Here is a 57,276-nt window from a genome sequence, read left to right on the forward strand (position 1 = left end):
CGACGGTCTGGCCGCCGACCTGACCGAATCGATAGCACCACAAGAGGTTCCGGCCCTGCGGTTCGGCCCGCCGAAAACCTATGCGGCGGAACTGCGAGAAGCCGCCGGTCTGCCCGGACGCGGCCGGCTCCGGCTCCCGAACGGCCGCACCTGGACGTTCCTGCGGGGTCTGTCCAGGGCCTTCGACACAGTGCGGGAGGACGTCCGCGGTCAGTTCGGCGCGGCCCTCGCCGGCCAGCGGTGGTGGCCGGTCCTGCGCGATCTGGCCCGGGCGGTTCGCCCGGCCTGGTGGGCCTTTCGCGCCTTCCTGGCCTACTGGTACATCTCGCAGTTGGGCAGCCAGCCGAACCACGAGCCGCTGGGCCGGGATCTCGGCCTGCCGCACAGCCCGCTCACCTGGCTGGCCATGCTCGGCCTGCTGCTGGTGAGCGTGGAACTCGGCCGCCGGCGGCAGCCCGCGGTGGTCGGCGCGCTGGTGCTGATGCTCAACCTGTGGCTGATCACCCTGGTTCTCCTGGTGCTGCCGCCCGAGCTGTACTGGGCCTGGTAGGCAACCATCAGCAGAGGACGTCGGTGCCCACCCGAGGTGCGCACCGACGTCCTTTGTTGACTGCAGTTGGTTTTACAGCTTGCCGGTCACCGCCGCCTTGGCGTTGACGATGCCGTTGCCGTAGAACCCGTTGTTCTTCTTCGGGCCCTCACAGGTGGACTGGCTGGTGGAGACCACCCCGGTCGGCAGGATCCGGGTGTAGGTGACGGTTCGCGGAGTCGGGCAGGCCTTCTCCTTCGCCGAGTTCAGCAGCTTGGCCTCGGTCTTGGCCGGGCTCAGCCCCAGTCCGCTCTTGTCCTTCTTGCCGTACTCGCTCACCACCAGAGCAGCCACCCCGGCGGCGTGCGGCGAGGCCATCGAGGTGCCCTGCAGGTACTGGTAGTACGCGACGGTCTTGCCCTTGGTGGACTTGACCACGGCCGGGTTGGTCGGTTCGCCGTTCTCGTCGATGTCCCCGTTCAGCTCCGCCAGGTGCTTGGGGTAGGCGGCGAGGATGCCGGCGCCGAAGTCACGCTGCTGGTCGGCCGTGTCGTAGGTGTCGCCACCGGGGGCCGCCACGTCGCTCACACCCAGGCCGTAGCTGGAGTAGTAGGCCTTGCGCTCGCTCTGGCCGGTCGAGGTGACCGTGACCACGCCCTTGCTCTGGGCCGGGACGTTGAGGCAGGAAGCGTCGACCGTGCGCTCGTGCGCGACGCCTTCAGGGTAGTTCGGCGAGGTGGTGTCCTGCCGGGACTTGGTCAGATCGTGGTTCTCGTTGCCCTCGGCCGCCACCGGCAGCACGCCCTTGCCGCGGGCGTAGTCCACCGCCCGCTGCACCGCGGTCCGGGTGACCTGCTGCTGCTTCTGCTGCTCCGGGGTGTCGGCCGGGTTGTTCGTGCAGTTGTACAGCCACGGGTCGACGTAGTAGCTCATGTTCACCACGTCCACGCCGATGTCGCCGGCGTAGGTGAGGGCGTCCAGGGTGGCCTGCAGGAAGAAGTAGCCCGAGTCCTGACCGGCCCGGATGTTCACCAGCGTGACGTCCGGCGCCACCCCGGCGATCCCGATGCCGTTGACCGGCGAGCCGATCGTGCTGGCCACGTGCGTGCCGTGGCCGTCGTCGTCGACGTCGGCCGGGTCCTTGCAGCTGGCCACCTCGCACGGCCCGTCGATGTCCGGGATGTCGGTGACGAAGTTGCGCGAGAGCTTCTTGCTGAAGTTCGGCGCGATGTCCGGGTGGCTGCCGTCCACCCCGGTGTCGATGATCCCGACCAGGACCTTCTTGCTGCCCTTCTGCTTGGCGTAGGAGCCCTTCTTGGTGGCGTCGATCTGCTTCATGTCCCACTGCAGATCGGCCAGCGGCTCGCTGCTGGAGGTCTTGCCCGCACCCTTCGTGCTCGCCGCGCCCTGGGCCCCGGCCTGCTTGCGCAGCACTTCGATCTGCGCGGCGTCGGCCTTCTTGGTCTCGGGGGCCCGGCCGATCACCTGGTTCGGCGCGGCACCGAGGACGGACTTGTCGGCGTTCACCGCACTCTGGAAGCCGGCCTGGTCGCTGCGGGCGACCACGTAGCCGAGAGCGGCGTTCTCGGCGAGAACCGTGCCTCCGGCCTTCTGCACGGCGGCCTTGGCGGCCAGGGTGCCGCCCGCCTCCTGCAGGACGATGTAGTCGCTCGCCGTGGTCTTCTGGGTCACGGCTGCGGGTGCCGGTGCGGCCGAGGCCGGGGTGGTGGCCACCAGTGCGGTCCCGGCGACGGCGGTGATCGCCGTCGCCAGATAGACGCCCAGTTGTCGCATCGATTCGGTCCCTTCGTCGCGGATGTGTACGCGGATGGAACGGGTCGGCAAGTGCCTGCCGTGACGGTGGCGAAGGAGCCGCGAACCGGCAGAAACAGTTCACATACCGGGATGACTTATACATGTTCTCCCGTCCGGATTGAACAGAACCGGACGTTTTTGTGACCAGAGACGTCTCCCGGTTCGGGCAGCGGTCGGCAGCCTGTTGGTCGCGCAGAGTAATTTGGGACGAATCTGTCCGTTCGCGAGCAGAAGGTCCCCGTCGGTGGGTGGTGGCCGGGCGGCGGTGAACTGATTCCCTCTTGTTACATCGGGCCGCGCCCGAGGCGAATGACCCGAAGTTCATTCGTATTCACCCGGCCACGTTCGGTGATTCTCGAGCGGGGATGTATCACCGCGAGGGGCTGTCGGCTCTCCGGAGGGTCCGGTCGTCGGTGGTGACCGGTTCTTCGATGGTTGCTACGGTGAGTGACATGGGTCGGGAAACTGGATGCTGAATCCGTACCTACGGCTAGCTCCTTGCACAGAAAGTCTCAAGGTCCGGTTAGGCTGGCGCCCAATTGCGCGGATGCGGCGGCCAAGGCCGGTTCATGGGGGCGCGGTTCGGTGAACGGTGAGTCCTGCGAGGGGAATGTGGTTGTGCAGCAGCCTGTCGACGCTTCGGCAGACGATGCTGTCCCCGTTCCCGCGGCCACGCCGGTGACCGAGCACGAGATGCCCGCCCCGCTGGTCTTCGAGGAGTTCGTGGCCACCCGCGGCCCGAGCCTGGTGCGCCTGGCCCGCGGTCTGCTGCGCGACCCGTACCTGGCCGAGGACGTGGTGCAGGACGTGCTGGGCCGGGCGCTGCTGCAGTGGCACCGGGTCAGCGCGGCCAACGACGTGGACGCGTACGTGCGCCGGATGGTGGTCAACGCCTGCACCTCGTTCTTCCGGCGGGCCGCCCGGCGCGAGCGCACCACCGACTCGGTGCTGGTGCTGGACACCCCCTCGACCGACGGCGCGCAGAACCGGGCCGAACGCGACCAGTTGATCGCCCTGTTGCGCAAGCTGCCGGCCAAGCAGCGCGCGGTGCTGGTGCTGCGGCACTACGAAGGCCTGCCGGACAGCGAGATCGCCGTGCTGATGAAGTGTTCCGAGGTCACGGTGCGCAGCAACGCGCACCGTGGCCTGGCCAAGCTGCGGGACATGCTGACCGCGGTGCCCGCCGCTTAAGACACTTCGGGCACCTGCGGGCCGGTGAACTCCAGCACCGCCACCACGGCCGCGGTCGGGATCGGGCCGTAGAAGTGCGGGAACGGCTGGTCCGCACCCGGCACGTCGTCCCACCTCATCTCGGTGCCCTGCTGCGCGCACAGTTGCTCGTCCACCACCAGCAGCCGTAGTTCGCCGGCCGGCAGGTCGGCGTAGAAGCGCTGGTACACACCCACGGCCTGGGCCGGGGTCGAGCAGTGGATGAAGCCCTCCTGCTCCAGGGTGACGCCGCGGGTGGAGATCGAGTAGCTTCCGGCGGCCACCGCCGCGGCCCAGTCCTGGGCCAGGGCGATGTGCAGTACCCGGGTCATGCCCGCTCCTGCCGGGGGATCACGACTTCCTGGATGATCAGCAGGATCGCAGCGGCGATCGGGATCGCGATCAGGGCGCCCAGCACACCCAGCAGCGCCCCGCCGCCGAAGGCCGCGATCAGCGCCACCGCACCCGGCACGGCCACCGTGCGGGACATGATCCGCGGCGCGATCAGATAGTTCTCCAGCTGCTGGTAGACCAGGTAGTACACGGCCGCGATCACGGCGATCTGGACCGACTGGAACAGCCCCACCAGCACCACCAGAATCGCCCCGATGGTGGCACCGACCAGCGGGATCAGGCCCAGCAGGCCCACCACGAAGGCCAGCACCGCGGCGTACGGGATGCCCAGGACCAGCATCATCACGTAGCTCAGCACCCCGTTGATGGTGGCGATCGTGACCTGCCCGGCCACGTAACCACCGATCCGTTTGAGGATCTCGTCGCCCAGCCGGCGCACCCGGTCACGCCGGGTCCGCGGCACCAGCCGGTAGCCCGCCTCGGCGATCGAGTTCAGCGAGGCCAGGAAGTACAGGGTCAGGATCAGCACGGTGAAGGTGCTGGCCAGGCCGGACAGCACGGCCCGGCCGGCGCCCAGCACCCCGCCGAACACCTGCATCACGGTGTCGCCGCTGCTGGCCCGGTCGCGGATCTGCTGGCTGAGGTTGTCCACCACGCCGTACTCGGCGTTCAGCTCGTTGATCCAGGGCGTGCGGGTGAGGTTGTCGACCTGGTCGGGCGCGGATTCGATCAGCTCGCTGGCCTGCTCGACCATGTCCGGGATGACCACCGCGGCGAAACCGCCGAAGATCCCCAGCACGCCGAGGAAGACGATGGCCACCGACCAGCCCCGGCCCAGCCCGCGGCGCTGCAGGAAGCGCACCACCGGGTCCAGGCCGACCGCCAGGAACGCCGCGATCACCACCAGGGTGATGGTCTGCGACAGGTCGGCGACCACCTTCATCAGCTGCCAGGCCAGCAGTGCGCCGATGGTGGCCACGAAGCCGAAGTAGAACGGGCCGTTGCGGTTGATCGGCGGTCCGGGCCGGCCGAAGCGCGGATCGCCCTTGAGCCGCCGCTCCTCGCCCTGAGGATCGGCCTGCGGGTCGGGTTCACCGGCCGGGTGCTCGGGGGTGGGCTCGGCGATCGGCGCGGGCTCGGGGGAGGACCCTAGGCTCGAGGGCTCTTCGGGGTCCGACTGCTGGGACACAGCGCAGGGCTCCGTTCTGGGGCAGGTAAGCGGGGGTTTGGGCATTGTTGCCCAAACCCGGAAACGCCGCCCGGTAAGTAACCGGACGGCGCCTGCGAGTAGAGGTTTAGCGCTTGGAGCCTGCGGGGGCGGCGTCCGGCAGCACGATGGTGCGCTGCTCACCGTCCTGGCCGCCGTCGTGCGGCTCGTCCTGCGGGTTGTGCGCGGCGGCCTGGGCCGCCTGGTTCAGCGTGCCCACGTTCATCGGCATGCTGTTGCCGAGCAGCGCCCGCAGCTGGTCCAGGTGGCCGGTGATGCTGTCGCGCTGGCGGATCAGTTCGTCCACCTGGCGCTGGGCGGCCCGGCGGTTGCGGTCGGCCTCGCCCTTCGCCTCGGACAGCACCTTGTCGGCGTGCGCCCGGGCCTCGGCCATCACCTGGTCGGCGTTGCGCCGGGCGTTGCCGACCAGCGTCTTGGCGTGCTCGTCGGCGTCGCGCCGCACCGCTTCGGCCTGGGCCACGGCCTTCCCGGCGCGGGTCTCGGCGGCCGCGGCGCGCTGCTCGGCCTCGGACACCAGCTGGGTGGACTGGGCGACCGCCTGCTCGTGCCGCTCGGCGTCGAGGCGCTCGGCCTCTTCCCGCCGGGCCGCCAGCTTGACCTCGAGGTCGGTGCTCATCTGCTCGGCCCGGCTGCGGGCCTCCTCCAGAGCCGCGGCCGCGGCCGCGCGCATCTCCTCGGACTCCCGCTTGGCGGTGGAGCGCAGCTCCTCGGCGTCGCGCTTGGCGTGCCCGCGAGCCTCGTCGGTGTCCCGCTTGGTGGCCGCCCGCAGCTCGGTGACCTCACGCTCGGCCGTGGTGCGCAGCCGGGCCAGCTCGCGGTCGACGTTGGTGCGCTTCTCCGACGTCTCGTGCTCGGTGACCGACTTCAGCTTCGAGGCCTCGCGCTCGGCCACGGCCAGCATCTCGTCGGACTTGCGGGTCGCCGTGGCGACGATGTCCTCGGCCTCACCGGTGGCCGTGCGGCGCAGCTCCGCGGTCTCCCGCTGGGCCACCGCCGTGGTCTCGGCCGCCTCGTTCTGGGCCGCCGCCCGGTGCTGGGCCGCCTCGACCCGGGCCTGGGCGACCGCTTCCTCGGCCTCCTTGGTGGCGGCCGCGATCACGTCGCTGGCCTGCTCCTCGGCCAGCCGTAGCAGCTGCTCGATCCGGGAACCGAGGCCGCTGTACGACGGGCGCTCGACCTCCCGCAGCTGCCGGTGGGACTCGGCGACCTCACCGGAGAGTTTCAGCGCCCGGGTGTCGAGTTCCTCGACCCGGGATCTGGCATCACGCAGGGAGGACTCCAGGGAGGCGATTCTCTCCTCCACCTGCGCGCGGTCGAAACCACGCATGACGATCTGGAATCCATGGGGGCTCTGTTCGCCGGCCACTACTCAGTCCTCCCTGACGGCCCGCCGCCCGGGCCTAGACGTTCCTGTGTGCCTCGTGATTGTCCGTGCGTCTGCTCGCGCCCCGTCACGCCGCGAACGCCGAGCCCTTCACCCGGTGCCAGGCAGCGTACTCCGACCGCGCCTGGGGGGAAGGTGGCCAGAAGCGTCAAAATGCAGCCTGTTCGCTCGATAGGTGGCGGACTCCGCGAAGAGTGATCGTACGGTGCGTTTCAAGGTCATCCACGGATTGCAACCGCGATTTCGGGGCATGTAACCAAGTCTTGACGCGAACGCAGACGAGTTTGCCGTTTCGTCGCCGATTCGACGCCTGATCGGTAACCGGCCAGATCCGCAGGTCAGCGCGTTCTGATCCGGTTCAGGGCCTTGCTGCCGGTTCGACCAGTTCGATCAGAACGCCACCGGCGCTCTTGGGGTGGATGAAGTTGACCCGGCTGCCGGCCGTCCCGCGCCTGGGCTCCTCGTACAGCAGGCGGGCGCCCCGCTCCCGCAGCGTCGCGCAGACCTCGTCCAGGTCCTCCACGCGATAGGCGATCTGCTGCAGGCCGGGCCCGGACCGGCCGATGAACCGGGCGATCGTCGAGTTCTCGTCCAGCGGCGCGAGAAGCTGGATCCGCGAGTCGGAATCGCCCACGGCCAGCATCGCCTCGATGACCCCTTGTTCCTGGTTGACCTCGCGATGGACCTCGTGCAGCCCCAGCACGTCGCGGTAGTAGGCGAGGGCCGCGTCCAGGTCGGGCACGGCCACCCCGACGTGGTCGATGGCGGTGAACAGGCCGGCCGGTACCGAGGTCATGGCCGCCAGCCTAGGCGCGGGTCCCGGTCTCGGACCGGGTGCTGGTGTGACCCGCGCCACCTGGTCTTCACGACGGCTGGTCCTTGGGACACCAGTACAGGTTGCGGGCCACCATCTCCTGCGTGGCCACCGGCGTTCCGCACTGCCGGCACGGCTGCCCGGCCCGCCGGTAGACGTAGTGCGAATCCTCGCGCCGAACGGTCGCGGCGGTACGGCGGCCGCGGGGCCGGTCGTCCGGCCGCGTGGTGATGATCTTGCCGCTGCGCACTCCGGCGCGCATGAGTACCTGCAGGTCCGACCAGAGTTCCTGCCATTGCTCGAAGCTCACTTCGCGGCCCGGGCGATGCGGGTCGATGCCGTGCCGGAACAGGATCTCGGCCCGGTAGACGTTGCCGATGCCGGCCACGACGGCCTGATCCATCAGTAGCGCGCCGATCGCCGTCCGGGACCGGCTGATCCGGGCCCAGGGCTGCTCCGGATCACTGTTCCTGCGCAGGGGATCGGCACCCAACCGGCCGATGACCTGCTGCCGGGCCACCTCGTCCAAAAGCTCGCAAGCGGTAGCCCCACGCAGGTCGGCCCAGCCCTGTTCGCTCTCCAACCGCAGCCGCAGCGCGCCCCAGGGAGCGGCCGGCTCGCCGCGGCCGTGCTGGAACTTCCCGTAGAGGCCGAGGTGGACGTGCAGCCAGACCGGCTCCCGGTCCCCACTCGGGCTCACGTGCACGAAAAGGTGCTTACCCCAGGCATCGGTGCTGGTGATCGTGCCGCCGTCGAGCAGGGCGACCCCGGCCGCGAACTTGTCCTGCAGCGCGCTGGCCCGCACCAGCGAGCCGGTGAAGAGCTGGTCCAGATCGCGGGCGAGCCGGTGGATGGTGTGGCCCTCGGGCAGGGTGGTCTCCGGTTCTCGGGGGCACTGCGAGGTGCAGTGCCAGTGCAGTACTGCAAGAGATTGCAGGTCTTTCGGCCAACCGTGAGTAGAGCAGATTCCCTCCCCGCCGCACTTGTTAAGTTGGACGCACGTCCGCGAGTCGAGCCCGAGCGAGGTTGCCGTGACCGACCAGACCGTGATTGTTGCCGGAGCGCGTACCCCGATGGGCCGCCTGCTGGGCTCGCTGAAGGACTTCAGCGCCCCGGAGCTGGGGGCGATCGCGATCCGGGGTGCGCTGGAGAAGGCCCAGCTGGATCCGGCGCTGGTGGATTACGTGATCATGGGCCAGGTGCTGCAGGCCGGGGTCGGCCAGGGCCCGGCCCGGATCGCCGCGGCCCAGGCCGGGATCCCGATGACCGTGCCGGCAATCACCGTCAACAAGCTCTGCTTGTCCGGCCTGAACGCGATCGCCACCGCCGATGCGCTGATCCGGGCCGGCGAGGTCGAGATCGTGGTGGCCGGCGGGATGGAGTCGATGACGCGGGCGCCGCACCTACTGCTCGGCAGCCGGGAAGGCTTCAAGTACGGCGATGCGACGCTCAAGGACCACATGGAGCTGGACGGTCTGTACGACGCCTGGACGGATCAGGCGATGGGCGCGCTGACCGAGGCGGCCAACGTGGACGACCGCTCGTTCAGCCGGGAGGAGATGGACGCGTTCGCGGTGGACTCACACCGCAAGGCGGCCCTGGCGGCCAAGAACGGGGTGTTCGACGACGAGATCGTCCCGGTGCCGATCCCGCAGCGAAAGGGCGACCCCCTGATCTTCGCCACCGATGAGGGAGTCCGGCCCGACACGTCGCTGGAACTGCTGGCGCGTCTGCGTCCGGCCTTCCGTAAGGACGGCACGATCACCGCCGGTTCGTCCTCGCCCATCTCCGACGGGGCTGCCGCTGTGGTGGTCATGTCCCGCACCAAAGCGGAGGCCCTGGGCCTCACCTGGATTGCCGAGATCGGCGCGCACGGACAGGTCGCCGGCCCGGACTCCACGCTGCAGTCCCAGCCGGCCAACGCCATCCGGGCCGCCCTAGCGCGCGAAGGGCTGACCGTAGACGCCCTCGACCTGGTGGAGATCAACGAAGCCTTCGCCGCGGTGGGTCTGGCTTCCACCCGGGAGCTGGGCCTTGATCCGTCGCGGGTGAATGTCAACGGGGGTGCGATCGCCACTGGGCACCCGATCGGGATGTCCGGCGCGCGTGTGGTGCTGCACCTGGCTCTTGAGTTGGGACGTCGGGGTGGCGGAGTGGGGGTAGCGGCGCTTTGCGGCGGGGGAGGGCAGGGCGACGCCCTGATCGTGCGGGTCCGTAGGTAGGGCCTGTCCTAGCCGGGTTTTTGCTTACGGACGTTGTTGGTCGGCGAACGCGCTCAGCCGAGTTCGCGTTCGGTCGGCTCGCGCAGGAGCGGGACTGACTGGAACGCCGTGACCGCGGTGCCCACCATGCACAGCACGATGCCGATGTTCGGCGACCAGTGCACGGTCCGCGTCCCGAACGGCCCGGCCGACGTCTCCATCCCGCTGGTCAGGCCGATCACCGTGAACAGCAGGTAGCCGAAGAACCCCAGCAGGCTCAGCCCGAGCAGGGTCAGGCCGGCGGTCGGGCGCAGCCGGCTCCGGCGGGTGAGCACCACCAGCAGCCCGAGCAGCATGCCGAACAGGAACGACAGAACCAGGACAGCCGGCCGGACCTGCCAGGTGAGCAGGAACCCGGCCTCCTGGTAGCTGACGAAGGGCAGCACGGAGCCCAGTGCGACCGCCAGCGCTGCGCTCAGAGCGATCCACTGGCTGGTCCGGAATCCGGTCTGGCCAAGGATTTTGGTGATGCCGGCGAAGAGCTGATCGGGGACGGCTGCGGTCCCGGGGGATCGGCCGGTGCGGTTCGTGGGTGGCTGGGCCGGTCCACCGAGCTGAGCCTCGAGGGGCTGGGCAGATTGAGCTGGCGAGGCGGCTGAGTCTGGGGCGGTTGGGCCGGGCTGCGGCGAGGCCCAGGCGGCCGGCGGATTCGGGCTGCTCCAGTACACCTTCGGCGTGGCCTGCGCGGCAGTGCTCCGGGTCGGCTGCGAAGCGTCCCCGGCGGTGCTCTGGGTCGGCGGCGCAGCGTCTCCGGCCCAGATCACCGGGTCTGCGGTTGCCGGCTCTTCACTGCGGCTGACCACTTCTTCCGGCACCCAGAACAGCCAGCCCTGAGGCGCGGCCGGCCACGCCGGATCCGGCTGCCAGCCTTCCGGTGGGTCCCAGCCCTCGGGCGGCGCGGGCCATCCGGGCGGCGGATTGAAGCGAAGTGCCATCTGGCGTGCCTGCCCTTCCGCGGCCGTTCCGTCGACCTTGCCAGGCGTCCGCCGTGAGCGGCGCCTGTCGTGACGCAGAGCCTAGCGACGCAGTGATCATCAGCATCCTCAGCCGCTGCCCGACGGCTCCGCGCGGCACGACATCATCGCAGTTCAGCTGCCTCTTGTTATGGAGGCGAAATGTTTGCCGGGCAACTGCGGCTAGGGTGGACCGCGTGTTGTTCGCGTTCTCGGTCGCGCCCAGTGGGGCCGGCGAATCGGTGTCCGCGGCGGTGGCCGATGCAGTTGCCGTCGTCCGTTCCTCCGGTCTGCCCAACCACACGGATTCCATGTTCACCACCATCGAGGGTGACTGGGACGAGTGCATGGACGTGATCAAACGTGCCTGCGAAGCGGTGGGCCGGCACGGCAACCGGGTCTCGCTGGTGCTCAAGGCCGACATCCGCCCCGGGTACGCCGGCGAGATGGACGCCAAGGTCGACCGGCTCGAGGCAGCCCTCGAGGCGCGCGCAGGCCTGCCCGGCACCTCCCAAGGCCAGGACGGCCCGGCCACCGGCGTAGCGCCGGTGCCGACCGACTGATCCGGAGCGCCCATGTCAGACAGCCACACCAATCCCTCCGGCCTGCCCGCGGCCGGTCCAAGAATCGGCACCGAGACTGCACCCAACCCCGCCGAGGAACTCTCGGTCGCTCATGACGCCGCCCCGGCCGAGTCCGATGACGAAGGTGGCTCGGGTCAGAGCGAAGAGAAAACGGCTGCGCCCGAGACCGCCGGTCACAACGGCGCTGAGGCCCCGGCGGACGCGAAGGCCACCGACGGCCCGAGCCGGCCCGAAAATCCCAAGGCGGACGCCGAAACTGGCGAGCCAGAAGGCAGTACCGCTCCCGAACCCGACAAGCCGGGCAAAGACGTTGGTGGCTCGGATAGGTCAGCGGATGCCGAGCCTGCGAGCGGCGAGGCCCCTAAAGGTGCGTCCCCAGAAGACGGGACCCAGGCCGGACCGGCGCCAACCACCGCGCGCAGGACCATGGGTGGTACGGCAGCCGGAGCTGTCCATCGCCAGGCCGCAGCCGCTTTGGAGCGCAAGCCCGCCGAACCGGCTTCCCCCGATGCAGAAGAAGCACCAGGCCGGGCCGCCACCGAACCCAAGCCTTCAGGAACGGCCTCGGACTCGGCGCCTCTTGAGGCGGAGCGCAATGATCAGCTCGCCATCGCCAAGCGCAAGCCCTGGTCCGCGAACCGGCCGGACACCGCGCCCATCGCCCGGCCGGAGCCAGCCGCCACCAACGTGAGCCAGGCGGACCCGCGTCCCCCATCGGCTTCGGCCAGCCACGCCACCGAGGCGCCGCCAGCAGACCAAGATGTGCCGGAGAAACCGGTTTTCGCCTCTCGCCGGGAGCGCAAGCTCTACGAGACCGGCGCGATCAGCCTCCCTGGCGTCACCACCGAAGACACCGTCGCCGACCAACCCGGTGGCCCGCAAACGTCCCCCATCAGTGCACCGGAAACCGCGCCCACCGGCATCAACCCCCAGCCGGAACGGAAGCAGCCGGGCCGCCTGATCCAGAAGCTCAGCGTCGGTGCTGCCGCCCTGATCGCCCTGGCCGGTGTCGTCGTCCTGGTCGTCGGCGGTCTGAAGGCCACGGTCTGGGCACCCAGCGATGTGGTGGTGGGCAAGCTCGGCGCGAACTCGCAGAAGTTCCTCACCACCGAGGTCGGCGCTCTGGAAATGGCCGGGCCCCGGCTGCAGATCCAGGTTCAGGGAGCCGGCAGCGATCCGGTGTTCATCGGGATCGGCCGGGCCTCGGACGTGGACGCCTATCTGGGCGAGGCGGCCAGCGACCGGATCGTCGGCCTCGACCGGGATCAGGAGAACAGGCTGATCACCGAGACCGCCGGCAGTGACACCGCCGAGGTGCTCGACCCGGCCGGCGCCGACGTCTGGAAGGTCAGCGTGCTGGGGCAGGGTTCGGCCGAGCTCACCTGGCCCGAGCCGGCCGAAGGGCAGTGGCGGATGGTGATCGCGACCGACGGCACCGGCCCCGCCCCCCAGGACGTCACCCTGACCTGGTCCGGCCAGGAGCCGGTGAACCGGGCGCCGGTCTGGATCGCCGTGGGCGCGGTCCTGCTCGGGGCCGGGCTGATCGGCCTTTTCCTGCTCAGGGCCCGCAACCGGAGGCCGTCATGATCCGCCGTCGCACCGCGCTCGGCCTGCTGCTGACCCCGCTCGTGGTGGCCGGTTGCGGCCAGGAGGCCCTGGTGGTCACCGCGCCGCAGGCCGACCCCCAGGCCTACCCGGTGGTGGACTCCGGCCAGGCCGTCTCGATCCTCGACGCGGTCGATCAGGCCGTGGCCGCCGGAGTCAGCGCCAAGGACACGTCCGAGACCGCCGACGCCCGGCTGAGCGGCCCGTACCTGATGCTGGCGCTGGCCCGGGCCCGGGTCGCGGCCCGGCGCGAGCGCAAGATCGAGGCGCCGGACGAGGTCACCCGCGAAGCGCTGATCGTGCCCCGCAGCGTCACCTGGCCCCGGTTCTTCCTGGCGGTGGGGCGCAGCGAGAGTGCCTCCACGTACCTGGTCCGGGTGCTGCGTTCGGACACCGCCCGCGACCCGTACAGCCTGTGGGCCGAGGCGATGATGCTGCCCGGCGCCAGCCTGCCGGACGCCACCCAGGACGCGTCGGTGCTGGCCGAGGACGCGAGCGGGCTGCTGCTGACGCCCAAGGAAGCGATCGTGCGGTTCGCCGGTTATCTCAACGGCAAGGGCCGCGGCAGCGACGCCGAGAACTTCCGCCGCAGCGAGTACAGCGACCAGTTGCTGCAGCAGCTCGCGGCCGACACGGACGATCTGGAGCAGGTGGCGACGGTGAGCAGCCGGCACACCGCGGTGGACGAGACCCCGCTGGCGATGCGCACCGACGACGGCGGTGCTCTGGTGATCGGGCAGTTACGACAGACTTACACGGTGAAGGTGAAACCCGACTCCGGTGAGGTCAAGGTCCGCGACGCGGATCTGGCCGCGCTCGCCGGGGAGGAGGACGAGCTGAAGTTCGACGAGTCCTTCAGCCGTTCCGCGGTGGAGGTTGTGGTGCTGCACGTCCCGGCCCAGGATTCGAAGGAACGGATCCGCGTCGTCGCCGCCGCCAAGGGCGACGTCAAGGCCGTGGTGAAGTAATGACTCAGGTGTCGGGGCACGGAGAAAGGAACCCTCGATGACGAACCAGCCGGGGATGCGAGCAGGCGCAGGCAGGCCCTCGCTCAACCTGCGCGGTGCGGTGGACCTCGGGGCACTGGCCGCGCGGCCCGCGCCCTCCGGCGCCGGTGGCGGCGCCTCGAACGGCCCGGCGGCAGCGCCGGGTTCTTTCGTCATCGACACGACGGACGCCACTTTCGCGACCGACGTGATGCAGCAGTCGCAGAGCGTGCCGGTGGTCCTGGACTTCTGGGCCACCTGGTGCGAGCCCTGCAAGCAGCTCTCACCGCTGCTGGAGTCGCTGGCCGCGGAGTACGGCGGCCGGTTGCTGCTGGCGAAGATCGACGTGGACGCCAACCCGCAGATCGCCCAGGCCTTCCAGGTGCAGTCGATCCCGAGCGTGTTCGCGGTGCTCAAGGGCCAGCCGATCCCGCTGTTCCAGGGCGCCCAGCCGGACGCCCAGGTGCGCGCGGTGTTCGACGAGCTGATGCGGGTGGCCCAGGCGAACGGGGTCACCGGCCGGCTGGCCGCCGAGCCCGCGGGTGAGGGCGAGGAGGAGCCGGAGGAGGAACCGCTGCCGCCGCTGCACCAGGCCGCCTACGACGCGATCGAGCAGGACGACCTGGACACGGCCATCGCGGCCTACCAGCAGGCGCTGAAGGAGAACCCGGCCGACGACCTGGCCAAGGTCGGTCTGGCCCAGGTGCAGCTGATGAAGCGCACCGCCGGGGTGGATCTGAACGAGGCCCGGGCGGCCGCCGCGCAGAACCCCGCCGATCCGGAAGCGCAGATCGTGGTGGCCGACCTGGACGTGCTGGGCGGTCACATCGAGGACGCGTTCGGCCGGCTGATCGACACGGTCCGGGTCACCTCGGGCGAGGACCGGGACAAGGTCCGCCAGCACCTGGTCGAGCTGTTCGAGGTGGTCGGCAAGGAGGACCCGCGGGTCGGCAAGGCCCGGATCGCGCTGGCGAACGCGCTGTTCTAAAGCGATTTCGAACAACGGACGGTGTCGGCCTCTTTGGGAGGCCCGGCACCGTTCGTTGTTCTGGGACGTTCGTGGTGGGGATCCGACCGGCGTCGCGGCCGCCTGTGGCGAGCGGGCGAGGAGTGCGCCGTCCGTTCGCCGGATTCTGGCCGCAGCCGGGCCCGGCCGCCTGTCCGAAGGCGGCCCGACGGGGTTGAATGACAACACACGGTGACTCGATGTCACTGGTTGTCGTGTTCGCGGGCTTCGGCCCGGCTGGAGGGGGCCCTATGTCGCGCATCTTCATCGTGGGTGCCGGAGCGGTGGGCGCGGCTACCGGCCGGGCGCTCGGGCATGCCGGGCACCGGGTCACCTTCGTCGACACCGATCCGCGCCGGGTGGCGGTTCTGGTCAACGAGGGTCTGGACGCCCGCCGCGACCTGGACCTGTCCGGGGAGCCGGAGTCGTTCATCTTCCTGTGCACCCCGACCCGGGTGGTGGCCGGCCGGCATCACCTGGCCGATGTCGCGGCCGGGGCGGAGGCGATCGGCCGGGCGATGGCCCACGCCGACTGCCCGCACACCGTGGTGGTGCGTTCCACCGTGCCCCCCGGCACCACCCGGGACCTGGTCCGCCCGCTGGTCGAGCTGCACTCCGGCCGGCGTGAAGGTACCGGTTTCGGCATCGCCGCCAGCCCGCACTTCGACACCCGCTCCAGCGCCGGGCGGGTCGGCCGGCACGCCCTGGAGACGGTGCGCCCGCCGTTGACCGTGATCGGCTCGGACAGCGAGCGGGTGGTCAATGCGCTGCGCGACGTGCTGAACCCGATCGTGCCGCCGGGCGGGCAGATGCGGCTGCTCGACGACCCGGCCGAGGCCGAGATGATCAAGTGCGCGCACAGCCTGTTCAACGCCACGAAGATCAGCTTCTGGAACGAGATCTGGCGGGTCTGCGACCGGCTCGGCCTGGACCCGGACGAGGTGGCCGGCACCGTGGCGACCTCGGCCGACGGCTCGCTGAACCCGGAGTACGGGATCTGGGGCGGAGCCCCGTACGGCGGCAATCAGCTGCCCGGCGACACCCAGGGCTTCCTGGGCTTCGCCGAGGAGATCGGCCTGCCGATGCCGTTGCTCAGCGCCGTGGTCGGGGTGAACTCCGGGTTCGAGCAGCGGCTGGAGGCCGAGATGGAGGCGCTCAGCATGCTGGCGGCCGGGCCGCACTACTACGCGCCGGAATTCGGCGATCTGGATCCGGAAGCTCTTGACGAGCAGTGCGATCCGGATCTGGAGATCCCGCTGATCGCTCGCCCGGCGGCCGACGGCGGTCCGGGACCGGACGCGTCCCTGATTGACGAAAGCCCTTCCAAGGCAAACGAAACCGAACCGACCGGGCGTACCGAGCTGGCCGGCGGTGAGGTGCGAGACGTGCGCACCGACCCGACGGCCAACCACCCCTCGCGCCGCCGGGCCGGACGTCGTCCGTGGATCCCGCGCCAGCTCGGCCGCTGATCGAGGTCAACGAAAAAGCCCGGCCAACAGATGAGTTGGCCGGGCTTTCTCAGTTCGGGATCACCAGATGCGCACGCGCTTGGCCTCGTCCAGCCAGAGCCCGTCGCCCTCCTTCAGCCCGAACGCCGCGTGGAACTCGTCGATGTTGCTGACCACGGCGTTGCAGCGGAACTCCTCGGGGGAGTGCGGGTCGAGCGCGAGCCGGCGGATCACCTCGGTGTCGCGGCCCTTGCTGCGCCAGCCCTGGGCCCACGAGACGAAGAACCGCTGCCAGCCGGTCAGGCCGTCCAGCTCCGCGGGCTCGGCGCCGTCCAGCGCGATCCGGTAGGCGGTGTAGGCGATCGAAAGCCCGCCCAGGTCACCGATGTTCTCGCCGACCGTGAGCGCGCCGTTGACCTTGTGCCCCGGGGTCTGCCGGGGCTCCAGTGCGTCGTACTGCTCGATCAGGGCCTTGGTGCGCTTGTCGAACTCGGCCCGGTCGGCGTCCGTCCACCAGTCGTTCAGGTTGCCGGAACCGTCGTACTTGGAGCCCTGGTCGTCGAACCCGTGCCCGATCTCGTGCCCGATCACCGCGCCGATCGCCCCGTAGTTGGCGGCGTCGTCGGCCTCGGCGTCGAAGAACGGCGGCTGCAGGATCGCGGCCGGGAAGACGATCTCGTTCATCAGCGGGTTGTAGTACGCGTTGACCGTCTGCGGGGTCATGAACCACTCGTCGCGGTCCACCGGCTTGCCGAGTTTCTCGATCTCCCGGGCGATCTCGTAGTCACCGGCGCGGCGCACGTTGCCGACCAGGTCGCCCGGCTTGATCTCCAGGCTGGAGTAGTCGCGCCACTTGTCCGGGTACCCGATCTTGGGGGTGAAGCTGTCCAGCTTCTCCAGCGCCCGGACCCGGGTGTCCTGACTCATCCAGTCCAGCTTGGTGATGCTCTGCCGGTAGGCCTCGACCAGGTTCGCCACCAGCTCGACCATCCGGGCCTTGGCGGCGGGGGAGAAGTGCTCCTCCACGTAGAGCTTGCCCACGGCCTCACCGAGCGAGCCCTCGACCATCGACACGCCCCGCTTCCAGCGCTCGCGCAGCTGGGTGGCGCCGGTCAGGGTCCGGCCGTAGAAGTCGAAGTTCTCCTGGACCAGCTCGGCGTTCAGCAGCGAGGCCGAGCCGTGCAGGGTGCGCCAGGTCAGCCAGGTCTTCCAGTCGGCGATCGGGACCTCGGACAGCGCCTTGCCCAGCGCCGTGAAGAAGCTCGGCTGGCGCACCACGACCTCGTCGAAGGCGCTCTGCGGCACGTTCAGCGCGTCGATCCAGGCGGTCCAGTCGAACTCCGGGATCAGCTCTTCCAGGGCCTTGCGGTCCATCTTGTTGTAGGTCTTGGTGGCGTCCCGGTTGGTCACCCGGTCCCAGTGTGAACCCGAGAGCCGGGTCTCCAGCGCCATCACCCGCTGCGCCGCGTCCGCCGCCCCGGCCTCGTCGGTGATCCCGGCCTTGACCAGCAGGCGGGCGACGTGGGCGAGGAACTCGGTGCGGATCTCGGCGAACGTGTCCTCACGGTAGTAGGACTCGTCGGGCAGGCTGAGCCCGCCCTGGGTGAGGTACATGACGTAGCGGTCGGAGGCCATCGCGTCGTTGTTGACGAAGTAGCCGAACGGGGCGCCGCTGCCGGCCCGCTCCAGCACCCCGAAGGCGTTGACCAGGCCGGCCAGGTTGGTGATCTCCTCGATCAGCGCCAGGTCGGCGGTGATCGGGGCGGTGCCGAGGCGCTCGATCGTGGCTTCGTCGAGGAAGCTGGCGTACAGGTCGCCGACCTTCTGCGCCTCGCTGCCGGGCTCGGCGGTGGCGGCTGCATCGGCCGCCTTCTCCACGATCACCCGTAACTGGGCCTCGGCCTCGTCCCGCAGCCGGTGGAAGGTGCCGTAGACCGACTTGTCCGCGGGGATCTCCGCGGTTTCCAGCCACCTCCCGTTCACGTGCCGGAACAGGTCGTCCTGCGGCCTGATCGAGGGGTTGAGCTGCTCGATGTCGATACCGGACGTCATCGCCCGAGCGTATCCACCAACCCCTCGATCCGGACAGGACCCGCGGTTCAGCCCTCGGCTGATCCGGCCGGCGGGGTGAAGCCGGGGCCGGACTCGTGGTGCACCTCGTGGGCCGGCTCACCGGCGTTCCAGCCGGCCTCGGGTGAGGACTCCGGTACCAGCCAGACCATGCCCAGCGGCGGTACCCGCAGCGTGACCGACGACGGCTGGCCGTGCCAGGGGGTCGGCACGGCCTCGACCGCGCCCAGGTTGCCCACCCCGGAACCGCCGTAGTGCTCGGCGTCGGTGTTCAGCAGCTCCAGCCAGCGCCCGCCGGAGGGCACCCCGAGGTGGTAGCCCTCGTGCGGCTCGGTGGAGAAGTTGACCACCGCCACCAGCGGGTTGCCGGCCGCGTCGCGGCGGATGAACGAGAAGGTGTTCTGCTGGTTGTCGTTCGCGTCGATCCACTGGAAGCCGGCCGGGTCGCTGTCGGCCTGCCAGAGCGCCGGCTGGTCCTTGTAGATTCGGTTCAGGTCGCGCACCAGCTGCTGCACCCCGGCGTGCCAGGGCGTGTCCTCCAGCCACCAGTCCAGGCTGCGCTCCTCCGACCACTCCCGGTCCATGCCCAGCTCGGAGCCCATGAACAGCAGTTGCTTGCCCGGGTGCGACCACATGAAGGCCAGGTAGGCGCGCACGTTGGCGAGCTGCTGCCAGCGGTCGCCCGGCATCTTGCCCAGCAGCGAGCCCTTGCCGTGCACCACCTCGTCGTGGCTGATCGGCAGCACGAAATGCTCGCTGTAGGCGTACATCAGCGAGAACGTCATCTGGTGGTGGTGGTACTGCCGGTACACCGGGTCCTTCTGCACGTAGCCCAGCGAGTCGTGCATCCAGCCCATGTTCCACTTGTGCCCGAAGCCCAGGCCGCCCAGGTGGGTGGGCCGGGTGACGCCCGGCCACGCGGTCGACTCCTCGGCGATCATCAGCACGCCCGGGTGCCGCTTGTAGGCCGTCGCGTTGACCTCCTGCAGGAAGGCCACCGCCTCCAGGTTCTCCCGGCCGCCGTACTTGTTCGGCGTCCACTGCCCGGCCTCACGCGAGTAGTCCAGGTAGAGCATCGAGGCCACCGCGTCCACCCGCAGGCCGTCGATGTGGAACTCCTCCAGCCAGTACAGCGCGTTGGCGACCAGGAAGTTGCGCACCTCGGTCCGGCCGAAGTCGAAGATCAGCGTGCCCCACTCGGGGTGCTCGCCGCGGTGCGGGTCGCCGTGCTCGTACAGCGGCTGGCCGTCGAACTTGGCCAGGGCGAACTCGTCCTTCGGGAAGTGCGCGGGCACCCAGTCCATGATCACGCCGATCCCGGCCTGGTGCAGCCGGTCGACCAGGTGCCGGAACTCGTCCGGGGTGCCGAACCGCGAGGTGGGCGCGTAGTAGCCGCTGACCTGGTAGCCCCACGAACCGCCGAACGGGTGCTCGGCCACCGGCAGGAACTCCACGTGGGTGAAGCCCATGTCCTGCACGTAACCCACCAGCTGGTCGGCCAGTTCGAGGTACGACAGGCCCTGCCGCCAGGAGCCCAGGTGCACCTCGTAGGTGCTCTGCGGCCGGGTCAGCGCCTCGTGCTGCGCGCGCTCGCCCATCCACTGCGCGTCCTGCCACTCGTAGCGGGACTCGGTGACGATCGAGGCGGTCTGCGGCGGGACCTCGGTGGCGAAGGCCATCGGGTCGGCCTTCTGCCGCCAGTGCCCGTCCCGGCCGAGGATCTCGTACTTGTAGCGGGTGCCCACGCCCAGGCCCGGCACGAACAGTTCCCAGATGCCGGAGCCGCCCAGGCTACGCATCGAGTGCGCGCGCCCGTCCCAGGCATTGGCGTCCGAAACCAGGCGCACCGCCTGGGCATTCGGCGCCCAGACCGCGAACGAGGTGCCCTCTACATCGCCGATCAGACCGGGGAAGCGGCGCGGGTGGGCGCCCAGCGCCCGCCACAGTTCCTCGTGCCGGCCCTCGGCGATCAGGTGCAGGTCGATCTCGCCCAGGCTGGGCAGGAAACGGTACGGCTCGTCCAGGACGAGTTCGTCGGCCTCGTACCGCACCGCGATCCGGTAGTCGCCCACGGTGGACCGCTCGAGCACGCCGACCCAGATGCCATCCTGCTCATGGGTGAGCGGGTGCCGTTCGCCGTCGTCCGTGACCACCGCGACCTCGGCGGCCAGCGGCCGCAGCGTGCGCACGGTGACCCGCCCGCCGTACGGATGAGCGCCGAGCACCGAGTGCGGGTTGTAGTAGGCGCCGTTCCCCACCTTGGCCAGGACATCGGAGTCAACCGGCTTCACGGTGGACGTCACGACGATGTCGGTACTGGACAGCGGGCCGGTGCTCGCTTCGAGGGGGCTCTGCGAAGTCGGAGACTGTGCCATGTCGGGAAGTCTGGCACGCATCGGGCGGGGCGGCATGGCGCCTCGCCACCGCCGGTGGAGTGGTGAGGTGGATCTCGGCCCGCGAATACCCTACTTGGAGTAGTCTCTCGCTTACCCTAAGCCTCAATGCCGTGGTCAGGGCGTTTCTGACCGTCGCAGTGGATCAAGATAACGATTCGGTGCGCCGGCTTCGGCAGTGATCGGGAGGGCGGAGCTCATGGGCCCGAAGGTGTTGCTGGTCTGCACCGCCAACATCTGCCGGTCGCCCGCCGCCGAGCGTCTGCTCGCCGGTCGCCTGGGCGGGGCGGTCGAGTTCTCGAGCAGAGGGACGCGTTCGGTCACCGGCGCAGGTATCTGCGACTTCTCGGGATCCTGGGTGGAGACCCACGGCGGGCTGGTGCGGGCGCACGAGTCCCGGCAGCTGGAAGTCGCGGACATCCGGGCCGCGACGATGATTCTCACCGCCTCGCAGGCTCAGCGCGGACGGGTGATCGAGATGCGGCCCTCGGCCCAGGTGCGCACCTTCACTCTGCTGCACGCCGCCCGGACCGCGCAGTGGCTGGCGGCTTCCGGCCGGACTCCGCCGCGCGACGTGGACCTGGCCGACCGCCTGCTCTGGCTGGTCGAGGAACTGGACGCGAACCGGGGCTCGGCGCCGCGGGCACTGGCTGGTCCGACGGCCGATGACGAAGACGAACTGCCCGACCCGCACCGCGGCGGTCGGCATCCGCAGGTGTTCGCCCGGCTGCAGGCCGCGGTGGAAGACCTGTGTGCTCCCTTGCTGTTCCGCGGGCCGGCGCTGCGCCGCGACCGTGCCCGCCTGCGCCAGAAGACCAGCTGACTTCTAGCTGATGCCCTCGCAGGAGGGGCACAGCTCGCGGATGCTGCCGACCGGGCCGGAACGGCGCCAGTCGTTCCACTCCGCGGTGTAGACCGTGCCCGCGCCCCGGCAGGTGCCGCACGACGTGGCCTCGGCCAGGTCGATCTCGTCGTCGCGGCGGTTGCGCAGCAGTAGGGCCAGGCCCGCGACCATCAGCAGCGAGGGCAGCCAGAGCAGGGTGTAGTCGCCGAGCAGCAGGTTGGTGACGTAAAGGACAGACGCGGCGAGCGCCAGAAGGGCCCCGAACACAGCGTTCACGTCGCTCCTCCCGAGTTTCCGCTTTCGACGTTCTGCGGTTGCCCGAATGCGCCCGGCCTTGACCGGCGCGCTCTTCAGTGAGCCGATACGACCGGAGCCTGGGCTCCGCCTGTTCCGGCCATCCTAGGGGTGGCAAACGCGGCGGGGAAGGGCGAATCCGGTTTGTGACACAAGGCTTCTCAGGCCAGGCTCAGCCAATCGCCGAGTGGTTCGCCCACGCAACCAGTCGCGAGCACGAAAAATGCGGTGCGGCACTGGATGCCGCACCGCATTTGTGGAGCTTTCGCCCTTTCGGGCGGTCTCAGATCGAGCGTCGGGAGCGGTGGTGCCGGGGAACTCCGGTAGGCACGTGCGGCATCACGGCCTGCGGGGGGATGAGCAGTTCGCGCTCGTCCTCCAGCAGGTCGAGGTCCGGTGCGGAAAGATCCACCAGCAGTGGCGGGATCTCCTCGAACTCGTCCGTCGCCGGGCCGGGCCGATTGCGCGATCGGGCGGGCGCGGGTCCGGACGGCTGCGGCGGTACCGAGGCGCTGGGCTCGGGGGAGTGTCCACCCTCGTCCGCGAGCACCGGTTCGGACCAGGCCTCAGCCTGCTCGGCCCGAGGCCCGGCCTGCGACTCAGTCTGGGGCCTGGCCTGCGACTCGGTCTGGGGTTCGGACGGTTCGGCATCCGGTTCTGGTGCGAACCACGCCCCCTGCGACCAGCCGGCCTGCGGAAACGCCTGCTCGGCGGACCGCGGGCCCGCAGCCGCGTTGCCGGTGGAGAAGCCCGGCTTGGCGGTCGGACGAGTATCCGTCCAAGCGCCAGCACCAGCTCCGCCGCCGGCCCCAGCTCGGCCTGTCCTCCGGGGGAGGGGGTCCCCGGCCTGCTCGACCGGCTCGGCTACGGCACCGAAGCGGCCTTGGCCGGCGTGGTCGCCCGGTCCAGGGCGAGCCCCGGCCCAGTCCTCATGCGTTGCTCCAGCCGCGGCTTGAGTCCCGCTCGAGGCATCTACGGCCGCCTGGATGTCGGCGAGTTGAAGACCCGAGGGAGCCGTGTCCGGCGCTGGCCAGTCCTGGTCGGCCGGCGGTCCAGCGGCCTCTTCCGGATCGGCCACGTCCTGGCGAAGTGGTTGCAGGCGAAGCTCTTCCGGAACATCCCCGGTGCGCAGTCGGGCCCGGCGCTGGGCGGGATCGGCGGCTGGGTCGTTCGGATCCGGATGGTGATGTACCTCGAGGCGATCCGGCTGGCGCTGCGAAAGAACCTGATGGGCAACGTATTCCAGGTCGATCGTGTGCGAGACTTCGAGGCCTTCGGTGCGAGAGATCACGGTCAGCTCGTCTGCTGTGGTGGTGGTCACCACCGGCAGCGGCCCGGACGAGGACAGTCCGCCGAACACCGAGATCCCGCCCGTTCCAAGAGCTTCAGCAGCGCTCGTCCGGGTGTTGGGGGAGCCGGCGATCGGAGCCCGGCCCAGGTCCGGCACCGAGCCCGCGGACCCAGAAGAGTCAGGACTCGGCCCGCGCCCGAAATCCCGCGCTGAAGAAGCCGAGGAACCAAGAGCAGCCGGACCACTGGCCGCCGCCGGCCCACTCAAGGCCGACCCACCAGAACCAGAACCGGGCCCACCCAGGCCCAGCCCACCCGTCCCGAATCCACCGGGCCCAGGCCCACCGGAGCCCGGGGAAGCCGCAGCTCCGAAACCGCCGGAGCCCGGCTCACCAGAACCTCGCGAAGCAGTAGTCCCGAAGCTCCCGGAGCCCGGCTCACCGGCGCCTCGCGAAGCAGTAGTCCCGAAGCTCCCGGAGCCCGGCTCACCGGAACCTCGCGAAGCAGTAGCCCCGAAGCCCCCGGAACCCGGTCCACCGGAACCTCGCGAAGCCGTAGCCCCCAAGCCCCCGGCGCTCGGCCCACCAGAACCCCGCGAAGTAGTAACCCCGGAGCCCGGCTCACCAGAACCCTGCGAAGCTGCAGCCCCGAAGCTCCCGGAGCCCGGCCCACCAGAACCCCGCGAAGCCGCACCCCCGAAGGCCGGCCCCTGAACACCGCCGCCCGAACCATCGGCCCGCCCCGGTCCGCTCACCGAAATCCCGTCACCCGGACGGGAATCACCCTCAATCGGGTCCAGCGGAAGCGAAGCCGCAGCGGCATCCGGAAGCACGATCCGAGCCGACGAACCCGGAGCCGACGAACCCGGAGCCGACGAACCCGGAGCTGGCGAGACCGGATCCGGCCCAGCCGCCGCCTTCTCCCGCCGCCCCCGCCGGGACTTCTTCTCCGAGGCCAGCTCCGAAGCAAACACAGCCTCAGACGAGGACGAGGACACAGCCGGGGCAGGTGTGGGGGCCGGGGGCTGACCGTAGCCGTACCCGTACCCCTGGTACCCGTTGCGCCCCTTCTTGCGCGGCGCGAAGTTCAGCACCGTACCCAGCACCTTGGCGCTCACCGCCTCCAGCGCCTTCAACGCCCGCTCCGCCTCTTCCCGGCGGCTGCGGCCGTGCCGGATCACCAGGATCGCGCCGTCGGCCGCGGTGGCGATCAGCGCAGCATCGGTGACCGGCAGCAGCGGCGGGGCGTCCACCACCACCACGTCGTAATGCTCGGCCAGGGTGTCCAGCAGGTGCCGCATCTGCTGCGAGCCCAGCAGCTCCGAGGGGTTCGGGGGAGTGGGCCCGGACGGCAGCACGGCCAGCAGGTCCCGCTCGTAACCGACCACCACGTCGCGCAGGCTGTGCTGGCCGGCGAGCACGTTGGTCAGCCCGACCGCGTTGCTGATGCCCAGGTACTTGCCCACCGCAGGCTTGCGCAGGTCACCCTCGACCAGCACCACCCGGGCGCCGCTCTGGGCCAGGATCAGTGCGATGTTGCAGGCCGTGGTGGTCTTGCCCTCGTCCGGCAGCGCCGAGGTCACCGCGATCACCCGCGGCGGGTGGTCCACGTCGGCGAACTGCAGGTTGGTGCGCAGCGTGCGGAAGGCCTCGGCCCGCCCGCCGAACGCGTCGGCGGTGACCAGCGGCTGTTTCGGCGCCGCGGCGTCGAACGGCACCACGCCCAGCGGCACCGACCCGGTGAGCTGCTCGATGTCGGAACTGCCGCGCAGCGTGGTGTTGAGCTGGTCGCGCAGCACGGCTGCGCCGACTCCCAGGCCCAGGCCCAGCAGCAGACCCAGGGCGATGTTCAGCGGTACCCGCGGCGAGACCGGCTCGGTAGGAGCCAGGGCCGGCCGGGTCACGGTCAGCATCACCGTCGAGGGATTACGGCCGCCGTTCGACTCCAGGTCGTTCACCGCGGTCTGCAGGTGGCCGGCGGTGGAGTTGGCGATCGCCGCAGCCACCTGCGGATCGGCGTCGGTGGCGGTGATGTCGATCAGCACGGTGTCCAGCTGCGGGCTGGCCTCGATCTTGGCGGCCAGCCCGGCGGCCTTGTAGGGCAGCCGCAGGTCGCGGATCACGGGATCGGTGACGGTGCTGGTGGTCGCCATGCTGGCGTACGACTTCACCCGCTGCTGGCTGAAGGTGCTGCTCTGGGAGAGCTCGCTCAGCGCGTCGTCACCACCACCCTGGCCCTGCACCGAGACGAAGACCTGGGTCTGTGCCTGGTACATCGGCGTCTGCCGGCTGGTCCAGCCGATCGCTGCGGCCAGGCCGAGGGCCGTGAGGATCACGACGATCAGCCAGTGCTGCCGCAGCACCTTCACATACTGGGTCAGAGTCATGTCGGATCACCGAACTGCCATCCCATGAGCGGCCTTATCATTGCACTCCATTCACCGGCCTGAGCGCCCTACCGTAGTCACTTCTGGCTACAGAGTGGGGTTAAACGATCGCTCTGAGTCATGTGAGTCGGGTGCAGTCAAGCAGGTCCCGTTGAATTCGCCCAGTCGGCCGGACGGCTACCTGACCGTCAGCGGAACGTCGCGCCCGGTCTGGGCCACTTCGTCGCACCAGCTGAGCACCCCGGCCACGACCTCGTCGTCGAGTGATCGGCGGCCGGCCTCGACCTCACGCAGAAGATGGGAGCGCAGGGCCCGGGCCTCGCGGCGCCGACGAGCGACCCCGCTCAGCCGGCCGGTGATCACGTAGCCCAAAGCGAGCAGGGCGACGAACCCGGCCAGGATCAGCTCCTCCATGGCCACAGAGCGTACTCAGTCGATTACGACATGTCCGGCGGTTGTCCGAATCCTTGGCACATGGTCACGTTCCGCCAGGTCAGCGGGGAGAGCGGTGCATCGGGAGGGCAGTATCCGAAGGTTTGAGACCTGGACACGAACAAATGGGGGACGCAGTGGTCGCCACGACCACAAACGTCCCCCATTGGGTGTTGGTGGGGTTCTACTGACGGACGTCCCGGTCGCGCCGGTCCACGTCGTTCGAGCGGCGCCGGTTCAGGCCCTCGCGGGTGGTCTCACGGAAGGCGATGCCGGCGGCCTGGCGCAGCGGCATGTTCGTCCGCCGGGCCTTGATCAGGTGGAAGACATAGAAGGCGACGATCGTGATCACCCCCGCGTCGTCGATCATCCCGAACGGGCCGAAGGCGGCCTCCGGCACCGCGTCGACCGGGCTGATCAGGTAGGCGAACGAGGCGACCATGGCGGCGATCCCGCGCAGCGGCAGCCGGTACTTGTAGATCACGAAGAGCCCGACGGCCAGCAGGGTCACCGCGACCAGAATCAGGACCGCGACGAACCCGACCACGACCACCAGGGCGGTGTTGTCACCCATCTTGTGCCCCTTCCCTCGTGCTCTTCATGGTGAGCCTGATCCACAGCGTTGCATCTTCCGGGTGACCCTGCAGGCCGCCGGGGGCAACGCAGTGCGGCGCACCGCGGTGGATCAGGACGAGCGACCCATACGGGACGAGGATACGGTTCTGGTGTGAATCTTGTTCGGTCATCCGGCTCTGCCCTGCTTGCTCTTGCCCTCGCCCTGGGCCTGTCCGGGTGCGACGTCGACCTGGGCCTGGGCAGTGCCTCGGCCTCGGAGGACAGCACCGGTGCCGACGTCCAGGACGCCAACGACGGCCCGCTGGCCACCAAGGTGCTGGACACCCTCTCGGTGAAGGGCCGGGCCGCGAGCACCGGCTACTCCCGGGAGGAGTTCGGCAGTGCCTGGAAGGACGTCGACCAGAACGGCTGCGACCAGCGCAACGACGTGCTCAAGCGGGACCTGACCGGCGAGAAGTTCCGGGACGGCACCAAGGAGTGCGTGGTGATCAGCGGCACGCTGGAGGACCGCTACACCGGCGAGACGATCGAGTTCAGCAAGGAACGCGCCTCCGAGATCCAGATCGACCACGTCGTGGCCCTGCAGAACGCCTGGGTGACCGGTGCGTTCCAGTGGACCGAGGAGAAGCGCACCGAGTTCGCCAACGACCCGCTGAACCTGCTGGCCGCCGACGGCCCGGCCAACTCCTCGAAGGGGGCCGGCGACGCGGCCACCTGGCTGCCGTCGAACAAGTCGTTCCGCTGTGACTACGTGGCCCGGCAGATCGCGGTGAAGTCCAAGTACGGCAACTGGGTCACCTCAGGCGAGAAGAAGGCGATCAGCGGCATCCTGGAGAGCTGCCCGGAGCAGAAGGTGCCCACGTCGGGGGCGGTCCCCGCACCTGAGGGGGACGCCCCCGCCGACAAGAACGCGGACGCCGAGAGTGACAATGGTGACGCGGAGACACCGGGCGCGTTCTGCTCTTCCGAGGGGGAGAAGGCCAAGGACTCCGACGGCGACACGCTGACCTGCAGCACGAAGGGCGATGACGACCGGGCCCGGTGGCGGTCCGCCGGGTGATCCCGGTTGGCTCAATCTGAGACGGTTGTCAGCTACCTTCACTGTTAGGTTAGGCATACCTCACTTTGGAAGGTGGTACCCACATGTCCATGGCTTCGCGCATGGCCGAAGGGGTCCGGAATCGGGTCGGTGGCCGCGGCGAGGGCCGTGGCGGCGCGACCCTGACCATCAAGGTCGCCCGTACCGAGCAGCTCAGCCCGACCATGGTCCGGGTCGTCTTCACCGGTGACGACCTGGCCCAGTTCGAGATGAACGAGTTCAGCGACGCCTACGTCAAGCTGATCTACCCGCGGGCCGGTGTCGAGTACCCCTCGCCGCTGGACATGAAGGTGATCCGCCAGACGCTGCCGCAGGAACAGTGGCCGCAGAACCGGACCTACACGGTGCGTCGCTGGGACGCCGCCGCCAACGAGTTGACCATCGACTTCGTGGTGCACGGGGACGAGGGGCTGGCCGGTCCCTGGGCCCGCGACGCCCAGCCCGGTGACGAGATCTGGCTGGCCGGCCCGGGCGGCGGCTACTCGCCCGACCACTCTGCCGACTGGTATCTGCTGGCCGGGGACGAGAGCGCGCTGCCGGCCATCGCGGCCTCGCTCGAGGCGCTGCCGTCGGACGCGGTCGGCCACGCGCTGATCGAGATCCACGATCCGGCCTCGGAGCTGAAGCTCACCGCCCCGGCCGGCGTGGAGGTCAGCTGGCTGCTCGACACCGAGCGGGCGCCCGGAACCGTTCTGGTCGAGGCGCTGACCGCGCTCACGTTCAAGGAGGGCAAGGTGCACGCGTTCGTCCACGGCGAAGCGGCCGCGGTGCGTGACCTGCGCCGGTTCCTCAAGCGTGAGCGCGGGGTCAAGCAGGCCATGCTGTCGATCTCCGGCTACTGGCGGATCGGCGCCAACGACGAGGAGTGGCGCGCGGTCAAGGGCGACTGGAACCAGCAGATCGAGCAGTCCGAGGGCTGATCCTTCACCGCAGGCGGCGGGTGGTCGCGTCGACCACCCGCAGCCAGCGGTAGCCGTAGCGGCCCAGAGAGACTTCGGCGCGCCCGCCCTCGTCCGTTGTCTGGTTGTCGGTCCCGAGGAGATCGAGCAACTGCGCATTGGAGACGTCCGTGCCCAGGTCGAGCGGCACGCTCACCTCTTCGGGGCTGAAATTGTGGACGGCCAGCAGGGTTTCGTCCTGCCAGCGGACCTGGTGCGCGAACACGGCTCGGTGCGGTTGCTCCAGCACGGCGAAGTCGCCCCAGCCCAGCTCCGGGCTGTTGCGGTAGCGCGAGATCAGCTGGCGCACGAAGTTCAGCAGGCTGTCCGGGTCGGCGCGCTGGGCCTCCACATTGACCTGCTGCGGGCCGTAGGCGCCGGCCACGACCGGCGCGGCCAGTTCATTGGCGCTGCGGGAGAACCCGGCCTGAGCCTCGCTGGTCCACTGCATCGGGGTGCGTACGGCATTGCGGTCCCCGACATCCAGGTTCTCGCCCATGCCGATCTCCTCGCCGTAGAACAGCACCGGCGTGCCGGGCAGGGCGAAGAGCAGGCTGTAGACCATCCGGATCCGGTCCCGGTCGCCGTCCAGCATCGGGGGAAGCCGGCGGATCAGACCCCGGCCGAAGATCTGCATGCGTTCTTCCGGGCCGAACGCGTCGAACACCTCTTGCCGTTCGGACTCGCTGAGCTTGTCCAGGGTCAGCTCGTCGTGGTTGCGCACGAACGTTCCCCACTGGCACTCGCCCGGGATGGGCGGGCGGCTCTGTAGCGCCTTGGCCAGGGGTTCGGCGTCCTGCCGGGCCAGCGCCAGGTACATGTTCTGCATGGTGATGAAGTCGAACTGCAGCGTCAGTTCGCCCCCTTGTGCGCCCCCGAAGAACTCCAACTGCTGCTCGTAGGGCACGTTCACCTCGCCCAGCAGGATCGCGTCGCCGGTGCGCCGGTTCAGGAATGCCCGAAGGTGCCGCACCACCTCGTGCGGATCGGGCAGTTCCTCGGGTGACTCGCCCAGCGGGTCGATGAAGAACGGGACGGCGTCCACCCGGAACCCGGACACCCCCAGCGCCAGCCAGAAGCCGACGATCCGGGCGATCTCGTCGCGCACCGCCGGGTTGGTGACGTTCAGGTCGGGCTGGTGCCGGTAGAAGTGGTGCAGGTAGTACTGGCCGGTCGGCTCGTCCAGGGTCCAGACGCTGTCCTCCTGGTCGGGGAAGACCGGCGCGGGCTCGTTCTCCGGCTTCTCGTCCACCCAGACGTACCAGTCACGGTACTTGCTGTCCCGGGAGCGGCGCGCCTGCACGAACCAGGGGTGCTGGTCAGAGGTGTGATTGACGACCAGGTCGACGATCACTCGGATGCCCCGGTCGTGTGCCGTCCGGATCGCCTCGACCAGATCGCCGTGCGTGCCCAGCCGGGGATCGACGCCGTAGAAGTCGGTGATGTCGTAGCCGTCGTCCCGGTCGGGGGTGGGGTAGAAGGGCATCAGCCACAGGCAGGTGATGCCGAGCTCGGCCAGGTAGTCGATGCGCTGGGCGAGACCGGCGAAGTCACCGGTGCCGTCGTCGTTCCAGTCCAGGAATGTCTCGACATCGAGACAATAGACCACCGCTGTTTTCCACCATAGGTCCGCCGTGTCCGTGATCCGCATGATTGCCGTTTATCACTTCTGGGCAACATCCGCGTTTTCACTTCCCGGTCCTCAGCGAAGTTCATTCGGTGGGCGTACTGTGGGTGTTGCGGTCATTGGAGATACGCGTCCATTGCGGATTGGCGCCATCTCCCGGCAGACCGTGACGATAGAGAAGGAGATGGGGGTCAACCCACGATGGACCCGACACAGTTGGTCGACGAAGCGCTCCGCCGCTTCACCGTCATGCAGGCCGCGCAGGTTTCCGGTGCCGCCGCGATCGAGCAGCCGGCCCTGGTAGCCACGTTCCAGCACCTCGCCAAGCTTGACGGGTGGGCGAAGATCGCCATCGACCGCCTGGTCGCAGACCCTGAGAACGCCCGGGCCGCAGCCGATCTCCGGCAGAGCATGAACCAGGCGGTGCGCCTGCACCCGCAGTTCATGCGCACGCTGTCCGAGGTCTGCGCCACGACGGGATCGGCGCTCCCGCCGAAGGTCCCGGCACCCGGCCAGGCGTAAGGGCGCGTCCTGATTTGAGAAAGGCTGTCCGGACAATTACCTGTCCGGACAGCCTTTCTGTTGCATTGAACGTCGTTCGCATTTCTTCGGACGGTTGATCTTGCTGCGCTTTGCTGCACGCTTATGAACCCTGCGTGACGTATTGCCGGTCCCCGCCCAGCCATTTCCCGGGTATTCACCGGCGCGCAATGTATCCGCCCGATCGCTCGTCCGGGGTAATTCCTGAGGCCGGTGCGCCACGGGTTCACCAATTCCGGCGCCGGTCAACCGTCCCCACCGTTCAGCGCTTTTGTGCCCGCTCGACATTGCCACTCCACCGCCTCGATCGCTAAGGCCAGTCGAACTCCTGAGCCACGCCGAAGCCCAGTTCCTGCTCGTCCGGACCGGCCCAGGCTGCGGCTTGTTGCTGCTCCTGGCTCGTACTCCTTGCGGCACCCTCACTGCCCTCGCCGGCTTGCTGCCCTCCTGCTCACTGCCTCGCACGGTCGCCTGCCGACGGGCAAAAAGTACTGCCCGCGATGTGTACGGATGAGACATTCGGTGCCATGTGTACACAGCGGCGAGAGTTGGGTCCGGTGGCGGCACGGCGTCCGCACCTCATGCTGAACTTGGTGCGGCGGCCACGAACGGGAACTCTCGCGTGGCCACGGATCGCGCGATTCGCCTGAGGCCCGACCGCGTCCCCATTTTTTGATCCCTTTCAGAGCAAAAACTTGAAGACGTTGTGGGCCAGCGGGTTTGACATGTCCAGTTGTCTGGACAATCGAGAGTGAGTGCGACGTCACATCCCCGATCGGCCATCGGCGTGCCCGCAATCGCGGTTAATGGAGATGGCGGCGCGACCGCCGCCTCGCGCAGGCGCGGAGGAAACCGGACGAAAGGCCCTGATGATCAGCAATCTGCGCACCCAGCTCGCCGAGCGACGGATGGTTCGGCAGCGTTCCCGCAAACTGGCCGATGAACTGGCCAGTTACAGCACCCCGGCCGAGCGCCAGGAACTGGACGCGATTCTCAGCCGGCACACCGAGGCCGAGATCGCCGAACTGGAAAGCCTTCTCAACAGTCAGGCGATCCGCCGGTAAGTTCGGCCGAAGGTCGATGCAGGACAACTGAATCCACGCGGCGCGCCAGTGACGCAGCGCCCATGATGATGCGGCGACACGAAGACGTGTCGCCGTTGTTGTTTTGCCGGCTGCCGTTTTCGTCAGCCGGGCAGATCCTTCTGCAGGTGGACCCGGGCGTGCCCGGCCGGAAATCCCTCGGTTCGGGCGGTTTCGGTGTACCCGTGCCGCCGGTAGAAATCCGGGGCCTGAAAAGTGAATGATGACAGGACGATCCGGGTGCAACCGCGTGCGACCGCCTCCTTCTCGGCGGCTTGCAGGAGCCGGCTGCCCCAGCCCTCGGTGCGCCGATCGGCGCGCACCCACAGCATGGCGATCTCGCAGATGCGGCCCCAGGTCGCTCCGGTGAGACCCGCTACCAGGTCACCGTTCTCGTCCTCGGCCCGGACCGACAGCTCCTGCTCGTTGTGCTCACCCGTGGCCTCGCGGTTGAAGACAGCCAGTTCCTGGTCGATCCGCTCGGCCAGCCCGGAGTCGGCGGCGCCTACCGTCAGGTGCGTCATCGCAGCAACCTAGCCCGCCCAGCACAACGGCCGCGACCCGGAGCAGGTCGCGGCCGTTCGGGACGGAACTCAGAAGTTGATCATGTGCCCGGCCAGGCCGTGCACCGCTTCCTTGACGGCCTCGCTGAGCGTGGGGTGAGCGTGCACGTTGCGGGCGATCTCGTGCACCGTCAGGTCCCACTGCTGGGCCAGGGTCAGCTCGGGCAGCAGCTCGGTGACCTCGGGGCCGATCAGGTGCCCGCCGATCAGCTCGCCGTACTTGGCGTCGGCGATCAGCTTCACGAAGCCGACCGGCTCGGCCAGGCCGTGCGCCTTGCCGTTGGCGGTGAACGGGAACTTGGAGACCTTGACGTCGTAACCCTTTTCGCGGGCCTGGGCCTCGGTGTAGCCGAAGCTGGCGACCTGCGGGCTGCAGAACGTGGCGCGCGGGACCATGGCGTAGTCCAGCGTCATCGTCTCGGCCTCGGCGATGGTCTCCGCGGCGATGATGCCCTGCGACTCGGCCACGTGGGCCAGCATCAGCTTGGCGGTGACGTCACCGATCGCGTAGATCCCGGGCACGTTGGTGCGCATGTGGTCGTCGACCTCGATGGCGCCGCGCTCGGTCAGCTTCACACCGGTGTTCTCCAGGCCGTAGCCCTTCGTCCGGGGCACGAAACCGATGGCCTGCATGACCTTCTCGGTCTCCAGGACCTGCTGCTTGCCGTCCTTGGTGACGGTGACCTTGACCGGGCCCGCGCCGTCCTCGATCGAGTCCACCCGGGTACCGGTCAGCAGCTTGATGCCGGCCTTCTTGTACCGCTTGGCCAGCTCGGCCGAGACGTCCGCGTCCTCCAGCGGCAGGATCCGGTCGAGGAACTCGACGATCGTGACGTCCACGCCGTAGTTGCTCAGCACGTAGGCGAACTCGATGCCGATCGCGCCGGCCCCGGCGATGATGATGCTCTTGGGCAGTTCGGCGGTCATGATCTGCTCTTCGTACGTCACCACCCGCTCGGACAGCGACGTGCCGGGCAGCAACCGGGTGGTGGCCCCGGCCGCGATGATCGCGTTGTCGAAGGTGACCGTGTCCTGGCCACCGTCGTTCAGCTTGACCTGCAGGGTGTGCGCGTCGACGAACGTGCCCCAGCCGTTCAGCTCGTCGATGCCGTTCTTCTTCATCAGGAAGTGGACGCCCTTGACCCGGCCGTCCGCCACCGACCGGCTGCGCTGGAAGGCAGCCTTGAAGTCGAACGTGACCGAACCCTCGACCTGGATGCCGAACGTCTTGGCATCGTGCTGGAAGGTGTGCGCCAGATCGGCGTTGCGCAGCAGCGCCTTGGACGGGATGCAGCCCACGTTCAGGCAGACTCCGCCCCAGTACTTGCTCTCGACGATGGCCACCCGCTTGCCGAGTTGTGCCGCACGGATGGCGGCGACATACCCGCCCGGGCCGGCTCCCATAACGATGACGTCGTAATGACCAGGCATGTCCACACACGTTAGTGACCTCCCGCGGCGCCCGCCGCGCAGGTCCCCGTCCGGCGCGGGCGTGGCGTACCCGGCCCGCTCGACGCACCGGCGACCGCGAGCTCAGCGCTTTGTGACCGGCGGGTTACTTTCTGGCGTTTTAGTCTTGTGATCTTCGGGTCGGGAATCGCAACATAAGTCTCCTTCCGGTCATTCCGGACGTGTCTCCCTGACATGGCTCCGCCATCACGTCTGCTGAGAGGACCCACCGTGAAACCCAGTCGCCTGCTCGTAGGCACCTGTGTCGCGCTCGCCACTTCCAGCCTCGCCCTGGTCGGACTCGCAGGTCCAGCCAGTTCCGCGGTCGCGGATGAGACGAGCGGCACAACCGCGAAGGCCGAGGTGAGTGCCGCCCAGCAGGCCTCGGTCGGCCAGGACAAGGCGGCCGACGCACTCGCCGCCCAGCTCGGCAAGGCCGGCGCCGGCGTGTTCTACGAAGGCGGGAAGCTGAAGGCCGCGGTCACCACCACGGGCGCGCTGAAGGTGGCCGAGGCCGCCGGGGCGAGCGCCGAACTGGTCGAGTACAGCGCCGCCCAGCTGACCTCGGCGACCAAGGAGCTGGACCGGACCGCGCGGATCCCCGGCACCTCCTGGGCCGTCGACCCGGCCTCGAACCAGGTCCTGGTCAGCGTGGACAGCACGGTCAAGGGAGCCGACCTGGCCCAGGTGAAGGCAGCGGTGGCCGATCTCGGCGCCAAGGCCACGCTGGAGCAGGTGCCCGGCAAGTTCACCACCAAGATCAACGGCGGCACCGCGATCTACGGCCCCACCAGCGGCCGGTGCTCACTCGGTTTCAACGTGCGCCGGGGCACCACCGACTACTTCCTCACCGCCGGGCACTGCGCCGAGGCGATCAGCACCTGGTACGCCGGGGGCAACGGCCGCACGCTGATCGGCCGTAACGCCGGCTACTCGTTCCCGGACAACGACTACGCCCTGGTGCAGTACACCGGCACGATCACCCGCGAGGGCACGGTGAACCTCTACAACGGCACCTCGCAGGACATCGCCAGTGCGGGCACGCCGACCGTGGGCCAGACCGTCTACCGCAGCGGCAGCACCACCGGCGTGCGCAGCGGCCGGGTCACCGCGCTGAACGCCACGGTCAACTACGACGACGGCACCACGGTTCGCGGCACGATCCGGACCAGCGTGTGCGCCGAGCCCGGCGACAGCGGCGGTTCGCTCTACGCCGGGACCGTGGCCTACGGGCTGACCTCGGGCGGCAGCGGGAACTGCTCGATCGGCGGGACCACCTATTTCCAGCCGGTCCCGGAGGCGCTGAGCGCCTACGGGGTGAGCATCTACTGAGATGACGGCCCGGGGTAGGGGCCCCGGGCCGTCCCAACCAAGGGGGCCTCGAACGTGAGGACGCCGGTGAACCCTGACCACCGGCGTCCTCACTTCACTTTTGCCACTTGCCGGTCTTGTGGATCAAGGTCGGGGTGGGGCGTCGCAGGGGAGGCCTTAGCCTGGAGAGATGGCAGCGATCCGGTCCGGCGACGAGCCGGGCACCGCCCGCAGCCCGTTGCGGCTGAGGCTCGTCCTGGCCCTTTTCGGCCTGGTCTTCTCGGTGTTCGCGGTGGGACTGCTGGCCGGCCGGGCCCCGTTGGGTTACGTGCTGTTGTTCGCGGTGATGGGCCTGACTGCCGCGGTGGATGTCGGCGTGGTGCTGCGGCACCTGCGCCAGGGCCCGCACTTCCAGCCCGGCTCGCAGATTCCTCCCTACCGGGCGGTGAATCCGGATCCGGTGCCGCCCCGGCCCCGCCGCGAGGTGGACGAGGGCACCCGGATCCGGCGCTATCTCACCGTGATGGGCAGTTGCCTGGTCCTGGTCGTGCTGGCCTGGGCCGTGGTCCGGCACTACTCGATGCCCGCCGCGCTGGTGATGAGCGCAGTGGCTGCGGTGCTGCCGCCGGTAGCGGTGATCATCGCCAACTACGGTGTGAATCTTCCTTCGCACGGCGCCGGGACGGGCCGTACGGACGGATCGGTTCGTCCCCGGGACGGGGGACTGGAAGACTGATCACGACAACGCCTCATCCGGCGCAACCGACCCAGGGGTCTCATGCGTCAGAAGCAGGTGCCCTGGTCCGGATCGGAGGCGATCCACAGGGAATTGATCGGACAAAAGCCACACCGATGGGGCGATCCGGTTCGGGTGGATCGCTGCTGTCGCGTACCGTAGTACCCGGTAGAGGGAAGGAGCGTTGCCTTGTCGGAGCCGGCGCGCGGGTCGCAGGAATCGGGCAACCAGCTCATCGAGGGAGTGAACGCGGCTGAGTCGCAGACCGGGGCACTGGAGTACACCCCTGGTGTCGCGCAGACCACGCCGGACCTCGGTCCAGTGGGGTCCACCACGGTCACCGACCTGATCGACTCCACCTCTACTGACGCGTCTTTTTCCAGCTCATCGGATGGTTCGGGACCAGTGCGACTGATCGGCGAGGACGAGACCTCGAAGGCGATGCAGGCGGCGGGAGCGGCAGCGGGCTCGCTCGGCGCCGACCCCGACGCGACCGTACGGGCGCCTCAGCCCGGCGCCGCCGAACTGCTGTCCACCGCAGGCCTGCCGGACGTCACGGGGGACGTCACGGACACCGGCCTCACGCTGAGCGCGGCCTCGGTCGGGGCTGCGCTCGCGGCAACTGGAGCCCCCCTGAATATGGCGTCTGTCTCACCGTCCGACGAATCCCCGTCCTCCGGCTCGCTGCCGGTCGGCGGTGATTCCACCGAGCCGCACCCGTTCGTGCCCGACCCGGCTGCTTCGCCGGTGTCGCCACCGGCCGGCAACGCGCTGGGCGGCAGCGCGCCGGCCTTCGGGTCGCCGTCGCGTCCCGGGCGCAGCGGGGCCCCCGACACGGGTGCCTTCGTGCCGCGCGAGATGGTGGCCCGGCGTCGGGCCGCCGAGGCGATGACGCGCGCCATCGTGATGGCCCCGCCGCTGCCGCCGTCGATGATGACCAGCTCGATGTCGGCGCCCGGGGTGGCCACCCCGCCGAGCGGGCCGATCACCCAGCCGGACGGCGTGCCCGAGCCGGCCCCGGCCCGGCCGGCCGCCACCCGGACGGCGAAGAACCGCAAGCGCAAGGGCCGCAAGCAGGGTGCGCACACGGCCGGCATCCCGCTGACCGCGCCGGCGAACCCGCAGGCGCCCGCCCAGCAGCCGCCCACCGGCCAGATGCCGATGCCCACCCCGGGCACCGGCTCGGTCCCGATGGGTTACCCGGCCCAGGGCTACCCGCAGGGCTACGCGCCCCAGGGGTATCCCCAGGGCTACGCGCCGCAGGGTTATGCCCCCCAGGGTTATGCGCCGCAGGGGTACGCCCCGCAGGGCTACCAGCCGAACGTGCCCACCGGGGCGATGCCGACCAGCGCCATGGGTTCGGTCGGAGTGCCCACCGCTCCGCCGCACCAGCAGGCGCCGCCGCCGGTACGGCCTCCGGCCCGCCAGAGTCAGCTGCCGTCCGGGCCCGCCCGCTGGGGCATGCTCGCCGCGGTGGTGCTGGTGATCGGCGGCATCATCGCCGGTGTGTTGCTCAACCCGTTCGGCAGCGACGACAGCGACGGGCAGAAGGGCACAGCGGCCGTCGGCCCGACCCCGACCGCTTCCGAGGAGGCTCAGGCCGCGCCCACGGTCTCGCTGGAGTACACCACGAAGGAGTTCGCCGAGGTAGATGAAGGAATCTCCGAGAAGTCGGATGGTACCTACCAGTCTCCCTGGTTCAAGTCCGCGAACTTCGGTGGCCTCAAGGACGGTGTGGGCCTGGTTGTCGACGTGGGCAGCGCCAAGGAGGTCAGTGAGATCAGCGTGGAGGTCGGTGGATCGCCGATCACGCTCGGCCTACGGGCTGCCGACTCGTTCTCCGGCTCCAACCTGAGCAACTACGAGAAGGTCGTGGCGCAGGGCAGCAAGACCGGGGTGGTCGAGTTCGACGCATCCAAGGCCGGCGCCCACCAGTACTGGCTGATCTGGGTGACCAACCTGCCGCCGGACTCCGCGGGCACCTACCGGGCTGTCCTGAACGACATCAAGGTGACCGGCCCCGAGAGCTGATCCACACATCCCCGCAAGGGCGCGACCTCTGACCCGAGGCCGCGCCCTTCGGCGTTTTAGATCCGGGAGCGCAGCCCTTCCAGCACGTGGTCGGCCAGCGGCCAGCGTGGCACCACGCCGTCCACCGTCACCGCTACCGAGCCGCGATAGGTACGGACCCAGCTCACCCCGTCCCAACTCAGGGCTGCTCCCGGCTGGGCCAGCCAGCGACGTAGGGCGTCCCGGTCGAAGACGGCATGGCAGACGTCATCCATCCAGCACTCCACGTATGTGCGGTAGATGCGCAGCTCCAGCGTCACCGGGCCGCCCCCGGCATCGCGCAGGTCCAGAGCCACGCCAGCCATGAGTTCAGGGTGCGCCGGGTGGCCGCGGCCCGGCGACGGCGCGGCATGGCACAGCTTCTGCACCGCCACCGGCCTCAGCGGTTCAACCTCTCCGCTGAGGGAAGTGCGGCCTTGGCCGGAAGCTGGCGATGTCACCGAGGCCGGGCGATCAAGGCGGTTGGCCTCAGGCGGTCGGGGCCGGGCTGTTCTCCCGATCCGGCAGGGTCACACTGGCCGGGCGTACCGCGCCCGTCGAAGTCTTGGCCGTATTGCCGTAGCCGTACCCATAGCCGTATCCGTCGTAGCCATTGCCACGCTTTCGCTTCGGCGCGAAATTCAGCACCGTTCCCAGCAGCTTCGCATTCACCGCGCTGAGCGCCTGCAACGCCCGCCCCGCATCTTCCTTCCGGGTACTGCCGTGCCGTAGCACCAGCACCGCCCCGTCGGCGGCCGCGGCCAGCACCGCCGCGTCGGTGACCGGCAGCAGCGGGGGAGCGTCCACCACGACCACGTCGTAGTGATCGGCCAGCGTGGTCAGCAGGTCGGCCATCTGCTGCGATCCGAGCAGCTCGGACGGGTTGGGTGGGGTCGGGCCGGAAGGCAGCACGGCCAGCGTGTCGCGGCCGTAGACGGTGACCACCTCACGCAGCTCGTGCCGGCCGGCGAGGACCGTGGTCAGGCCCGCACCACTGCTGATGCCCAGGTATCGGCCCACCGCGGGCTTGCGCAGATCGCCGTCGACCAGCACCACCCGGGCCCCGCCGAGTGCCAGGGTCAGCGCGAGATTGCAGGCCGAGGTGCTCTTGCCCTCGTTCGGCAGGGGCGAGGTGACCACGATCACCCGGGGCGGCGAGTCCACGTCGGCGAACTGCAGATTGGTGCGCAGGGTGCGGAAGGCCTCGGCCCGGGCGCCGTGCTCGTCGGAGTCGACCAGGGGCTGCTTGCTGGTCTGGGCGTCGAACGGCACCACGCCGAGCGGGATCGCGCCGGTGAGCTTCTCGATGTCCGAGACCGTGCCGACCGTGGTGTTCAGCGCGTCGCGCAGCACCGCCGCCCCGATGCCCAGGCCCAGGCCGACCAGCAGCCCGAGCGCGAGATTCAGCGGCACCCGCGGGGAGACCGGCGAGCCGGGCACCTCGGCCTGCTGGATCGGCGAGACCCGCACCGGCGAGGTGCGCTGCTGCGGAAGTCTTTCCAGCTGGGCCACGTAACTGGGGAACTTGTCGGCGATGCCGTTGGCGATCAGCGCGGCCCGCTGCGGGCTGGTGTCGGTGACGGTGATCTCCAGCAGCACCGTGTCGGCCGGGGTGCTCACGCTGATCTGCCCGGCGCTGACCGGCACTCCGTAGCCCTCGGAGACCGTGCTCAGCACGGCCGGGCTGGTGACCACGTCGGCGTACGACTTGATCCGCTGCTGGATCAGCGAACTGCCCTGGCTCATCTGCGAAAGATCGCTGCCCTGGGCCTGTTCGGTGATCCCGATGAAGAGCTGGGTGCTGGCCGAGTACGTCCGTACCTGCCGGTCGGTGTAGACGAACGCCGCGCCCAGCCCGACCAGGGCCAGCAGCAGCACGACGTACCACTGCCGGCGCAGGACATGCAGGTACTGAACGATGGTCACGCGCGTCCCCCAGGGCAGTGTCCGGACATCTGTTCAGCGTTGAACGAGCGTTCATGCTATCCGCGCCGAAAGGCTCGCACCGGCGTTGCCGCAATCCGTTCGGGCCATGTCGGGATCGGTATTTCGGCCAACCGAATACCGGTCGTATGGAATGCTGGCGACCGGCCGTGAGCGGCTTGCGGAATTACGCCGTAAATAGTGCGCCTGGTTTCGTCTTATTGCACGGTGCAGTGCAAGTGTGCGCCGGGTGTGCGTGGAGGTGCGCAGTGCCACTGCACCCACGGTGCACCAGCAAACCAAACGCGTCAGCTTCTGGAGAAAGCGACGAATTCGTGCCTATGCTGACAATTACTGCACGCGCAGTAGGTGTCGGCGGACCATATTTGCGCGATTGACGGGGGTCATCGTGATGACGGTGGAACGCTGGACAGGGCACGAAGCGTGGGCTTTGCGTCGGGCTCTGAGAATGACGGTGGTGGGATTTGCCGAATACCTAGGTGTCGGCACCCGCACCGTGAGCAAGTGGGAGGCACGCGGGGCTGACATCGAGCCGATGCCCGAGCTGCAGGCGGTGCTGGACACCGCCCTGGCCCGGGCCGACCGCGCAAGTGCCGAGCGGTTCCGGTTGCTGATCCAGGCGGGAACGGCGGCCCGGGCAGCTGCGGGCCGCAGGCGTGGTTCGGCGGAGAAGCCGGCCTCGGCTCCGGTGGCATCGGCGGCTCCGATGTCCCCGGTGGTCCGGCCGGCGCCCATGCCTGGGCGCTCCGTACGGGCCGCGCGAGCGGCTGCGGTCTCGGCCGAACCGGCGGCCCGGGTGGCCCGTACCTCGGTACGGGACCGCACGGTCCCGCCCAGCCGGTTGCGAGCGCGCCGGCCACCCGGTCAGCCGGGTCCGGATCTACAGGCCGTCGGTGGCTCCGGCGGTCCGGTGGGCCCGGCCCCTCAGCCGGGCGCAACACCTGATTGGAGTACCGATCCGCTCCTGCAGCTCCAGGCCCGGACGGTGCCCGAGGGCGGGGCCCCGACGGTCTCGCCCACCCTGGCCTGTGCCCCTCCTGAGGCCCTGGCCGATGCCTGGGTCCGGGCCCGGGCCCACACGCCGGAACCGCCGGGCGGTCATCCGGCGGTCGGCCGCAGCGATGTCGAGGCGGTGCAGGAGACCGTCTCGTTCTTCAGCCGCGTCGATCACCGCCGCGGTGGCGGGCACGCCCGCACGGCCGTGCTGCAGTACCTCACCTCGGACGTGTCCGGATTCCTGCACGGACGCTTCACCGACGATGCCCTCCGGCGCCAGATGTTCGCGGTCGCCGGGGAGCTCGCCTGCCTGGCCGGGTGGATGTCGTACGACGACGCCGAGCACGCCACCGCTCAGTGGGCCGGGTCGATCGCAGTGAAACTGGCAGCGGAGGCCGGCGACGCCCCGCTGACCGGTTTCGCACTGCGGGCGATGTCCCGGCAGGTGCTCGACCTGGGACAGCCCGATCGCTCCCGGGACCTGGCCGCAGCCGCGGTCAGCGGGGCGCGCTACCAGCTGGCCACCCCGCGTGAGCGGGCTCTGTTGTCGATGGGGCAGGCCCGGGCCCTGGCGGTGGCCGGGGACCGGCAGGCGGCCATGGTGGCGCTGAAACAGGCCGAGTCCGAACTGGCTGCGGCCTCTTCGGCGGACGCCGAACCGGACCGGGTGTTCTTCGTCAGTGAGGCGTCCCTGGCCCATCAGTCCGGTTGCGTGCTGCGCGACCTCGGAGACCTGCGCGGCGCGCTGGAGGCCTTCGAACGCTCGGTGCAGAACCGGCAGCGGTCCAAGTTCCCGAGAGCACATGCGATCACCCTCGGTGACCTCGGTGACGTGCAGGCCCGGCTGGGCCGGCACGACGATGCCGTGGCCACCTGGTCGCAGGCGCTGGATGCGATGTCGGGCGTGCGCTCGGCCCGGACCCGCGCCATAGCCCGTCGCATCCGGGTGATGACGGCGAGCAAACCGGTCAGGGTGGCGGGCTCGGAAGAGCTCGCCGCCCGGGTGGAGCACTACCTGGCCGGATAAACCGACGGTTCGTGGCCCACGTCCTCCCCACGCCGGCACCGCGTGGGCCACCTGACAGATGTCGGCTGGGTATTCGGGCACGCGCCGCCCGGGTACCCAGCCGATCTCACCATCCAGCTACTTCAGTCCCCGCGTCCTCTGGTCGAACGAACGCACGAAACAAGGCCGAAGTCGCCCACCGCGTCTGTCTGCGATTCGATGGGTGGAGTCAGGCCGAAGCCGACGGGGGAGGCGAAGGATGGATCCGCACGTGTTCAACGGCCGCATCCTCGACGCCATACCCCGCAGCCCGGAGCAGTTCTGGGGTCGGCTGCACAGCGCTGCGCACGTTCTGGCTCAAGAGCCCCGGATGTTCTGGTCGTGCCTGGCCCTGCTCCTGGCCGGCGCTGCGCTGGTGTTCTTCCGCAGGCCGTCCGTCGCGATCCTGGCGCTCGCCCTGACCAGCTGGGCCTGGCTGAGGGCCAACCAGGCCCACGAGGGCGCGATCCTGGTGTTCCTGGCGCCCGGTCGCGGCATCACGGAGGCCGATCTGCTCGTCCCCGTCGTCATCGGCCTGGCCGCGGCGGCCCGGCTGCTGTGGCGGAGGCTCAGCCCGCGTATTCCTGCCCTGACGGCCCGTCGAAGCCGTTGCCAGGATTCTCCCCCCGGTCGGCCGACTGGGACGGCAGACGGCCAGGATGCGTCTCCTGGTACGACCAGCGCTCCTCGGCCCAGACCTGCCCCCTGAGGTGGTAGCCGCGCTCCTCCCAGAATCCACGCCGCGGCTCCAGCAGATACTCCCACCCCCGGAACCACTTGGGGCCCTTCCACGAGTACAGGTGCGGAATCACCAGCCGCACCGGGAAACCGTGCTCCGGGGTCAGCAGTTCGCCGTCCTGGTGGGTGGCCAGCATCGCGTTGTCGGCGAGCAGGTCGTCGAGCCGGACGTTGGCGCTGTAGCCGTACTGCCCGTAGACGATCACGTTGGTGATGCCCGGCAGCGGGGGGTAGGCCTCGACCACGTCGCGGGCCCGGATCCCCTCCCAGATGTTGTCCAGGGTGGTGAACTTCCCCGCGCAGTGCATGTCGGCGGTGAGTTCGGAGCGCGGCAGCTTCTCCAGTTCGCCCAGGGAGACCACGAACGACTCGTCGCTCTTGGTGGCCCCGCCGAAGCTCAGCATCCAGGAGTCCCGGTCCCGCACCTTCGGCACCGGCCCGTAGTGGCGCACCGGGCGGTCGGTGCGCCCGGTCTGGCCGGGAGGCATCAGACGATCGTCCGGGTTCTCACCCGGCGGATGGTCGTGGTCCGGTCCCTCCTGCATCCCGCCCCTCATCCCGCCCGTCTGGTCCTCGTCGTCCCGATGGTCCGTACGAAGTTCAAGTACCGACCGACGTCTCCATGTTCGACGCTGACCGCCCGATCCGCCCAATCCGCAGGTCAGCGGACTTCGGACTCTACTGACCGGTTGCCGACGGCCGTTAACCAGGCCCGCTTGTGTGGCCGGTGGGATCCGTACGGGTCCGACTGCACCCGGTCATGACCGCAGGTGAGACCCTTAGGGCGCGGGATAGGCGGTGACTTCCCCGGCTTTTGCCGAGAGCTGGACCTCGAGCCCGGGCGTCAGCCGTAGTTCGGCCACGGCGGCCGCGGTGACGTCGACCAGCGCGTCCGGAGCACCCTTGACCGCCACCCGAACCCGGTCGGTGAGCAGTTCCACGCCGCTGACCGTGCCCGCCCAGACGTTGCGCGGCGACCCCTCCGGCAGTTCACCCAGATGCAGCGAGATCGCCGTCGGCGCCAGCACCGCCAGCACCTTCGCGTCGGCCGGCAGGCCTTCCGGAATGCTCGCGGCGATCAGCTCGCCCCCGGAGTCCAGCCGGATGCGCCCGTGCGCCGGATCGATCAGCCGTCCGGCGTAAAGGTTGAGCCCCATCAGCCGGGCCACGTATTCGGTGACCGGCCGGCGGGCGACCTCGGCGGGCGTCCCGGTCTGCACGATCCGCCCCTCCTCCAGGACCAGGATCCGGTCGGCCAGGACCAGCGCCTCCAGCGGGTCGTGGGTGACGACGATGCTGGGGCCGCTGAACGAGGTCAGCCGCCGGCGCAGTTCGGACCGGATCTCCAGACGGGTGCGGGCGTCGAGGGCGGCCAGCGGTTCGTCCAGCAGCATCATCGCCGGGCCGGAGGCCAGCGCGCGGGCCAGCGCCACCCGCTGGGCCTGGCCGCCGGAGAGCTGAGCCGGACGGCGGGCAGCCAGGGCATCCAAGCCGAGCGTCTGCAGCGTCTCCAGCGCGTGGGCCCGGGCGGCAGCGCGCTTGACCCCCCGGGCGCGCGGGGCGAACGCCACGTTGTCGAGTACGGAAAGGTGCGGAAACAGGCGGTAGTCCTGGAAGACCAGCCCGATCCGGCGTTCGGTGGCGTCTTTGAAGACGTCGGTGGCCGGGTCGTCCCAGACCGTACCGGCAATGCTGATCCGGCCTTGGCGCAGCGGGATCAGCCCGGCGAGAGTGCGCAGCAGAGTGGTCTTTCCGGCGCCGTTGGGGCCGAGAACGGCCAGCACCTCGCCGCCCGGTACGCGGACATGGGCGCTCAGGGCGAAGGCGCCGCGGCTCACCTGCACGTCGGCGTCCAGTCCTTCAATCAGGGACGAGGTGCTCACCGGGGCGCTCACAGCCGGGTCCCGCTGTTGAGCCATCGGTCTCGGAGCAGGGCCAGCACGGTCACGGACACCACCAGAAGAACCAGGCTCAGGGCGATCGCCGCATCCGGCTCGCTCTGCATGGTCTCGTAGATGTAGATCGGCATGGTCTGGGTGGTGCCGGGGAAGCTGCCGGCGAAGGTGGCGGTGGCGCCGAACTCGCCCAGCGCCCGGGCCCAGGTCAGTACGCTGCCGGCGATCAGGCTGGGCCAGATCAGCGGCAGGGTGACCCGGCGGAAGGTGGCGAAGGGCCCCGAGCCCAGCGTGGCCGCGGCCTCTTCCAGGCCGCGGTCGGCGCTGCGCAGGGCACCCTCCACGGTGACCACGAGAAACGGCATGGCCACGAAGGTCTCGGCGATGATCACGGCCCAGACGGTGAAGGGCAGCGAGAAACCGGTGTACTCGTAGATGTACTGCCCGAAGATGCCCCGGCGGCCGAAGGCCATCAGCAGGGCCACGCCCCCGACCACCGGCGGCAGCACCAGCGGCAAAGTGACGAAGGCGCGCAGCAGACTGATCCCCGGGCGCCGGCTGCGGGCCAGTACCCAGGCCAGCGGGACCCCGAGGAACAGCGACAGAGCGGTGGCTGCGGTCGCGGTGATCAGCGAGAGCCGCAGTGCCTGCAGTGCGGCCGGTTCGGCGAGCAGCTGCGGCAGCTCGGTCCAAGGGGTGCGCAGCAGCAGCCCGCTGAGCGGGAGCAACAGGAACAGCACCGCGAGCACCGCCGGCACCGCCAGCGGCCAGGGGACGCGGGTGTCGGGCTCGGTGTCCCGGCGGGCGCTCACAGCAGAACCAGGGGTCAGGGCTTGGCGAAGCCGGCGGTCTCGAGCTCGGCGGCGCCGGCGTCGGACAGCACGTAGTCGACGAAAGCCTTGGCCAGATCGGCGTTCTTGCTCTCTTCGAGGGTGGCGATCGGGTAGGCGGTGCTGGCGTTGACGTCGGCCGGGATCTCCACCCCGGACACCTCCTCGCCGGCCGACTTCACGTCGGTGACGTAGACCAGGCCGGCGTCGGCCTCGCCCAGGGTGATCTTCGAGAGCGTGGACTTGACGTCGACCTCGTTGCTGACCGGGGTGACGTCGATGCCCGCGTTCTTGAACACCTCACGCGCGCTGACCCCGCACGGCACGTCCTCGGCGCAGAGCACCACCTTGACGTCCTTCTTGGCGAGGTCCTCGAGCGAGGTGATCTTGGCCGGGTTGTCGGCCGGGACCGCGATCTCCATCGTGTTGTTCGCGAAAGTCACCGGATCGGCGGCGCTCCCGCTCTCCACCACCTGGTCCATGTTCTTGGTGGAGGCGGAGGCGAACACGTCGGCCGGGGCGCCGGAGTTGATCTGCTCGGCCAGGCCGGAGCTCGGGCCGAAGCTGAGGGTGACCGTGGTACCCGGGTTCTCGGCCTCGAAGGCCTTGCCCAGGTTGCCGAACGACTCGGTCAGCGAGGCGGCCGCGAACACGGTGATCTCGCCGGACAAGCTGTCGCCGGAACCAGCCTCGGGGTCGTCGGCCGAACCCCCGCCGCAGGCGGCCAGGGCCAGCGCCGAGGCGGCGATGAGAGCGATCTTGCGCATGGATTCTTCTCTTTCGGCTAGTCGGCGTCCGGGACCTCGACCACGACGTTCGTGGACTTGATCGAGGCCACCGCCAGGACGCCCGGTTCCAGGCCGAGCTCGTCGGCGGCTTCCCGGCTCATCAGGGAGACCACCCGGTACGGGCCGGCCTGGATCTCGACCTGAGCCATCACCGTGTCCCGCACCACCCGGGTCACCAGACCGGTGAAGCGATTGCGGGCCGAGGAACGACCCAGGCCCTCCTGCTCGGCGGCCGCCGGGGTCTCGTGCGCCAGTTGCTCGGCGAACCGGGCCAGTTCGGTGCCCTCGACCGCCCGCCGGCCGGACTCGTCGGTGGTGGTGGGCAGGCGACCGGAATCGGCCCAGCGGCGGATGGTGTCGTCGCTGACGCCGAGCAGTTCGGCGGCCTGGCGGATCCGGAACAGGGTCACGGACGGGAGCATAACCGCAGAAGCGGCGCTGCTACCGGCTGGTGCTCCGCAGTTACGGTCCTGTGACCAGAAGGCGGAGCTCAGAGGCGGGAACTGGGCACCCGCACGGTGATCAACTGCAGCTCGTCGGCCAGCTCGTCGATCCGGGTGCGCTCCAGCGGGCCGGCCACGATCAGCGCGTGCAGGCCGTGCTTGTTGCCCAGCGCCCGTACCGCCTGCAGGGTCTCGTCCTCGTCACGCAGGCTGTCGGCCAGGTCGAAGGTCTCCAGCAGGGCGTACCCCTCGGCGCCGGCGCACAACGCGATCTCGATCCGGGCCCGGCGGCGTTGCTGGTCGGACGCGCCGGGGGCGGCCCGGAACAGGCCGACAGCAGGGGGATGGGGCATGTGACCAGAATCCGGGTAACGGCCCTGGGCGACGATGTTCCACCGGTGAACCCCCGATGCATCCTGCGAAGCTCGGCGGCAGCGGGTAATTTCGCAATGGTGCCGTCACTCCCAGCCCGCCTCCGCACTAGCGTCGCACCTTCCACCGCCGCCCTGGTGATCGTCACCGGGGTGGGCCCGATCGCCACCGACTCCTACGTCGCCGCGCTGCCGGCCCTGCAGACCTCGCTCGACACCACCGCGGCCGTGGCCCAGCTCACCCTGACCGCGTTCATCGTCGGGATGGCGGCCGGGCAGATCCTGTTCGGGCCGGTCAGCGACGGCCGGGGCCGGCGCGGGCTGCTGCTCGGCGGAGCGATCGTCTTCACCGTCACCTCGCTGCTGTGCGCGCTCTCGCCCTCGGGCCCGCTGCTCGTCGCCATGCGCCTGCTGCAGGGGCTGGCGGCGGGCGCCGGCATCGCCATCGGCCGCGCGGTGGTCGGCGACGCCTATCCACCGGCCGAGGCGGCCCGGCGGTACGGCACTCTGGCGGCCATCGTCTTCCTCGGCCCGGTGCTGGCCCCGGCGGCCGGCGGCGCGGTGCTGGCGGTGGGGGACTGGCGCACCATCTTCTTCGTGCTCACCGGCTTCGGTGTGCTCATGGTGCTCAGCGTGCTGCTCGGCATCCCCGAGACGTTGCCGGCCTCCGAGCGGCACGGCAGCGGCTTGGGGGCGACCGTCCGCCGGATGGGCGACCTGGGAAGCGACTGGTCGTTCATGCGCCACGTCGTGCTGCAGTGCGTGGTCACCGGCGGCTTCTTCACCTACATCGGGGGCTCGTCGTTCGTGCTGCAAGAGGTGTACGGCATCTCCGAGGGCACCTACGCCACGGTGTTCGCGGTCAACGCCTGCGCGATGGCGGCCGCCACGCTGGTCTTCCGCGCCCTGGTCGGGCGGGTCTCCTCACAACGGCTGCGCCTGCTCGGGATGAGCCTCTCGGCGGCGGCCGCGGCCGGGGTGCTGGGTTGCGCCCTGTACGAGCGGGTGGACGGGCAGGCCCCGCCGCTGGCGGTGATCTGGGTCCTGCTCACCGTGCTGGTCGGCGGGATGGGCTTCACCATTCCGGCGGCCACGGCGCTGGGGCAGGAAGCCGGTGACCGTTCCCGGGGCACCGCGGCCGCGCTGATGGGTGGGCTGGTGTTCTTCTGCGGGGCGGCGGTGACGCCGCTGACCGGGCTGATCGGCTACGGGACGCTGCTGCCGATGGCTGCGCTGATGAGCGGCTTCTTCGTGCTCGCGCTGCTGTTGCTCGCCGTTCTCGGCCGCCCAGGTGGACCGGACCGCGTCGGCCGCCCAGAAACGTCTCCAGTTGTGGGCTCTGATCGTCGGCGCACCCTGAACTAGTGGCGCCGGCGTCCCGTGCGCGGTCCGTGCCCGTGATCCACCCAGTCCACCCAGCGGTCCGAGCGGTGCAGTCCACCCCGGGAACGCCGGCGTGGCGCCACCCGGACCCGGAGAATGGCGGGGGACTGCTCGCTGGGGACCACCGAGACGATGTCGGGCAGCGCGCGGATCATCCGGCTGGCCGTGCCGTCCTTCCACTGACCGGCCCCGGAGTGCAGGTAGACCACCAGGACGTCCGGTTCGATCATGTCCTCACTGACGTCGAGCAGAACCAGCCCCCGCTGGAGCAGATCCCGCCGGAGCAGATCGGCCCGCATCTCCATCTCCGCACCCATCCCTACCCCTACCCCCTGCCGAAGCCCCCAAACAACGAAACCAGGGGATCTCGCGCCGGCCCGAGATTCCCTGGGAGGGCGAGACCAGCGATGGGTGATGGTCCCCAACCGCTGGCCTCGCCGATCTAGGGTGGCCAACCCCCGTTTGCTTGGCCACACCACCAGGGTCATACGGACGATGGCCGTAGTCATCCGTTCGATGAGGACAGCCTTAATGTCCTCATTGCACCTTTGTCGACGGGTGATGCTGGTCCACCTGATCGGAGAATCAGCACCAGGCAGATGCAGCGCAGCGGCTGCACCGGTGCGACGCAGCAGGGAGGCGCGAGACGCATGATCCGTTCGGTCGTGTTCGACGTAGGCGAGACGCTTCTGGACGACACGTCGGAGTGGGGCCGGTGGGCGGACTGGATCGGGGTGCCCCGGCACACCTTCTCCGCGGTGATGGGCGCCGTGGTGATGACCGGTCGCGACAACGGCGAGACGTTCCAGTACTTCCGGCCCGGGTTCGACATCCCCACGGAACGACAGCGCCGGGAAGACGCCGGTTGCGGTGAGCACATCAGCGAGAGCGACCTGTACCCGGACGTGCGCCCGGTCCTGCGGGCACTGCGGGAGGCCGGGTACTGGGTCGGGATCTCGGGCAATCAGTCGGCCCGCGCGGGTGATCTGCTGCGCGCGCTGGACCTGCCGGCCGACGCGGTGATGGTCTCCGGCGACCTGGGGCTGATCAAGCCGTCGGCCGCCTACTTCGACTGGCTGGCGGACTGGGCGCCGGGCGCGCGCGAGGAGATCCTCTACGTCGGCGACCACCGCGACTTCGACGTGCTGCCGGCCCGGGACCAGGGCTTTCACGCCGCCCTGGTGCGCCGGGGCCCGTGGGGGCACCTGTGGGCCGACGACGAGGAGGTCAAGCAGACGGCGGACTGGGTGGTCGAGTCGCTGCGGGAACTGCCGGCCCTGCTGGGGCCGCGGAAACCGGCCGGGCCGGAGCCAGTACCTCACGGGTGAAGCCCTCCACCGCCGCGGCCCGGACCGAGCTGGTCCCGGCCAAGGCGGTGAGGGTGCTGTGCACGTCCGGGTCCACGCGGACGTTCTGCGGGGCGATCCGCTGGGCCGAGCGGAGCGTCTCCAGGACGTCGTCGTGCCGGCCGATCGCGAACTGGGCCCGGGCCAGGTCGACGTAGAAGTGCGAGCGGCGCTCGGCCGGCAGCGTCGGCGGCGGGGCCCAGTTGTGGGCCGTGGCCAGGGCGATCTGCGGGGCGTCGAGCTCCACCGCGGTGGAGACCTCGTGGATCCGGACCGACTCCGGGCCGAACGCGGTTCCGGCCCAGATCCCCTCGCGCACCTGCGCGGCGGTGTCCTTGGCCTCGTCCAGGTGGTCCCAGGCCTGCTGGGTGAGCCCGGCCCGGGCGGCGGCGATGGCGGCGCGCATGTGCAGGGCGCCGTACTGCGCCAGCATCTCGTGCGGGCGCCCGTGCGGGCGGGCCTTGACCGCGTCGGCGGCCCGCTCCAGCATGATCCGCCCGGCCCGCGGCTCGCGGCCCAGGAAGAACGACTCGGCCCGGACGTAGGAGGTGGCGGCCACGCTGAACGGCTCGCCGGTCTGGGCGGCGGCCCAGCCCATGATGTGGATCAGCCGCCCGGACAGGTCGTGCAGGCCCAGCTTGGCGGCCACCGCGTCGGCGGCCCGCCAGGCCTGCACCAGCATCCGGGCCAGCTCCTGGCGCTGCTCGTCGGTGCGTTCCTCCAGCAGTGCGCGGGTGAGCTCGGGAATCAGGTCGGGCAGGGTCGAGAGCAGCTGCCGGTACTCGGAATTCAGGCGCTCGTCGATGAGATCGGCGGTGGCCAGCCGTAGTTCGGTCAGACCGCGCACCGGGCCGTCGTCGGGCAGGTCGTACAGGTCGGCCAGCCGGTGCAGGGCGCTGATCCCCGGGCCGTCCGCGGTGACCAGGCCGAGCCCGGAATCCAGCCGCCGGGGCCGGGCTTCGATCCGCCGCTCGGCCAGGTCGAACTCCAGGGCGGCGGTGGCCAGCCGGACCAGTTCCCCACCGGCCCCCAGAACCTCGTCGAGCCGGCGCGCGACGTCGGGCTGCGGGCGGCGCTCGGCCCGCTCCATCTTGGCGATCAGCGTGCCGCTGACGTGCACCTGGCGGCCGAGTTGGGACTGGGCGATCCCGGCCTGGGTGCGGTAGGCGCGCAGACGGGCGCCGAACCGGGCGAGCCGGGAGGCGTCGGGATCGAGGTCGCGCAACGGCTGTGGCATGGCTGGCCTCCCATCAAAGGTCCAGTCGCAGCGGGCCAGGCGGTCCGGCGAGGCATGCTGCTGTCATCACAATATGCAACCCTGTACAAAAGGGTAAGTCCGAATTCGGCCCTTTTGTCGAAACGGTCTGCGCGGGGGAGATTTCTCTGACCGTCCGTCCAGGGAAATTCCTACCGGGTTCCTCGTGAGTAGTCCGGCAAAGCCTTGATGAGCAGGCGTGTCGTCCGTACGGCCGAGTGCGGGCGGCGACTTGGTTGGCGGGGCCGCGGTGGGGCTCGAAGCTGTCCGTCACCGCGGTCCCGCCGGTCGATGGGGCACCCGGCGGAGGTGGCTGCCGAGCGGAGATCCTGCCAGTCGCAGTGCGTTACGAGACATCGTTGGTACGTCGCAGAAGGGGACAGCGCTGATGTCCTCTTGAGTCCTGGCCCGGGGTAAGGCAGTTCAGTGCAGTTCAGGCGCGTTCAGTGGCACTCAAGCCCGGTCAGGTGTTCCCGGTTGAAGCGAGCCGGTGTTCAGGTTGAGGCCGGCCGCGGCACCGGTAGGCCGCTGAGGCCGCGCATCAGCCACCGGGCGGGGGCGAACCGCAGGACCCGGGCGACGTTGGTCTGTCCCCGGCCCAGGCGCTGGAACTCGCGCCAGCCCAGGGGCGTCCGGGTCAGCAGGGCGTGCATGACCGACGGGTGTCGCTCGAAGGCGCGCAGGAACACCCGCCCCGCGTCCATCTCCGGTCCCAGTTCCTGCGAGATCCGCATGGTGTAGTCGCGCACCACCCGGCTGAGACCGCCCATGCTGGGCGGCATCCCGTTCGGGCCGGCCGCCTTGGCGGCGCACTCGCCGGCGATCCGGCCGGAGCGCAGGGCATAGGAAATGCCTTCTCGCGTCCAGGGTTCCAGCAGGCCGGCGGCGTCCCCGGCGACCAGTACGCGGCCCTGCCCGAGCGGTGAGTCGGGGGTGCGGCAGCGGGTCAGGTGACCGGACTCGTGGGTCACCTCGGCATCGCCGAGCCCCTGCTGCTCCACGAAAGTCTTCAGATAGGAACGGGCTTCGTCGGCGGTGCCGCGCCGGGAGATCACGCCCACGGTGATGCTCGCGCCCTTGGGGAAGACCCAGCCGTACGAACCCGGAATCGGGCCCCAGTCCATGTGCACCCGTCCCGCCCAGGTGCGCCGCTGCTCCTCGGAGGCCTTGAGCTCGTACTCCAGGCCGAGGTCGACCTGCTCCAGCGACACCCCCACGTGCCGCGCGATCCGGCTGGCACTGCCGTCGGCGCCGACCACGTAGCGCGCCCGGATCGGTCCGTCCGAGCTGGACAGCAGCGCACCGTAGGCGTCCTCGGTCACCGCCGTCACGGTCACCCCGGAGCGGATCTCGACCCCCAGCGAGGCGGCGTGATCCAGCAGGGCGGCGTCGAACTCGCTGCGCTCGACCAGGCTCAGCATCCGCGACCGGGCGGCCCGGGCCGCCGGTTTCTGGCCCTGGGCGGTGAACGAGGCCTTGACGATCTCCTGCCGCACCGGCACGTCCAGATCGGCGAGCTCGGCCAGGCTGCCCCCGATCAGACCCCCGCCGCAGGTCTTGTAACGCGGGAAGCGGGCGCGGTCCACGATCAGCGTGCGCGCCCCCAGCCGGGCCGCCGCGGCCGCCGCACTGCTGCCGGCCGGGCCCGCGCCCACCACGACAACGTCGTATCCGGTCCTGTCGTCCTGCCCGGATCCACCCGCATGCATTGCCGCATGGTAGCCAGCTCCGCTGAACGCCCGATGGTCAGGAAGTCCTAACCCGCACTCAGGGCTGGAACCGGTAGCCCATCCCCGGCTCGGTGATCAGGTGTGCGGGCCGGGTCGGGTCGGTCTCCAGCTTGCGCCGCAGCTGGGCCATGTACTGCCGGACGTTCTGGGTCTCGGCCCGGTAGGTCGGGCCCCAGACCTGTTCCAGCAGGTAACGCTGGCTGAGCAGCTTGCCCGGCTCGGCCACCACGGCGGCCAGCAGCTGCCACTCGGTCTTGGTCAGGTGCACCTCGTCGGGGGTGATCGCGCGGTTGGCCAGATCGATCCGGAACCGGCCGATCAGCACGTCGGCCGGGGCGTCGGCGCTGCCCTGGCGCCGGGCCACCACCCGGATCCGGGCCAGCAGCTCGTCCACGCTGAACGGCTTGGTCACGTAGTCGTCGGCGCCGGCGTCCAGCGCGTGCACCTTGTCGTGGCTGTCGGACCGGCCGGACAGCACGATCACCGGAACCTTGGTCCAGGTCCGTAGTCGCCGGATCACCTCCACTCCGTCCAGGTCGGGCAGGCCGAGGTCGAGCACCACGATGTCCGGGTGGTCCTGCCGGGCGGCCTCCAGCGCGGCCTGCCCGCCGCCGGCCGTCACCACCTCGTACTGCCGGGCCAGCAGGTTGATCCGCAGCACCCGGATCATCTGCGGCTCGTCGTCCACCACCAGGATCTTGGTCATGCCAGCTCCACCTGCACCAGGCTCATGATCATGGTCAGCCCGCCGCCGGGCGTGGTGTCGGGGGTGAGGCTGCCGCCCATCGCCTCGGTCAGCCCTCGGGACAACGCCAGCCCGAGACCGACGCCGGTGCCGTTGTCCCGGTCGCCGAAGCGCTGGAACGGCAGGAACACGTCGTCCCACATCTCGGCCGGGATCCCCGGCCCACGGTCGATCACCCTGGTCTCCACCTTCCCGGCGTGGGCGCTCACCACGATCATCGGCGGGCGGCCGGGCGGGGAGTAGCGCAGGGCGTTGCGCAGCAGGTTCACCAGCACCCGCTCGATCAGCACCGGGTCGCCGGTCACCTCCAGGAACTCCTCCGGCAGGTGCACCTCGATCTCACGGCCGGGCGGGCCGATCTCGTCCAGGGCCATCGCCACCGTCTCGGCGATGCTGGTCGGCTGCGGGTGCATGGCCAGCGCGCCGGCCTGCAGCCGGCTCATGTCCAGCAGGTTGTCGACCAGCCGGGTCAGCCGGTCCAGCGACTCCTCCACGCTGGCGAGCAGTTCGGCCTGGTCGTCGGCGCTGAACTCGACCCCGGGCGCGCGCAGCCCGCCGATCGCCGCCTTGGCCGAGGCGAGCGGGGTGCGCAGGTCGTGACTGACGGCCGAGAGCAGGGCGGTGCGCATCCGGTCGACCTCGGCCAGCGGCCCGGCCGCCGCGGCCTGTTCGCTGAGCTGCTGCTGGCGCATCGCCACCACCGCCTGGTTGGCGAACGCCTGCACCACCCGCCGGTCCTCGGCCGCCAGCGGGTGCCCGCACAGCACCAGCGAGACCTGCTCGTCGACCAGCACCTCGGCGTCCCCCTCACCGGGGGTGCTCAGCGACTTCCCGACCGAGGCCACCACTTCCCAGGCCTCGGCGTCGTGCTGAATGTCCGGGCTGGGCGCGGCGTCCGGGCGCCGGTGCAGCAGCGTGGCGCCGTTGAAGCCGAAGGTCTCGAGCAGCTGGTCCAGCAGGGCGGGCAGCGGCTCGGCCCCGCGCAGCACGTTGCCGGCCAGGGTGGAGAGCGTCTCGGCCTCGGCCTGGGCGCTGGCCGCCTCCCGGGTGCGCCGGGCCGCGCGGTCGACGGTGGCGCTCACCGCGATCGCCACCACCAGGAACACCGCCAGGGCGAGCACGTTCTCCCCGGACGCGATCGCCACCCCGTGAAAGGGCGGGGTGAAGAAGAAGTTCAGCATGAAGGTGCCCAGCAGAACCGCGACCAGGGCCGGCCAGAGCCCGCCGACCAGCGCCACCAGCACCACCGCGGCCAGGTAGAGCAGCACGTCGCTGTCCAGCGAGACCTGCTCGCGCAACCGGATCAGCAGCCCGGTGAGCGCGCCCAGGCCGAGGGTGGCCAGCAGGAAACCGGCGAGCCGCCGATTGCGGCTCAGCGCGCTGGCCCGGTGCGGCAGCGCCCGGCCCTTGCGTACCTGGCCGTGGGTGACCAGGTGGACGTCCATGCTGCCGGCGCCGTTGGTGGTGGTCACGCCGACGCCGGGGGAGAACAGCGACTGCAGTCGGCCGCGGCGGGAGACCCCGAGGACGAGTTCGGTGGCGTTGACGCCGCGGGCGAAGGCGAGCAGGGCCTTGGGGATGTCGTTGCCGACGACCTGGTGGTAGGTGCCACCCAGGTCCTCGATCAGGGTGCGCTGAGCCACCAGGTGGGCATGGCTGCCACCACTGAGGCCGTCGTTGCGGGCCACGTGCACGGCCAGGAGTTCGGCCCCGCGGGAACGGGCGGCCCGGCGGATCAGCGTCTCGCCTTCGGGCCCGCCGGTGAGGGCCACCACCACGCGCTTGCGGGCTTCCCAGGTGTCGGAGATGTTGTGCGAGGAGCGGTAGTCCTCGAGTTCGTCGTCGACCTTGTCGGCCAGCCAGAGCAGGGCCAGCTCGCGCAGCGCGGTCAGGTTCCCGACCCGGAAATAGTTGCCGAGAGCCGCGTCGATCTTCTCCGGCCGGTAGATGTTGCCGTGCGCCATCCGCCGCCGGATCGCCTCCGGCGCCATGTCCACCAACTCGATCGCCTCGGCCCGGCGCACCACCTCGTCCGGCACTGTCTCCCGCTGCGGCACTCCGGTGATCTGCCGCACGATGTCGTTGATCGACTCCAGATGCTGCACGTTCACCGTGGTCAGCACCGTCATCCCGGCGTCCAGCAGTTCCTCGATGTCCTGCCAGCGCTTCGCGTTGCGGGAGGTCGGGACATTGCTGTGGGCCAGCTCGTCGACCAGCACCACCTCCGCGCCCCGGGCCAGCACCGCATCCACATCCATCTCCGTGAACGTGGCACCCCGATAGTGAACGGTCCGCCGCGGGAGCACCTCGAGATCACCGATCATCGCCTCGGTCTGCTCCCGGCCATGAGTCTCCACGTACCCGACCACCACGTCGGTCCCCCGCTCACGGCGCCGATGCCCCTCCTCGAGCATCTTGTACGTCTTGCCCACCCCGGGGGCGGCACCCAGGTGCACCCGCAGCTGACCAGCCATCGCGCTCAGCCTCGCCCCTCGACCAATGTCTCCACCCCAGCAGTGTTCCGGGCCCGGAACAGCACACCTCTGCTCGAAGAGGAAGGGCAGATGCGTTGACAGTTTCTTGATAAGTCTTGCAAAGATCCCGACAGCTTCTTGACGCGATCCGTGGCCCCGCACTGACCTGGGGTGATTCGCCTCACAGCAGGTCACCAGGGGTATTCACGCTCCGTCCCCACCTGCCTCAAACGTCCGCCTAGGTAACCGTCAGTTACGCGCGGTGACGGATATGGCAACGGCAATGCAATGACCCTGGGGAATCCGTCAAACCCGACTTAACCTGATTCGGGATTTCGGGAACCGGCTCGGCCCACAAGGCGGAGGGGTTCGTACGGAAATGGAGTGTCGTGTGATCGCGGTCGAGCGTTGGACAGGGCGGGAGACCCGGGCTCTGCGCCGGGCCCTGCGGATGACGGTCATCGGGTTCGCCGACCACCTGGGGGTCGCGGTCCGGACGGTGAGCAACTGGGAGGCGCGCGGGGCCGACATCGAGCCGCTGCCGGAGATGCAGGCGGCTCTGGACACCGCGCTGAGCCGGGCCAGCCGGGAGTCGGTGCACCGGTTCCAGGCCTTCCTCGGCACCGGTGAACAGGCCGAGTTCGACCCGGCGCCGCTGCCGGAGGGCCGACGTGGCTCGGTCCGGCCCTCGCTGCCGGTCAGTGCGCAGGTGATCGACGAGCTCACCACGCTGCGGGCCTCACTGGTCCGCTCCGATTCCATGCTGGGCCCGGGCCGCCTGATCGCGACGGTGGGGGAACAGGTCTCGAACGTCCAGGACATGCTGGGGTCCGCTCGGGGGGATCTCAGGCGTCGGGTGTTCGACCTGGCCACCCTCTACGCGGAGTTCCAGGGCTGGTTGTTCGAGGATGCCGGCCAGTCGGTCCGCAGCGGAGCGTGGACGGGGCGCTCGGTGGAATGGGCCCAGGCCAGCGAGAACACCGACCTGGCGGCGTACACGCTGATGCGCCGGGCCCAGCAGGCGGCCGCCGGGCAGGAGTCCTCCCTGGCCATCGGGCTGGGCGAGGCGGCCGAGCGGAGGGCCGGCTCGGCGCCGCGGATCCGCGCGGCGGCGGCTCAGCAGCGGGCCGCCGGGCTGGCCATCGAAGGCGACGAGACCGGCGCCCTGCAGGCCATGGACCAGGCACTAGACCTGGTGCAGGAGGATCCCGGAGCGGCCCCGGCCGACCAGTGGTCGCTGGCCGAGTGGTGCACCGAGGGCTACGTCGCCGCGCAGCGGGCGAACGTGCTGATCACCCTGGGCCGGGCCCAGGAGGCGGTGGACTCCTACGAGCGGGCCCTGACCGAGTGGCCGCAGGAGTACCGGCGCGAGCGCGGCCTGCACATGGCCCGCAAGTCCAAGGCGCTGGCCATGCTGCGCCGGATCGACGAGGCGGTG

General features: G+C 69.9%; 49 protein-coding genes (2 of these 49 only partly in view). 20 read left to right on the plus strand and 29 right to left on the minus strand.

From position 1 onward, the window contains the following. Window positions 1–550 carry the 3' portion of a hypothetical protein gene (locus LR394_RS04025; RefSeq protein WP_231438978.1) on the plus strand. The gene continues 98 nt to the left of window position 1, outside the view, so 550 of the gene's 648 nt are visible here — the last part of the coding sequence; its start codon lies beyond the left edge, outside the window; it ends in the stop codon at window positions 548–550. A gap of 72 nt (window positions 551–622) precedes the next feature. On the opposite strand, the gene LR394_RS04030 is transcribed toward LR394_RS04025, so the two are convergent. Continuing rightward, window positions 623–2,323, minus strand: a complete 1,701-nt coding sequence (locus LR394_RS04030; protein ID WP_231438979.1) for a S8 family peptidase — start codon at window positions 2,321–2,323, stop codon at window positions 623–625. 639 nt (window positions 2,324–2,962) lie between these two features. Here LR394_RS04030 and LR394_RS04035 point away from each other — a divergent pair. Further along, a complete protein-coding gene (locus LR394_RS04035) occupies window positions 2,963–3,535 on the plus strand; it encodes a SigE family RNA polymerase sigma factor (RefSeq protein ID WP_231438980.1) in 573 nt (190 codons plus the stop codon). Here the strand turns inward: LR394_RS04035 and LR394_RS04040 are convergent. The 5 genes from LR394_RS04040 to LR394_RS04060 form a co-directional block, all read right to left on the minus strand. Beyond that, window positions 3,532–3,885 carry a DUF952 domain-containing protein gene (locus tag LR394_RS04040; protein ID WP_231438981.1) on the minus strand — a complete coding sequence of 118 codons (354 nt, stop codon included), beginning with the start codon at window positions 3,883–3,885 and terminating at the stop codon, window positions 3,532–3,534. The two genes, LR394_RS04035 and LR394_RS04040, sit on opposite strands and share 4 nt — an antisense overlap. Then, complete coding sequence (locus tag LR394_RS04045) at window positions 3,882–5,096, minus strand: AI-2E family transporter (RefSeq protein ID WP_231438982.1); 1,215 nt, start codon at window positions 5,094–5,096, stop codon at window positions 3,882–3,884. Before LR394_RS04045 ends, LR394_RS04040 begins: the two co-directional genes overlap by 4 nt. Before the next feature lie 106 nt (window positions 5,097–5,202). Then, window positions 5,203–6,501 (minus strand): coiled-coil domain-containing protein, encoded by a 1,299-nt coding sequence (locus tag LR394_RS04050; protein ID WP_231438983.1) that lies wholly within the window; start codon window positions 6,499–6,501, stop codon window positions 5,203–5,205. A 376-nt stretch (window positions 6,502–6,877) separates the two neighbouring features. Further along, the gene (mce, locus tag LR394_RS04055) at window positions 6,878–7,315 is read right to left on the minus strand and encodes a methylmalonyl-CoA epimerase (protein WP_231438984.1); all 438 of its coding nucleotides are present in this window, start codon (window positions 7,313–7,315) and stop codon (window positions 6,878–6,880) included. A gap of 67 nt (window positions 7,316–7,382) precedes the next feature. Then, complete coding sequence (locus LR394_RS04060) at window positions 7,383–8,204, minus strand: Fpg/Nei family DNA glycosylase (protein WP_407936980.1); 822 nt, start codon at window positions 8,202–8,204, stop codon at window positions 7,383–7,385. A 160-nt stretch (window positions 8,205–8,364) separates the two neighbouring features. On the opposite strand from LR394_RS04060, the gene LR394_RS04065 reads away from it, so the two are divergent. Further along, window positions 8,365–9,555: an acetyl-CoA C-acetyltransferase gene (locus LR394_RS04065; protein WP_231438986.1), complete on the plus strand. Its 1,191-nt coding sequence runs from the start codon at window positions 8,365–8,367 to the stop codon at window positions 9,553–9,555. Window positions 9,556–9,608: 53 nt separating this feature from the next. On the opposite strand, the gene LR394_RS04070 is transcribed toward LR394_RS04065, so the two are convergent. Next, on the minus strand, window positions 9,609–10,529 hold the full coding sequence (locus LR394_RS04070) for a hypothetical protein (protein WP_231438987.1): 921 nt from the start codon (window positions 10,527–10,529) through the stop codon (window positions 9,609–9,611). A gap of 215 nt (window positions 10,530–10,744) precedes the next feature. Here LR394_RS04070 and LR394_RS04075 point away from each other — a divergent pair, with 215 nt between their 5' ends. The 5 genes from LR394_RS04075 (at window position 10,745) to LR394_RS04095 (ending at window position 16,197) form a co-directional block, all read left to right on the plus strand. Next, window positions 10,745–11,110: a thiamine-binding protein gene (locus LR394_RS04075; RefSeq protein WP_231438988.1), complete on the plus strand. Its 366-nt coding sequence runs from the start codon at window positions 10,745–10,747 to the stop codon at window positions 11,108–11,110. 12 nt (window positions 11,111–11,122) lie between these two features. Continuing rightward, window positions 11,123–12,718 (plus strand): hypothetical protein, encoded by a 1,596-nt coding sequence (locus tag LR394_RS04080; protein WP_231438989.1) that lies wholly within the window; start codon window positions 11,123–11,125, stop codon window positions 12,716–12,718. Further along, window positions 12,715–13,704 (plus strand): hypothetical protein, encoded by a 990-nt coding sequence (locus tag LR394_RS04085; RefSeq protein ID WP_231438990.1) that lies wholly within the window; start codon window positions 12,715–12,717, stop codon window positions 13,702–13,704. Before LR394_RS04080 ends, LR394_RS04085 begins: the two co-directional genes overlap by 4 nt. 37 nt (window positions 13,705–13,741) lie before the next feature. Then, entirely contained in the window at window positions 13,742–14,710 is a 969-nt protein-coding gene (locus LR394_RS04090) for a tetratricopeptide repeat protein (RefSeq protein ID WP_231438991.1), read from the plus strand. 269 nt (window positions 14,711–14,979) lie between these two features. Further along, a complete protein-coding gene (locus tag LR394_RS04095; protein WP_231438992.1) occupies window positions 14,980–16,197 on the plus strand; it encodes a 2-dehydropantoate 2-reductase N-terminal domain-containing protein in 1,218 nt (405 codons plus the stop codon). Window positions 16,198–16,257: 60 nt separating this feature from the next. Here LR394_RS04095 and LR394_RS04100 read toward each other — a convergent pair whose 3' ends face one another. Next, window positions 16,258–18,228 (minus strand): M13 family metallopeptidase, encoded by a 1,971-nt coding sequence (locus tag LR394_RS04100; protein WP_231438993.1) that lies wholly within the window; start codon window positions 18,226–18,228, stop codon window positions 16,258–16,260. 47 nt (window positions 18,229–18,275) lie between these two features. Further along, window positions 18,276–20,621 (minus strand): 1,4-alpha-glucan branching protein GlgB, encoded by a 2,346-nt coding sequence (gene glgB / locus LR394_RS04105; RefSeq protein ID WP_231438994.1) that lies wholly within the window; start codon window positions 20,619–20,621, stop codon window positions 18,276–18,278. 217 nt (window positions 20,622–20,838) lie between these two features. On the opposite strand from glgB, the gene LR394_RS04110 reads away from it, so the two are divergent. Further along, entirely contained in the window at window positions 20,839–21,462 is a 624-nt protein-coding gene (locus tag LR394_RS04110) for an arsenate reductase/protein-tyrosine-phosphatase family protein (RefSeq protein ID WP_231438995.1), read from the plus strand. Window positions 21,463–21,465: 3 nt separating this feature from the next. Here the strand turns inward: LR394_RS04110 and LR394_RS04115 are convergent, their stop codons facing one another. The 4 genes from LR394_RS04115 to LR394_RS04130 form a co-directional block, all read right to left on the minus strand. Then, on the minus strand, window positions 21,466–21,759 hold the full coding sequence (locus LR394_RS04115) for a hypothetical protein (RefSeq protein WP_231438996.1): 294 nt from the start codon (window positions 21,757–21,759) through the stop codon (window positions 21,466–21,468). A gap of 301 nt (window positions 21,760–22,060) precedes the next feature. Further along, the gene (locus LR394_RS04120; RefSeq protein WP_231438997.1) at window positions 22,061–25,453 is read right to left on the minus strand and encodes a polysaccharide biosynthesis tyrosine autokinase; all 3,393 of its coding nucleotides are present in this window, start codon (window positions 25,451–25,453) and stop codon (window positions 22,061–22,063) included. A gap of 177 nt (window positions 25,454–25,630) precedes the next feature. Next, window positions 25,631–25,867 (minus strand): hypothetical protein, encoded by a 237-nt coding sequence (locus LR394_RS04125; RefSeq protein WP_231438998.1) that lies wholly within the window; start codon window positions 25,865–25,867, stop codon window positions 25,631–25,633. A 202-nt stretch (window positions 25,868–26,069) separates the two neighbouring features. Continuing rightward, window positions 26,070–26,459 (minus strand): YkvA family protein, encoded by a 390-nt coding sequence (locus tag LR394_RS04130; RefSeq protein ID WP_231438999.1) that lies wholly within the window; start codon window positions 26,457–26,459, stop codon window positions 26,070–26,072. Between the two features lie 153 nt (window positions 26,460–26,612). On the opposite strand from LR394_RS04130, the gene LR394_RS04135 reads away from it, so the two are divergent. Then, window positions 26,613–27,521: an HNH endonuclease family protein gene (locus LR394_RS04135; RefSeq protein WP_231439000.1), complete on the plus strand. Its 909-nt coding sequence runs from the start codon at window positions 26,613–26,615 to the stop codon at window positions 27,519–27,521. Between the two features lie 89 nt (window positions 27,522–27,610). Beyond that, window positions 27,611–28,480, plus strand: a complete 870-nt coding sequence (locus LR394_RS04140; RefSeq protein WP_407936981.1) for a siderophore-interacting protein — start codon at window positions 27,611–27,613, stop codon at window positions 28,478–28,480. A 4-nt stretch (window positions 28,481–28,484) separates the two neighbouring features. Here the strand turns inward: LR394_RS04140 and LR394_RS04145 are convergent, their stop codons facing one another. Beyond that, window positions 28,485–30,149 (minus strand): alpha-amylase family protein, encoded by a 1,665-nt coding sequence (locus LR394_RS04145; protein ID WP_231439002.1) that lies wholly within the window; start codon window positions 30,147–30,149, stop codon window positions 28,485–28,487. A gap of 177 nt (window positions 30,150–30,326) precedes the next feature. Between LR394_RS04145 and LR394_RS04150 the strand changes: the two genes are divergently transcribed. Both LR394_RS04150 and LR394_RS04155 read left to right on the plus strand, forming a co-directional pair. Then, window positions 30,327–30,647, plus strand: a complete 321-nt coding sequence (locus LR394_RS04150) for a hypothetical protein (protein ID WP_231439003.1) — start codon at window positions 30,327–30,329, stop codon at window positions 30,645–30,647. An 887-nt stretch (window positions 30,648–31,534) separates the two neighbouring features. Continuing rightward, window positions 31,535–31,729, plus strand: a complete 195-nt coding sequence (locus tag LR394_RS04155; RefSeq protein ID WP_231439004.1) for a hypothetical protein — start codon at window positions 31,535–31,537, stop codon at window positions 31,727–31,729. Window positions 31,730–31,851: 122 nt separating this feature from the next. Here LR394_RS04155 and LR394_RS04160 read toward each other — a convergent pair whose 3' ends face one another. After that, a complete protein-coding gene (locus LR394_RS04160) occupies window positions 31,852–32,271 on the minus strand; it encodes a GNAT family N-acetyltransferase (protein WP_231439005.1) in 420 nt (139 codons plus the stop codon). A 69-nt stretch (window positions 32,272–32,340) separates the two neighbouring features. Further along, complete coding sequence (gene lpdA / locus LR394_RS04165; RefSeq protein WP_231439006.1) at window positions 32,341–33,741, minus strand: dihydrolipoyl dehydrogenase; 1,401 nt, start codon at window positions 33,739–33,741, stop codon at window positions 32,341–32,343. A 249-nt stretch (window positions 33,742–33,990) separates the two neighbouring features. Here lpdA and LR394_RS04170 point away from each other — a divergent pair, with 249 nt between their 5' ends. The 3 genes from LR394_RS04170 to LR394_RS04180 all read left to right on the plus strand — a co-directional run bounded on the left by LR394_RS04170 (window position 33,991) and on the right by LR394_RS04180 (window position 37,837). After that, window positions 33,991–35,091 (plus strand): S1 family peptidase, encoded by a 1,101-nt coding sequence (locus tag LR394_RS04170; RefSeq protein ID WP_231439007.1) that lies wholly within the window; start codon window positions 33,991–33,993, stop codon window positions 35,089–35,091. Between the two features lie 169 nt (window positions 35,092–35,260). Beyond that, window positions 35,261–35,806 carry a DUF6343 family protein gene (locus LR394_RS04175; protein ID WP_231439008.1) on the plus strand — a complete coding sequence of 182 codons (546 nt, stop codon included), beginning with the start codon at window positions 35,261–35,263 and terminating at the stop codon, window positions 35,804–35,806. A gap of 189 nt (window positions 35,807–35,995) precedes the next feature. Further along, the gene (locus tag LR394_RS04180) at window positions 35,996–37,837 is read left to right on the plus strand and encodes a hypothetical protein (protein WP_231439009.1); all 1,842 of its coding nucleotides are present in this window, start codon (window positions 35,996–35,998) and stop codon (window positions 37,835–37,837) included. 56 nt (window positions 37,838–37,893) lie between these two features. Here the strand turns inward: LR394_RS04180 and LR394_RS04185 are convergent, their stop codons facing one another. Continuing rightward, on the minus strand, window positions 37,894–38,181 hold the full coding sequence (locus tag LR394_RS04185) for a hypothetical protein (protein WP_231439010.1): 288 nt from the start codon (window positions 38,179–38,181) through the stop codon (window positions 37,894–37,896). Window positions 38,182–38,344: 163 nt separating this feature from the next. Beyond that, window positions 38,345–39,781, minus strand: coding sequence for a polysaccharide biosynthesis tyrosine autokinase (locus LR394_RS04190; protein ID WP_231439011.1), 1,437 nt, complete (start codon window positions 39,779–39,781; stop codon window positions 38,345–38,347). Between the two features lie 475 nt (window positions 39,782–40,256). Between LR394_RS04190 and LR394_RS42680 the strand changes: the two genes are divergently transcribed. Beyond that, complete coding sequence (locus LR394_RS42680) at window positions 40,257–41,822, plus strand: tetratricopeptide repeat protein (RefSeq protein WP_331283041.1); 1,566 nt, start codon at window positions 40,257–40,259, stop codon at window positions 41,820–41,822. Window positions 41,823–42,409: 587 nt separating this feature from the next. Here LR394_RS42680 and LR394_RS04200 read toward each other — a convergent pair. From LR394_RS04200 to LR394_RS04225, 6 genes are all read right to left on the minus strand, one after another. After that, a complete protein-coding gene (locus LR394_RS04200; RefSeq protein WP_231439012.1) occupies window positions 42,410–43,123 on the minus strand; it encodes a molybdopterin-dependent oxidoreductase in 714 nt (237 codons plus the stop codon). Window positions 43,124–43,357: 234 nt separating this feature from the next. Beyond that, window positions 43,358–44,461 carry an ABC transporter ATP-binding protein gene (locus LR394_RS04205; protein ID WP_231439013.1) on the minus strand — a complete coding sequence of 368 codons (1,104 nt, stop codon included), beginning with the start codon at window positions 44,459–44,461 and terminating at the stop codon, window positions 43,358–43,360. Window positions 44,462–44,469: 8 nt separating this feature from the next. After that, on the minus strand, window positions 44,470–45,285 hold the full coding sequence (locus LR394_RS04210; protein WP_231439014.1) for an ABC transporter permease: 816 nt from the start codon (window positions 45,283–45,285) through the stop codon (window positions 44,470–44,472). A 14-nt stretch (window positions 45,286–45,299) separates the two neighbouring features. Then, window positions 45,300–46,070: a molybdate ABC transporter substrate-binding protein gene (modA, locus tag LR394_RS04215; protein WP_231439015.1), complete on the minus strand. Its 771-nt coding sequence runs from the start codon at window positions 46,068–46,070 to the stop codon at window positions 45,300–45,302. A 17-nt stretch (window positions 46,071–46,087) separates the two neighbouring features. Next, window positions 46,088–46,501, minus strand: a complete 414-nt coding sequence (locus LR394_RS04220; protein ID WP_231439016.1) for a TOBE domain-containing protein — start codon at window positions 46,499–46,501, stop codon at window positions 46,088–46,090. A gap of 80 nt (window positions 46,502–46,581) precedes the next feature. Next, a complete protein-coding gene (locus tag LR394_RS04225; RefSeq protein ID WP_231439017.1) occupies window positions 46,582–46,887 on the minus strand; it encodes a hypothetical protein in 306 nt (101 codons plus the stop codon). A gap of 99 nt (window positions 46,888–46,986) precedes the next feature. On the opposite strand from LR394_RS04225, the gene LR394_RS04230 reads away from it, so the two are divergent. After that, window positions 46,987–48,270: a multidrug effflux MFS transporter gene (locus LR394_RS04230; protein WP_231439018.1), complete on the plus strand. Its 1,284-nt coding sequence runs from the start codon at window positions 46,987–46,989 to the stop codon at window positions 48,268–48,270. Here LR394_RS04230 and LR394_RS04235 read toward each other — a convergent pair. Next, complete coding sequence (locus LR394_RS04235) at window positions 48,267–48,605, minus strand: hypothetical protein (protein WP_231439019.1); 339 nt, start codon at window positions 48,603–48,605, stop codon at window positions 48,267–48,269. The two genes, LR394_RS04230 and LR394_RS04235, sit on opposite strands and share 4 nt — an antisense overlap. A 333-nt stretch (window positions 48,606–48,938) precedes the next feature. On the opposite strand from LR394_RS04235, the gene LR394_RS04240 reads away from it, so the two are divergent. After that, entirely contained in the window at window positions 48,939–49,616 is a 678-nt protein-coding gene (locus tag LR394_RS04240) for an HAD family hydrolase (protein WP_231439020.1), read from the plus strand. On the opposite strand, the gene LR394_RS04245 is transcribed toward LR394_RS04240, so the two are convergent. The 4 genes from LR394_RS04245 to LR394_RS04260 form a co-directional block, all read right to left on the minus strand. Continuing rightward, window positions 49,516–50,871, minus strand: coding sequence for a helix-turn-helix domain-containing protein (locus LR394_RS04245; RefSeq protein ID WP_231439021.1), 1,356 nt, complete (start codon window positions 50,869–50,871; stop codon window positions 49,516–49,518). The genes LR394_RS04240 and LR394_RS04245 overlap by 101 nt on opposite strands. Window positions 50,872–51,383: 512 nt before the next feature. Further along, window positions 51,384–52,598, minus strand: a complete 1,215-nt coding sequence (locus tag LR394_RS04250; RefSeq protein ID WP_231439022.1) for a geranylgeranyl reductase family protein — start codon at window positions 52,596–52,598, stop codon at window positions 51,384–51,386. 58 nt (window positions 52,599–52,656) lie between these two features. Next, a complete protein-coding gene (locus LR394_RS04255) occupies window positions 52,657–53,325 on the minus strand; it encodes a response regulator (protein WP_231439023.1) in 669 nt (222 codons plus the stop codon). Further along, window positions 53,322–55,838 (minus strand): sensor histidine kinase, encoded by a 2,517-nt coding sequence (locus LR394_RS04260; protein WP_231439024.1) that lies wholly within the window; start codon window positions 55,836–55,838, stop codon window positions 53,322–53,324. The genes LR394_RS04255 and LR394_RS04260 overlap by 4 nt, the downstream gene beginning before the upstream one ends. A 391-nt stretch (window positions 55,839–56,229) precedes the next feature. On the opposite strand from LR394_RS04260, the gene LR394_RS04265 reads away from it, so the two are divergent. Beyond that, a protein-coding gene (locus tag LR394_RS04265) for a helix-turn-helix domain-containing protein (protein ID WP_231439025.1) crosses the window boundary here: on the plus strand, window positions 56,230–57,276 show its 5' portion. Its footprint extends 168 nt past the window's final position; only the first 1,047 of its 1,215 coding nucleotides appear in the window; the start codon lies at window positions 56,230–56,232; the stop codon falls past the right edge of the window.

The organism is Kineosporia babensis (assembly GCF_021129305.1).
GTDB lineage: Bacteria > Actinomycetota > Actinomycetes > Actinomycetales > Kineosporiaceae > Kineosporia > Kineosporia babensis.

What these genes read in the sequence shown, in the direction of transcription:
- LR394_RS04030 (WP_231438979.1), bottom strand. Translation starts at nt 2,323, where the DNA reads ATGCGACAACTGGGCGTCTATCTGGCGACGGCGATCACCGCCGTCGCC.
- LR394_RS04040 (WP_231438981.1), bottom strand. Translation starts at nt 3,885, where the DNA reads ATGACCCGGGTACTGCACATCGCCCTGGCCCAGGACTGGGCCGCGGCG.
- mce (WP_231438984.1), bottom strand. Translation starts at nt 7,315, where the DNA reads ATGACCTCGGTACCGGCCGGCCTGTTCACCGCCATCGACCACGTCGGG.
- LR394_RS04070 (WP_231438987.1), bottom strand. Translation starts at nt 10,529, where the DNA reads ATGGCACTTCGCTTCAATCCGCCGCCCGGATGGCCCGCGCCGCCCGAG.
- LR394_RS04080 (WP_231438989.1), top strand. Translation starts at nt 11,123, where the DNA reads ATGTCAGACAGCCACACCAATCCCTCCGGCCTGCCCGCGGCCGGTCCA.
- LR394_RS04085 (WP_231438990.1), top strand. Translation starts at nt 12,715, where the DNA reads ATGATCCGCCGTCGCACCGCGCTCGGCCTGCTGCTGACCCCGCTCGTG.
- LR394_RS04090 (WP_231438991.1), top strand. Translation starts at nt 13,742, where the DNA reads ATGACGAACCAGCCGGGGATGCGAGCAGGCGCAGGCAGGCCCTCGCTC.
- LR394_RS04095 (WP_231438992.1), top strand. Translation starts at nt 14,980, where the DNA reads ATGTCGCGCATCTTCATCGTGGGTGCCGGAGCGGTGGGCGCGGCTACC.
- LR394_RS04100 (WP_231438993.1), bottom strand. Translation starts at nt 18,228, where the DNA reads ATGACGTCCGGTATCGACATCGAGCAGCTCAACCCCTCGATCAGGCCG.
- glgB (WP_231438994.1), bottom strand. Translation starts at nt 20,621, where the DNA reads ATGGCACAGTCTCCGACTTCGCAGAGCCCCCTCGAAGCGAGCACCGGC.
- LR394_RS04110 (WP_231438995.1), top strand. Translation starts at nt 20,839, where the DNA reads ATGGGCCCGAAGGTGTTGCTGGTCTGCACCGCCAACATCTGCCGGTCG.
- LR394_RS04120 (WP_231438997.1), bottom strand. Translation starts at nt 25,453, where the DNA reads ATGACTCTGACCCAGTATGTGAAGGTGCTGCGGCAGCACTGGCTGATC.
- LR394_RS04125 (WP_231438998.1), bottom strand. Translation starts at nt 25,867, where the DNA reads ATGGAGGAGCTGATCCTGGCCGGGTTCGTCGCCCTGCTCGCTTTGGGC.
- LR394_RS04130 (WP_231438999.1), bottom strand. Translation starts at nt 26,459, where the DNA reads ATGGGTGACAACACCGCCCTGGTGGTCGTGGTCGGGTTCGTCGCGGTC.
- LR394_RS04140 (WP_407936981.1), top strand. Translation starts at nt 27,611, where the DNA reads ATGGCTTCGCGCATGGCCGAAGGGGTCCGGAATCGGGTCGGTGGCCGC.
- LR394_RS04145 (WP_231439002.1), bottom strand. Translation starts at nt 30,149, where the DNA reads ATGCGGATCACGGACACGGCGGACCTATGGTGGAAAACAGCGGTGGTC.
- LR394_RS04150 (WP_231439003.1), top strand. Translation starts at nt 30,327, where the DNA reads ATGGACCCGACACAGTTGGTCGACGAAGCGCTCCGCCGCTTCACCGTC.
- LR394_RS04155 (WP_231439004.1), top strand. Translation starts at nt 31,535, where the DNA reads ATGATCAGCAATCTGCGCACCCAGCTCGCCGAGCGACGGATGGTTCGG.
- LR394_RS04160 (WP_231439005.1), bottom strand. Translation starts at nt 32,271, where the DNA reads ATGACGCACCTGACGGTAGGCGCCGCCGACTCCGGGCTGGCCGAGCGG.
- lpdA (WP_231439006.1), bottom strand. Translation starts at nt 33,741, where the DNA reads ATGCCTGGTCATTACGACGTCATCGTTATGGGAGCCGGCCCGGGCGGG.
- LR394_RS04175 (WP_231439008.1), top strand. Translation starts at nt 35,261, where the DNA reads ATGGCAGCGATCCGGTCCGGCGACGAGCCGGGCACCGCCCGCAGCCCG.
- LR394_RS04185 (WP_231439010.1), bottom strand. Translation starts at nt 38,181, where the DNA reads ATGGCTGGCGTGGCTCTGGACCTGCGCGATGCCGGGGGCGGCCCGGTG.
- LR394_RS04200 (WP_231439012.1), bottom strand. Translation starts at nt 43,123, where the DNA reads ATGCAGGAGGGACCGGACCACGACCATCCGCCGGGTGAGAACCCGGAC.
- modA (WP_231439015.1), bottom strand. Translation starts at nt 46,070, where the DNA reads ATGCGCAAGATCGCTCTCATCGCCGCCTCGGCGCTGGCCCTGGCCGCC.
- LR394_RS04225 (WP_231439017.1), bottom strand. Translation starts at nt 46,887, where the DNA reads ATGCCCCATCCCCCTGCTGTCGGCCTGTTCCGGGCCGCCCCCGGCGCG.
- LR394_RS04235 (WP_231439019.1), bottom strand. Translation starts at nt 48,605, where the DNA reads ATGGGTGCGGAGATGGAGATGCGGGCCGATCTGCTCCGGCGGGATCTG.
- LR394_RS04240 (WP_231439020.1), top strand. Translation starts at nt 48,939, where the DNA reads ATGATCCGTTCGGTCGTGTTCGACGTAGGCGAGACGCTTCTGGACGAC.
- LR394_RS04245 (WP_231439021.1), bottom strand. Translation starts at nt 50,871, where the DNA reads ATGCCACAGCCGTTGCGCGACCTCGATCCCGACGCCTCCCGGCTCGCC.
- LR394_RS04250 (WP_231439022.1), bottom strand. Translation starts at nt 52,598, where the DNA reads ATGCATGCGGGTGGATCCGGGCAGGACGACAGGACCGGATACGACGTT.
- LR394_RS04255 (WP_231439023.1), bottom strand. Translation starts at nt 53,325, where the DNA reads ATGACCAAGATCCTGGTGGTGGACGACGAGCCGCAGATGATCCGGGTG.
- LR394_RS04260 (WP_231439024.1), bottom strand. Translation starts at nt 55,838, where the DNA reads ATGGCTGGTCAGCTGCGGGTGCACCTGGGTGCCGCCCCCGGGGTGGGC.